The sequence below is a fragment of the Xanthomonas codiaei genome (assembly GCF_002939785.1).
GTDB classification, from domain to species: Bacteria; Pseudomonadota; Gammaproteobacteria; order Xanthomonadales; family Xanthomonadaceae; genus Xanthomonas; species Xanthomonas codiaei.
The window spans coordinates 1-49,754 of the sequence record NZ_MDEC01000036.1; the positions used below are offsets into that span (position 1 = coordinate 1).

Here is a 49,754-nt window from a genome sequence, read left to right on the forward strand (position 1 = left end):
CCTGGCAGGACTCCACTTCGTCGTCTTCTCCATCCTCATGCTTGGAAATGCCGCGTCTCTATTTCAAAGTTCATAACACGCTCTAGCAAAACTACTGCGCGGCCGCCAGGCGGGCGCGGTAGGTGCTCGGAATCGGCATGTACCGCTCGTGCACTGCGGTTCCTCCGCGCCGTCCGCACCCACCTGACGACCGCTCGCTACGTTTTGTTAGCCGCTCTAAGGCTATGCGCACTCCTCACGCACAGTGAAGAGATATCCCTTCTCCCGCCGGGATATTGTCCTCCTTTATGGAGGAGAAGCTGCCCCGCAGGGGCGGATGAGGGTGCGGGCGAAGCCTCGATCGCCTGCGTAATTTGTCGTTCTGTTTGAGCGACGCCACACACTTTGGTACGACATCGCAAGTCCGCACGCGTCAGCGTCTGGCGACCAGCGAACTCAGAGCGGCTAACCGAGCGTAGCGAGCAGTCATCAGGTGCGTATGGAAGGCTCACTGCGAACCGCAGTGTCCGAGTGGCCATGCCGAGCACCGGCATGACCCGCCTCACAGCTGCGTAGTCGTGTCGTTAGCCGCCCTTGGCTCGCCGCTTGCTGAGCCCCGCTCAATCAGCATGGAAACGAATGCCCTGATTGATCTTGCATTGATACGCCAGCATCGGGCCGCGTTGTTGCAGCGCTGGCAGGTCGTACATGTAGGTGGTGAACCGCACACTGCCGTCCGGGCGCAGCTGGTACCGCATGAACTGCTGGATCGGCTTGCCGTCGTTGGCCACGGTGAAGTGCGAGCCGGAGAATGCGGCCGTGCCGTCCTCGGTGATGCGGTAGGCATCGATATGGCGGCCGCCGCGGGTCTGGCTGGCGGGCGTGCCTTGTTCGGGCGTGCAGAGACTGAGATTGGTGGTCAGGCTGACGTCGTAACCGGCGTCGAGTGCGGCAATGACGTCGGCGCGCGAATTGAGCGATTCGCTGGCCATGGCCGGCAGGGCACAGGCACACAGCGCGGCAGCAACGATGGCGGAAGCAAGACGGGGCATGGCGAACTCCAGGCAGACGAGGGAATCGAGCGCCCTGGACATCGGTGAGTCCAGGGCCTACACCATGACCCGGTCCTGCCCAACACCGTGCGCCGCACTACGCATCGCGCTGCATGTTTGCGCTGTTCGGCAACGCGCGTGCACGGGCGCACAATTCTGACCATGCCTGCATGCGCAGATCCGTTCTGCACTTGCCCGGGATGGCCTGCGCGCAGTGCCACCGCGCCCGTCACGCCGCACGAAACCGGCGAAGACCTGCCGGACGAGACGACGATCACCACGCTGCAGACCTGGATCGACAAGAACCGCGAGCAGGCTTGCCAAAGCCCGGCAGCAGCCCTACGCCCTGCCAGGTGGAACGCCGCCGCGCTTGGCCGTGCACAGCCAAGCGCAGCCCGCCTGCCCCGTGATCGCCGGATGGCAGCCCCAGCATCCGATCAGCAAGCGGACAGCCCCTTACGGCTCATCTGCGCACACCAGGCATGAGGTCAAACACGGGCTGCCTACAACCGGCCGTTGACCTCGCGCGGCACCTGCTCGGGTTCCGGCTGTAACGCCGGAGTGGCGCCCAGCAACAGCCGGTCGGCCAGTGCGCGCGTGGCCACGCGCAACTCAGGAACGGCGGTGATTTCCCAATAACGCCCGCGCAACAGCGGCCCCACGCAGTACAGCCCCGGCACGATCTGCCCGGTACCATCGCGCACGCGCAGTTGCGCATCGGTGTCCACGCCCAGCCCAAGCGGGTCGGCACGCAACAGGCCGGCTTCGCGCATGCCGGCGATCAATGGGTCGCTGGTCCGGTCGATATCGGTATCCAGTCCGGTGGCGCGAACAACCGCATCGAACCGCAGCGTCTGCGCATCGGCCGCGCCGCGCGCGCGGATCACCGCTTCCACGCCATCGGGAACCCAGCGCGCACGCAGCAGCCGCGCGGCCACGACCTGCAGCTGGCCGCCGGCCTGCAAGTGCGCCAGTTGCTCCGCCGCGCCCGGCGCCACCCGATGCCGCGCCACTTCCCAGTACGGCCGCAGATGGCGCAGGAAGCGCGCACGCTGCGCCAGTTCCAGGCGCTGCCACAGCGGCTGCAGATGCGGGCGCAGCGCATCCACCACGCGCCGCCAGTCGTCCACCACCGCGCTGAGCTGGCGCACACCGCGCAACAGGCCGCGCAGGTCGGCATCTTTGAGCGCGCGTTGCAGGTGCGGCGGCAACTCCAGCGGCGCGCCGGGCTGGCGCAGATGCGCCTGCGGCGCGAGCCCGCGCCGCGAGATCGCCAGCAGCCGTCCCTTGTGCCCGCGTGCGTGCAGGGTCAGCGCCACATCGACCATGGTCAGGCCCGCGCCGACGATCAGCACATCGTCATCCGGCGACAGCCGCGCCAGCGCATCGCCCTGCCACGGCCAGCCGATGTAGCGCGAATGCACGCTCAAGCGTGGGCCAATGCCGGCCAGCGCCTGCGGCTGCAGTCCACCCACCGCCAGCACCACGCGGTCGCTGTGGAAGGCATCGCCGTTGGCCAGGAACACACGAAAGCCCTTGCGCATCCGCTCCACCGCCACCGCCTCCTGCGACAACCGCACGATGGAGGCCTGCGCGCCGCTCACTGCCGCATCCAGTTCGCTGCGCAGATAGTCGCCATAGGCCAGCCGCGGCAGGAATTCCAACCGCCCGCTATCGCCCAGGTGCAAGGACTCGGCGAACGCAGCCGGCGCCTGGGCATCGATGCCCAGATCCTTGGCGCGCACATTGAGCAGGTGCTCCGGCCGCGCGGCACCGTAGGCGATGCCGCTGCCGAAGGTGTCGGCCACGCCGACCAGCGTGATGCGCACCTGTGCGTCGGCCGTCTGCGCCAGTGCACGGACCAGCGCGGTGCCGCAGAAGCCGGGACCGATGACGGTGATATGGGTTTCCATGTGCAACTCCCCACTGAATGACCCGCACGTTGTGCCCGTAGCGGGCCGCCAGTGTGTAAACGTTTGGTTAGCGACGAGCAACCGGAAAGGCATGAGCTGATCGCCAGCGGTGATGAGGCTTGCCGGGCAAGCGGCGCTTGGCGCAGATGGCAGCGAAATGACAGCGGCCGCCACCGCATTCGACATGGCCAATCGGAGATATGGACAGCGGGTAGGCCCTCTGCTGCGCAAGGCTGCCTGCGTCCGTGCTGCCCAACGCGTGCGGGCGATGCGCCTGAAAGCGCCAGGGGCCGACGCCGCGGATCTTCGCCAGCCCAGACCAGCGACGCCTGTGCAGCGGTGCCGGTCGGCGGCTGCGACGGATCTCGCATCGCTCACCGCATGGAGTGGCGTCGCATTTTCGCGATACCGCGTTGGGTGCCGATCTACCCGCACGGTTTAACCGAGGCGAGTCGTGCAGTGCCAGCTGTTCGATAATGCGCAGATGTGTTCTCAGGTCTCTGTCATGTCCGACTCCGCATCGCTTCCGCAACGTGTCCTGATCGCCGGGGGCAGCCGCGGCATTGGCCTGGCGATCGCCGACGCCTTCGTGCGCAATGGTGCGCAGGTGTCGATCTGCGCGCGTAACCCCGACGGCCTGACACAGGCGGCGCAGACGCTGGCGGCGCGCGGTACGCCGGTGCACACCCTGCCCTGCGACCTGGCCGACGCAGCACAGATCGAGCACTACGTGCAGGCCGCCGCGCAGGCATTGGGTGGCCTGGATGTGGTCGTCAACAATGCCTCCGGCTACGGTCACGGCACGGACGATGCCAGCTGGCAGGCCGGCCTGGAGATCGACCTGATGGCGGCCGTGCGCTGCAACCGCGCAGCCTTGCCGCATCTGCGCCGCAGCGCGGATGCGGTGATCCTCAACATCAGCTCGATCAACGCGCAACGCCCGACGCCGCGCGCGATTGCCTACTCCACCGCCAAGGCCGCGCTGAATTACTACACCACCACCCTGGCCGCCGAGCTGGCGCGCGAACGCATTCGCGTCAATGCCATCGCACCGGGCTCGATCGAGTTTCCCGACGGGCTATGGGACCAGCGCAGGCGCGAAGAGCCGGAACTGTACGCACGCATCCGCGACAGCATTCCGTTCGGCGGTTTCGGGCAGGTGCAGCACGTCGCTGACGCCGCATTGTTCCTGGCCTCGCCGCAGGCGCGCTGGATCACCGGGCAGGTGCTGGCGGTGGATGGCGGGCAGTCGCTGGGGGTGTGAGCAGCTGCCTCACCAGCGAAGGCGCCACTGCACACGCATTCGTAGGAGCGCGCCAGAGCGCGACGAGGCTTTACGAGTGAAGCCTCGTCGCGCTCTGGCGCGCTCCTACCAAGACACTCAGGCTTGCATCTCTCGCCCTGCGAACACGCGCAGGGAGCTGGTCAGCCAACCAGTTCCGCCGCCTCCACGCTGTGCTCGCCGCGCGCCGGTGACAACGCTGCGCTTACCATCGCCGCGGCAATCCGCTCGGCCGGGTTGATGCGGAACCGGCGCGGCAGGATCGGGCCCAGTGCGCCCAGTACGAGGCTACCGAGCTGTTCGCCGGTGCGGCGCTCCTCGCGTTCGCCGCCGATCAGGCCCGGGCGTACGAAGGTGAGCGAGGGGAAACCGACCTCGCGCAGATCGCGTTCCAGCTCGCCCTTGACCCGGTTGTAGAAGATACGCGAGCGCGCGTCGGCGCCAGCCGCCGAGTTCAGTACGAACACCGAGGTGCCCTGCGCGCAGGCGGCGCGCGCCAGCGCCATCGGGTAGTCGTGATCGATGCGATAGAAGGCCTCGCGCGAGCCGGCCTGTTTCATGGTGCTGCCCAGCGCGCAGATGGCCGCTTCCATGCGCGGCGCGGTCCAGCTGGACAGGCGCTCGAAGTCGATCACCTGGTTGCGCAGCTTGGGATGGATCTGGGTCAGCGGCCGGCGCGTCACCGCCACCACGCCGGTGCAACGCGCATCGGCCAGCAACTGCTGCAACACCTGCCTGCCGACCAACCCGGTGGCTCCTGCCAGCAATACGTCCATCAGGCCATCCTCGCCATCAGCGCGCCCCTTCGGAGACGATGCGCGCACTGCTGGCAATGCGGTCGCGTTCCACCGCCAGCAACGTCAACGAATGCGCCGGCGCCTTCCACTCGCTGCCGCCAGCGACCACGCGTCCGCCGTGGCGCGCGGTATCGACCAGCACGCGCCAGTGTTCGTCGTGCATCGCCGGCAGAATGAACGACACGCTGGTGGACGCGGCATTGATCAGCATCAGCAAGGTGACGTTGGCGGCGATCTCGCGCAGGCCGGTGGTCGGCGAGCGGCCATCCAGGCGCAGCATCAGCGCGCGCGCCTCCGGGTCGTGCCAGGCGGCTTCGTCCATCTCCACGCCATTGGGCGCCAGCCAGGTGAGATCCTTCAGGCCCAGCGCTTCGTCGAACTTGCCGTCGAAAAAGCGCGCGCGGTGCAGCAGCGGATAGCGCTGACGGATACGGATCAGCCGCCGCACGAACGCGGCCTGGTCGGCGGCGGCGGCCTTGGTGGCGGCGGTCCAGTCGATCCAGGTCAGCGCGTTGTCCTGGCAATAGGCGTTGTTGTTGCCGTTCTGGCTGTGGCCGAATTCATCGCCGGCCAGCAGCATCGGCGTGCCCTGCGACAGCAGCAAGGTGGCCAGCAGGTTGCGCATCTGCTGGCGGCGCAGCTGCTTGATCGCCGGGTCGTTGGTATCGCCTTCCACCCCGTAATTGGCGGAAATATTGTGGTCGCTGCCGTCACGGCCGTCCTCGCCGTTGGCCATGTTGTGCTTGCCTTCGTAACTCACCAGATCGCGCAGGGTGAAGCCATCGTGCGCGGTGACGAAGTTGACCGAGGCAGTGGGGCGGCGACCGCTGTGATTGAACAGGTCGGCCGAGCCGGTGAGGCGGGTGGCCAGTTCGGCCAGCTGGCCGGCATCGCCGCGCCAGAACGCACGTACGTTGTCGCGAAACTTGTCGTTCCACTCCACCCAGCCGGGCGGGAAATTGCCCACCTGATAGCCGCCGGGTCCGATGTCCCACGGCTCGGCGATCAACTTGGTCTGGCTCAGCACCGGGTCCTGCCGCACCGCATCCAGGAAGCTGCCCGACGGGTCGAAGCCGTAGCGCTCGCGTCCGAGAATGCTGGCCAGATCGAAACGGAAGCCATCCACGTGCATTTCCTGCACCCAGTAGCGCAGCGAATCCATCACCATGCGCAGCGCGCCGACGTTGGTCAGGTCGAAGGTGTTGCCGGTGCCGGTGTCGTTGATATAGAACCGGCGGTCGTCGGCCAGGCGGTAATAGCTGGCGTTGTCGATCCCCTTGAACGAGAGCGTGGGCCCGAGTTCGTTGCCTTCGGCGGTGTGGTTGTAGACCACGTCCAGCAGCACTTCCAGCCCGGCGTGGTGCAGCCGCGCCACCATCTGCTTGAATTCGGCCACGGTGCGCGTGGACATGTAGCGGCCTTGCGGGGCGAAAAAGCCCAGCGTGTTGTAGCCCCAGTAGTTGCGCAGGCCTTTTTCCAGCAGGTATTGATCGTCGACGAAGGCATGCACCGGCAGTAACTCCACCGCGGTGACGCCCAGGGAGCTGATGTGGTCGATCAGCTCGTCGGTCTTCAGCGCCGAGAACGTACCGCGATTTTCCGGCGGTACCGCCGGGTGCAGCATGCTCAGGCCGCGCACGTGTGCCTCATAGATCACCGTGCGGTTCCAAGGCGTCTGCGGCGGGCGGTCCTGGCCCCAGGTGAAGGCCGGGTCGATCACCGCGGACTTGGGCATGAATGCGGCGCTGTCGCGCCGGTCGAAGCTCAGGTCCTTGTCGCGGTGGCCGATGATGTAGCCGAACAGATGCGGCGCCCATTTGAGTTCACCGACAATCTGCTTGGCATACGGGTCCAGCAGCAATTTGTTGTGGTTGAAGCGGTGGCCGGCATCCGGCGCATAGGGGCCATGCACGCGGTAGCCGTACAGCTGGCCGGGGCGCGCGTCGGGCAGATAGCCGTGCCAGACCTCGTCGGTGTATTCGGGCAGTGCGATGCGTTCCTGCTCGCGGCCGCGCTCGTCGAACAGGCACAGTTCCACCCGCGTGGCGTTGCGCGAGTACAGCGCAAAGTTGACGCCCAGGCCATCCCAGGTGGCGCCTAGCGGGTTGGGACGGCCTTCGCGGATGCGCGAGCGCTGGGTGAACTTGCGAGTGGCCATCGATAACTCCTTGCTGCGGTGAACTCGGATACGGGAATCAGCACTGCGGGTCCATGGGCCTACGCCGGTGGAGGCGCACGCCGATCCTGCGCCAGGCACGTCGAAACGGTGACAGAGGCAGCGTTACTGACGTGCAGTGATCGGCGTGACCGCGTGCTCGGCGGCCTGCTCGGCCGCGCGCTCTTCGGCGGCCACCAGCCGCTCGGCCATCGCCCAATGGCGGTCCGCATGTCCGTCGGGACGGCCTTCGGCCTCCCAGATCTCCTGTGCCAACTGGCGAAGCCGTGCCTGCCGTTCCATGTCATTCATTGCGTGCGTTTCTCTCAGGGGTCTGGGGATGACGGGGTCGACAACACTGCCACCGGCGCACGTGCAAACAGCGTCGACAACGGCACGCGACCGCGCTGGGGCTGCAGCGTGCTGCCGTCGAGCACATTGCGGTAGGACGCTTCCGGCAAGGCCAATGCCGCCTGACCCCAACTGGCCGGCGGCACCAGCAGCGGGAGGTCTCCATCGCCCGACGCACCGGCGCCCAGCCGGGTCACCGCCACCACCAGCGACTGGCCGCGGTAGTGACGACGGAAGGCCAGCACCTGCGCATCGCCGCTGACGGCAACCTGCAAGGCTTGATAGTCACCCTTCGCAAATAGCGCCGGATGTTCGCGGCGCAGTTGCAGCAGCACCGCAGTCAGGCGGGCCTTGACCGCGCCATCGCGCCAGTTGCGCAGCAGCGTGGTCCAGTCGCGCGCCTGGTCCAGCCACTGCTGGCGTTGCGCATAGTCCACCGGGCGGCGGTTGTCCGGATCCACCAACGACAGGTCCCAGCCTTCGGTGCCCTGGTACAGATCGGGCACGCCCGGCACGGTCAGGCGCAGCGTGGTTTGCACCAGCGAATTGCGCGCACCGGCCGCGGCGATGCGGTTGCTGGCGCGCAGCAACGCGCGCCGCAGCGGCAACCCGGCGCGGCTGCACAGCACCTGCTCCACGGTGGCCTGTACCGCCTGTTCGTAGTCGGCCGAGCCATCGGTCCAGCTGGCATGCAGCTTGGCTTCGCGCACCGCCTTGAGCAGCCACTGCGCCACGCGCTCGGCAAAGGCGGCCAGCGGCTCGGCCTGGTCGGCGCCCAGCCCGATCGGCCAGGCCGCCACCAGGGTCTGCCACAGCATCTGCTGATCGCCCCCGGCCAGGGCCGGCGCATCCAGCGCTTCGGCCAGGGTGTCGAACTGGGTACTTTGCTCGATCCACCAGCGCGGCTGTTCGGACAGCACGGCCAACCGCATGCGCAGGTCTTCGCCGCGCTTGTGATCGTGCGTGGCAGTGGCCAGCAGCGCGCGCGGATAGTGCCTGGCGCGCTCAAGGTTCTGCGCGTGGAACTGCGCCGCCTCATTGGCGAAGTGGGTCGGGTGGCTGCCCACCTCGTTGCGCGACAGCAGCACGCCATGCCGATAGAACGCGGTGTCTTCCACCGCCTTGGCATTGAGCGGCGCGGAGAGCTGTTCGACGCGGCGGCGCAGGATGCGCCGCAAGGCGATCTGCGCGCGATCGGCGCCGGTATCGTCCAGCAGCCAGCGCTCGATGGCATTCACTGCCGCCACGATCGATTCGGGCATGCCCTCGCGTGCACGCGCGGCGGTGGCGCGCAGGCGCTCGGCTTCGCTGCCGCCGATGCCCTTGGGGCCGGCGTAGGTGCGGTACACCGGGAACCAGCGCAGCAGCACGCACAGCCCGCGTGCCAGCATCTGCGGGCTGAACTCGCGGGTGGGCGGGTCCAATCGCGCCAGCGCCGACAACGCACCCACGGCGCGATTGAATTCGGTCTGCAGCGGGCCACGCAGCATCTCGTCGCGTGCGTTGCGCTCTTCCTGCGCAAAATCGCCGCTGCGGCCGCTGGTCTTCTGCCAGGCGCGTGCCAGCGGCTTGAAGCCGGCCGCGTCGTGCAGCACGCCGCCCACCTGGTCCATGAAGTCGTAGCCGGTGGTGCCATCGCACGGCCAGTCGGCCGGCAGGTGTTCGCCGGGGGCGAGGATCTTTTCCAGATACAGCCCCAGCGTGCCGGGTTTGAGCCCGCGCGTACGCCCGGCCGCATCCAGCCGGCTGCGCAGCTTGCGCACATACCCGGTGGGATCGGTGAGCCCGTCCACGTGATCGATGCGCAGGCCATCCAGATGGCCTTCGGCCACCAGTCGCAGCGGCAGCGCATGCACCGCGTCGAACACGGCCGGCAGCTCCACCCGCAACGCCACCAGCGAGGTGATGTCGAAGAAGCGGCGGTAGTTGAGCATGTCGTTGCCCACACGCCACCAGTTCAGGCGATACGGCTGGCGCTCGATCAACTTGTGCAGGCGGCCATCGCCGCGCTTGGCGCCATCGTTGTAGTCGCGCAGCCACTGCGCGCGTGCCGCTTTGTCCGGCACCTCCAGCGTCTGTGCCCGGATCGGGTAGCGCTGGTCGTAATGCGCCAGGGCGGCGCTGCCGACTTCGTCCACCACCAGGGTGATCAGGCCTTCGGCCAGGGCGCTGGCATACGGGCGATCCAGCACCGCCAGCCACAGCTTGCCGTCGCGGCCCGGGGCGCGCCAGTCGATGTCGAACCAGTCGGCATGCCTGGCACTACGGCCATGCCGCAGTACATCCCACCACCACGCGTTGTCTGCATGCGTGGCCATGTGGTTGGGCACGATGTCGGCGATCAGCCCCATGCCGTGTTCGCGCGCGGCCTTGGACAGCGCAACCAGCGCTTGTTCGCCGCCGAGTTCGGGGTTGACCACCGTGGGGTCGATGTTGTCGTAGCCGTGCGTGGAGCCCGGCACCGCCGTGCCGATCGGCGACAGGTACAGATGGCTGATGCCCAGGCCGGCGTAGTACGGCACCTGCGCGCGTGCATCGTGCAGGGTGAAGCCGGCATGCAGCTGCAGGCGGGCGGTGGCGCGAAGCTCGATCATGACTGGGAGTCCGAAACGGCCGCGACGCGACGCGCCTCGGCAACGCCGTGCAGCGCCGTGGTCAGGCGCGCATGCGGCAAGGGATCGGGCAGGCGTCGGCGCCAGTTGGGATGGACCTCGACGGTGCCCGGCAGATTGGGTTGTTCTTCCAGCGCCAGCGCATCTTCCACCGGCAGCAGCACCAGCGGCGACACGCCGCTGGCGGTGAAGCGCAGCGCGCCCAGCAACCGGTCCTCGCCGTGCAGGCCGGCGTGTTCCACCGCGGCATCCAGGCGGGCCAGGTCCTGCGTGCGCGCCTTGGCGTCATCGGCCGCCTGGGCGGGCTGGATCAGCTCCAGCTGGCGACGCCAGTCGATATCGCGGCCCTTGCGCCAGCCGGTGAGCGTGGGCAGATCGTGGGTGGTAGTGGTGGCCACCGCATCCGGGCGCCACAGCGCCGGGGCGATGAATGCACCGTGCCTGTCGCGGGTGAACATCAGCACATCGATGCCCATCACCCCGCGCTGGGACAGCTCTTCGCGGATGCCCGGCGGCACCACGCCCAGGTCCTCGCCGATCACGATCGCGCGGTGGCGCCAGGATTCCAGCGCCAGCAGGTTGAGCAGGTCGTGCAGCGGATAGGACAGGTAGGCGCCTTCGTTGGAGCCGGCGCCATCGGGCACCACCCACAGCCGCAGCAGGCCCAGGATGTGATCGATGCGGATGCCGCCGCGCTCGCGCAGCACCGCGCGCAACAGCGCGATGTACGGTGCGAAGCCGCTGCGCCGCAGGGCGGTGGGCGAATACGCACCGATGCCCCAGTGCTGGCCGTCGGCATTGAAGGCGTCCGGCGGCGCGCCCAGCACCAGCCCACGCAACACGGTATCGCCGGCTGCAGCCGCTTCGGCGCCCTTGGGGTCGAAGCCCACTGCCAGATCGGCGATCAGGCCGATCTTCATGCCGCGCTCGTGCGCTTCGCGCTGTGCGTCGGCCCAACTGCGCGCGGCCAGCCACTGCGTGAACACATGCAGCTGCGGATCGTTGTCGCCGAAATCGCGTGCGGCAAACCGGGCGAATCCCTCCAGCTCCGCGCCACCTGCCGTGCGGAACGCCAGCAGATCCGGATGATCCGGCGACACCCGCGCGTACAGCTCGCGCAGCAAGCGCCACTTGGCCTGCGCCGAGGCCGGCCAGTCGATCAAGGCATGGCTGTGCAGTGCGTCGAAGTGCTCGCGCAGGCCCGGCACGGCAGCGAGTGCTTCCAGCGCGGTCTCGCCGAGCACGCGCACCGGTGCGGCGTGCAGCGGGTCGAAGAAACGCCGGTCGCTGGGCGAATACGGGCTGTAGCCGCCGGTGACCGGACGTGAAGCGTGCACCGGGCTCAGTGCCAGCGTATCGGCGCCAGCCAATGCCGCATGCCGCAACCATTCGACCGTGCCGGCGGCATCGCCGATGCCGGCATCGTCGGGGCTGCAGGCCGAATACACCTGCAGCGCCATGCCCCAGGCCCGTGGTGCGGCCTGGCCGCAGGCATCGGCCACGCTGAAACAGCGCTGCGGCGCAACCGCCACCTGCTGCGTGATTCCGCCGATTTCCAGTGTCCAGTAACCATAGCGTTGCGGCGCACGCAGCTGCCCCTGTGCGTTGGCCTGCGCCGCTTCGCTGGCGCCGCTGTCGTCGGTCCAGCGGCCACTGGCATTGGCGCCAACGCGCAGCGCCAGCGGCGCGCCCACCTGCGCGGTGAGCAGGGCGGCCGGTTCAGCCGCCTGCGCCTGGCAGCGGCGCAGGCTGTCCTCGCGCTGCGCGGCGGTGGCGGCCGGCAACTCCAGCGCGGTGAGCACCGCCTGCAGCGACGGCTCGGACACCTGCCGCGGTTGATCGCTGGCATCCACCCAATCGACCATCACCCCGGCCGCGCTGGCCAGGGCGTGCAGGGAATCGGCGCTCATGCCTGCGCCTCGTGCCAGGCGATGAAGCCATCGACCGGCAGCAGCTGCGCGGCGACATCCACGTTTTCGGCATGCACCACCTGCCCGCGCCGCGGTGGCAGCGGCACGGCCGCAGCGCCCACATTGAAGGCGATATGCCACAACCCGCCCGGCAGCTCCCAGCTGGCGGTCACCGCGCCATCAGCCAGGACGCTGGCACGCAGCGCGCGCGCCTGTGCCAGGTCCGGCACCAGCCACTGGCGCCGCACGCCCAGCAGCGCAGTGAACCAGGCCGCCCATTGCGCGCCCTCGCCGTGCGCGGCGTCTTCGAGCGGCGAACGCGAGGCGGCGAAGGTGGCCTGGCTGTTCGGATCGGGAATGGTGGCGCGCTGCTCCGGATCGGCGAACGCGGCAAAGTGCGCGAACTCGCGGCGGCGGCCTTCGCGCACCGCCTCGTCCAGCGGCGGGCCGAAATCGGTGAAGAACAGGAATGGTTGGGTGGCGCCCCACGGTTCGCCCATGAAGAACAGCGGGATCATCGGCGTCAACGCGGTCAGCGCCAGTGCCGCACGCAAGCGCTGCGGCGAGACCAGCACGCTCAGCCGTTCGCCGCGTGCGCGGTTGCCGATCTGGTCGTGGTTCTGCGCGAACACCACGAACTTGTGCGGCGGCAATGCCCCGCTCGGTTCGCCACGCACATGCCCGCGCGGGTCCGGCTCGCCCTGGTAGGCGAAGCCTTCGCCGAGCACGCGCGCCAGGTGTTCGGTCGGCTTGTCGGCGAACGCGGCGTAATAGCCTTCGGCTTCACCGGTCAGCAGCACATGCAGCGCATTGTGGAAGTCGTCGTCCCACTGCGCCGTATAGCCGCGTTGCAGCTGCGAGGCCTGGTTGGCTTCGTTCTCCAGCACCAGGTGCACGTGGCGACCGGCGGGCAGGCTGGCGTCGATGGTCTCGCGCAAGGTGTCCAGGAAGGCGTTCGGGGTGATCGCGTGCACCGCGTCCAGGCGCAGCCCGTCGAAACGGTACTCGTGCAGCCACATCAGCGCGTTGTCGAGGAAGTAGCGCTGCACCGGCGGCTTGCGGAAATCGATCGCCGCCCCCCATGGGGTGGGCTTGTCTTCGTTGAAGAACGGGGCTGCGTAGCTGTGCAGATAATTGCCGTCCGGACCGAAGTGGTTGTAGACCACGTCCAGCAGCACCATCAGGCCATGCCCGTGCGCGGCGTCGATCAATGCCTTCAGTTCGTCCGGCGTGCCATAGGCCTGCGCCGGCGCATACGGCAGCACGCCGTCGTAGCCCCAATTGTGCGCACCGGGGAAGGCACTCAGCGGCATCAGTTCGATCGCGGTGATGCCCATCGCCGCCAGCTGCGGCAGCTGCGCCTGCACGCCTGCATAGCCACCGCAGGCACCTACGTGCAGTTCGTAGATCACCGCCTCGTCCCAGGGCCGGCCCTGCCATTGCGGGTGGCTCCAGCGGTAGCCATCGGTGGGCTGCACGGCGCTGGCGCCATGCACGCCGTCCGGCTGCCAGCGCGAGGCCGGATCCGGTACCGGATCGCCCCCGTCGATGCTGTAGCGATAGCGCGCACCGGCGGCACAGGCCAGCACCGCACTGAAGAAGCCGTCCGCCCCCGCCTGCAGCGCAGCGCGCGCGCCATCGGCGAACACCACCTCCACGCGGCTTGCCTCCGGCGCCCAGAGCGCGAAGCGCACCTGTCCTTCACCCGCTGGCCATGCGCCCCAGGCCGGGGTGGTCGCGTCGCGCTCGTTCATTGTCAGTTCTCCGCTTGCAGGTAGATCGTGGCCAGCGGCGGCAGGGTCAGGCGCAGCCGTTGCGCATGCCCATGCATGCCCATCGGCTCGGTCGCCAGGCGACCGCCGTTGCCGAGGTTGCTGCCACCGTAGTGGGCGCTATCGGTATTGAGGATTTCGCGCCAGGCGCCGGCACGCGGCACGCCCACGCCGTAGTCGTGCAGCGGTTGCGGAGTGAGGTTGCTCACCGCCAGCAGCGGCACGCCGCCGCCGTCGGGATCGTGGCGGATGAAGGCCAGCACGCTGTTGCGCGCATCGTCGGCCACGCTCCAGTCGAACCCCTCGGCACGGTAGGTGCCGCGGTACAGCGCTGGCACGCGCCGCAGCGCGGCATTGAGATCGCCCACCAGCCGTTGCATGCCGCGATGCGGGGCGCCATCGAGCAGGTGCCAGTCCAGCGACTGGTCGTGATTCCAGTCGGCCCACTGGCCGAATTCGGCGCCCATGAACAGCAGCTTGTCGCCCGGGTGCGCCCACATCAGCGCCAGGTAGGCGCGCAGGTTGGCAAAGCGCCGCCAGTCGTCGCCGGGCATCTGCCCGAGCAGGCCACCGCTGCCATGCACCACTTCGTCGTGCGATAGCGGCAGCACGAAGCGCTCGGAGAACGCGTACACCAGGCCGAAGGTGAGCTGGCTGTGGTGCTGGGCGCGCTCGGCCGGATCGCGCTGCATGTAGCTCAGCGTGTCGTGCATCCAGCCCATGTTCCACTTGTGGGTGAAGCCCAGCCCGCCATCGGCCAGCGGTGCGGTCACCCCTGGCCAGGCGGTGGATTCTTCGGCGATGGTCAGCACGCCGGGAAAGCGTGCGGCGATCTCCCCGTTGAGCTGGCGCAGGAAGGCCACCGCTTCCAGGTTCTCGCGGCCGCCGTGCGCATTGGGCACCCACTCGCCCTCGGCACGGCCGTAGTCGCGATACAGCATCGAGGCCACCGCATCCACGCGCAGGCCATCGAGGTGGTAGTGGTCGATCCACTCCAGCGCACTGCCCAACAGGAACGCGGTCACTTCCGGGCGGCCGTAGTTGTAGATCAGCGTATTCCAGTCGCGGTGCATGCCTTCGCGCGGGTCGGCGTGCTCGTACAGGGCCGCGCCATCGAACTGCGCCATGCCGTGTGCGTCATCGGGAAAGTGCGCGCTGACCCAATCCAGGATCACGCCGATGCCGGCGCGATGGCAGGCATCGACAAAGGCGGCAAAACCATCCGGGCTGCCATGCCGCGCGGTGGGCGCATACAGGCCCAGCGGTTGGTAGCCCCACGATCCACCAAACGGGTGCTCGGTGATCGGCAGCAGTTCGATATGGGTGAAGCCGAGCTGCTGCACATACGGAATCAGCTGCCCGGCCAGGCTGGGCCAGTCCAGCGGCTGGTCATGCCCGTCGCGACGCCACGAAGCCGCGTGCACCTCATAGATGGACATCGGCGCCGGCAAGGCCTGCGCACTGCGCCGGCGCATCCAGTCGGCATCGGTCCAGGCGAATGCTGCGTCACCGGGCACCACCGAGGCGGTGGCCGGCGGCAGCTCGCTCTGGCGCGCCACCGGGTCGGCCTTGAACAGCACGCGGCCATCGGCAGCGGTGATGGCGTACTTGTAGCGCGCACCGGCTTCCACGCGCGGCAGGAACAGCTCCCAGAAGCCACCACTTCGCTGGCGCATCGGGTGCCGCCGCGCCTCCCAGCCATTGAAGTCGCCGACCACGGCCACGCGCTGCGCGTGCGGTGCCCATACCGCAAAGCACACCCCCGGCACGTCGCCGCAGCGCATGTGCTGGGCGCCCAGCGCGCGGCGCAGCGCCTGCCCGTCGCCGGCGGCGATCTGCAGCAGCAACGATTCGTCCAGGATCGGGCCGAATGCGTAGGGGTCTTCGATCTCCTGCACCACGTCCGGCCACACGATGCGCAGCCGGTACGAGCCGTCGCCGGCCAGTTCGCCTTCGAACAGGCCATCGGTCTCGGTGGCCTGCATGCGTGCCAGCAGCTTGCCGCGCGGATCGATCAAGCCCATCGCCTCGGCGCCTGGTGCCAGCACGCGCACGCGGCGGCGCCCGTCGGCCTGCGGATGCGGGCCCAGCACCGTGAATGCATCGGCGGGCAGACCCTGGGCAAGTGCCTGCAGGGTCTGCGCAACATCGGACATACCTTCCGTGGTCACCGCGTCAGTTTCCGTCTCCTGGCCCTGCCCGCCCAACCGTTCGCTCATGACACCGTCGCAAGCGCGGGCGCGGTGGCAGCGGTGTGTTCGTAAAGGGAGAGGTACTTCTTGCCGGCCACATCCCAGCCGCTGGGGCGCAGCATCGCCGCCCGGCGCATCGCCGCCAGCAGGCTGGGCAGGCGGAAGGTACGGAAGGCGCGTTCCAGGCAGCGGCGCAGCGCCTCCACGCTGGCGTGCTGGAACAGGAAGCCGGTGACGCCGTCGTCCACGGTGTCGATCAGCCCGCCAGTGGCGTGGGCGATCGGCAGGCAGCCAAAGCGTTGTGCATACATCTGGCTCAGGCCGCAGGGCTCGAACCGCGACGGCATCAGCAGGAAGTCGGCACCGGCGAACATGCGCCGTGCCAGGCCTTCCTCAAAGCCGATGAAGGCGCCGACCTGGCCGGGATAGCGGCGGGTCAGCTCGGCCACCTGCTGCTCGATCTCCGGCTCGCCGCCGCCGATCACCGCGATCTGGCCACCGGCAGCCACGATCTGCGGAGCGACCTCGCAGATCAGGTCCAGGCCCTTCTGGTGCACCAGCCGCGAGACCACCGCAAACAGCGGGCCGGTGCTCTCGCGCAGCCCGAAGGCCTTGCGCACCTGCCCGGCGTTGGCCTGACGGCCCTGCCAGTGGTTCACGCTGAAATGCGCATCCAGGTGCGCGTCGGTGCGCGGGTCCCAGCTGGCATCGATGCCGTTGACGATCCCGGTCAGCGCGCCCTTGGCAGCGCGGCCGGCCAGCAGCCGGTCCAGCCCGCAGCCCTGTGCCGGGCCGGTGATCTGTTTGGCATAGCTGACGCTGACGGTATTGACGTGGTCGGCATTGACGATGCCGCCGCGCAGGAACGACATCTGCCCGTAGAACTCCAGCTCGGCCACGCGCTCGGCGGGAATGCCCAGCGCCGCAGCCATCGAATACGGCACCAGGCCCTGGTAGGCCAGGTTGTGGATGGTGAGCAGGCACGGGGTGGTGCCGCCGGACCAGCGCACATAGCCGGCCGCCAGCGCACACGGCCAATCGTTGAGATGCAGCAGGCGCGGCTTCCAGCCCAGCCCGGCATGGCCGGCGGCGATCTGCGCGGCGGCGTGCGACAAGGTGGCGAAACGGATGGCATTGTCTTCGAACTCCGAACCGCTGGTGCTCACGTACGGCGAGCCATCGCGTTCGAACAGTTCCTTGGACAGCAGGATATAGATCGGCAAGCCGTCCGATTGCACGATACGGCCGATGTCGCAGGCCGGCAGCGCGGCATGCGCCAGCACACGGCCCACGATCTCGACCTTGCCGGCGCGCTCGAGCACCGCGCGATACCCGGGGATCAACACGCGCACGTCATAGCGATGACGCAGCGCGCGCGGCAGTGCGGCCGCCACATCGCCCAGACCACCGGCCTTGATGAAGTCGGCCATCTCCGACACCACGAACAACGCACCGCGCGTGTCGGCCAGCGACACCGGCAGACGCTCGTGATGGCGGATGAAGCGCCCGCGCGCGTCGCGCGGCCGCCCGCTCTTCTTCAGCGTGGGGATCAACGCGCTGCGCTCGAGGCGTGCGCTGGTAGCGTGGAGCGGCATCATGGCAACCATCTAAACGTCCGTCGTAAAGTGGGTGGAGACGGAAAACGGCGAAGCGACAACCATCGTCTGCCGATCGGGCCAGACGACATGCAACGAATGAGGAGCGGGGCCAACGCGCGTACTCCACGTCGTCCTTGTCGATGAATCTACACCCCGACCAAATAAAATATGCGTGAACATGTGCTGACTTTTCTGCGACAGCCACATTCCATCGCGCACGGTTGCGCATGCCGACAGGCATAAGCGATGCATCGCAGTGCAACGACATCCCCGCATCGGTGCACTGGCACTGCGATGCACCGAATGCGGGAGAACCCGGCCGCGCTCGTCGTCATCTGCGTGACTTGTTCATGCCTGGGTTCACGACGTTCTCGGCACCGCCCTTCGCGAGGGAGACATGCCGTGCCGCGACGCCACGGTCGGGCCTGCTCAAGCGGCCTGCGCCTGCGCCGATAAAGAGCGTTAGCACGTCGACCTTTTCGAGATCTGGCATGGCAGACCAGCCTGAACTTCCAAGCCGCCCGCGTGGCGGGCTGCGCCGTCTGTTGCCCTGGGGTGGCGCGGACAGCGCGCGCCCGGCGGCCGCCCTGCCGAGCGTGCGCAGTTCCGCGCACGGCGCACAGGCCATGGCTGCCCACCAGCTGGTACCGGCCAAGGCCAAGTCCGGCACGCACGATCCGGCCGCTGCCACGGCCATGCTGATCCGCCTGTTCTCGCATGCCGCACATCCGGAAGCCCTGCTGCTGGCGTTCGCCGACGGCATGGCCAGCCTGCATGGCGAACTCGGCGACATGGGCGTACGCCTGAGTACGGCCTACGCCGCCGGCGACTGGCTGGGCTATGGCCGCACGCTGCGCCAACTGATCGACAAGTACATCCGCACCATCGATATCGGCGACTCGCTGGCAGAAGGCCGTACCGAAGCCGAACAGCTGCGCGACCTGCTGCGCCATGCGCTGGGCAATGCCCTGGCCACCTTGCTGCAACGCAGCCCGGAGCTGGCCGAAGAGGCCCAGACCCTGGCATCGGCCCTGCGCCACTGGCGCCCGGGGCATGAACTGATCACGCTGGAGCAGCGCCTGCGCGAGCTCAGCCACCAGATCGGCCTGCGCGCCGAAGACGCCAGCGAGCAGCAGAACCTGTTGCTCGGCTTGTTCGACCTGCTGCTGGAGAACGTCGGCGAACTGCTGGACGATCGCAGCTGGTTGCAGGGCCAGATCTCGGTGGTGCGGCAGCTGCTGGCCGGCCCGCTGGACGGGGAGTCGATCGAGCAGGCGCGTGGCACCCTGCGCGAGGTGATCTACAAGCAGGGCCTGCTCAAGCAGGGCATCGCCGATTCCAAGACCGCCATGCGCGAGATGATGGTGTCCTTCGTCGACCGGCTCGACGGCATGGCCACCAGTACCGGCGAATATCACGACCGCGTTGCCGGCTATTCGCAGGCGATCGGCGACGCTCGCAGCATTCCCGATCTCAATCGCCTGCTGCAGGACGTGCTGCAGGACACCGCCGGGGTGCAGGCGCAGGCACTGGCCGCACGCGACGAACTGCTCTCGGCACGCCGCCAGGTCGAAGAGGCCGAACAGCGCATCGCCTCGCTGGAACAGGAGCTCAATGCGGTGGCTGGGCTGGTCCGCGAGGATCAGCTGACCGGCGCGCTCAACCGGCGCGGCTTCGAAGAACTGTTCCAGCGCGAAGCGGTCCGCACCCAGCGCAGCGGCCAGCCGCTGTGCGTGGCGATGCTGGACCTGGACGACTTCCGTCGCCTCAACGAGGCCCACGGCCATGCCGGCGGCGACGCCGCACTGCGCCACACCGTGGACGTGGCCAAGGCGGTGTTGCGCACCACCGACGCCATTGCCCGCTTCGGCGGCGAGGAATTCGTGCTGCTGCTGCCGGACTCGACCATCTTCGAAGCCAGCGCGGCGGTGATCCGTCTGCAGCGTGCATTGGCGCAGCGCTCGCTGTTGCACGAGGACGTGCGGATCTTCATCAGCTTCAGTGCCGGCGTGGCGCTGCGGCATGCCGACGAGACCCAGGACGAACTGATCCGGCGCGCCGACCGCGCCATGTACGACGCCAAGGCCGCGGGCAAGAATCGGGTGATCAGCGCCGATTAGTTCACCGAATGCTGTCGATCGCCCTGTTCGGTAGCGCGGGCAGTTGGGGCCACGCGCGCGTTGCAGGTCCTGCAGAGCCATCGTTCACGGCGATCGGGCCACGCCCTGATCGGCGCCAGGCGCCGTCGGTGGCACGTGCGCAGGACGCGTCGGCTGGGCCAGACCACACGGCGCTCTGGCTCGCCGCCCAGGGCCGGCATCGAACGAATGCGACAGACCACCGCGACCATGCGGATCGATATCGGCTGCATGTCGCCATCTGCTGCACCTGCCAGCCCGCCGCGCGCCTCGCCCCGAGGGACGCACGGGGACTCAGTGCGCGGCCTTGTTCCCGCGCAGCTTCTGGAACCCGGTCACCACCGCCAGCACCACCGCGCCGGCCACCACGCCCACTAGCATGTTGCCCAGCGTCTCCACCAGCCAGCCCATGCCGCCGGCGCCCTTGGCCAGATCCATCACCACGTGATGCAGCGCGGGGATGTTGTGCACCAGGATGCCGCCGCCGACCAGGAACATCGCCAGCGTGCCGGCCACCGACAGGAACTTCATCAACCACGGCGCGGCCACCAGGATGCCGCGGCCCAGCGCGGCCAGCGACGCGCCTTTGCGGGTCAGGTACAGGCCCAGGTCGTCCAGCTTCACGATCGCCGCCACCAGGCCGTAGACGCCGACGGTCATCGCCAGCGCAATCGCCACCAGCACCGCCACCTGCTGGCCGAACGACACCTCCGCCACCACGCCCAGCGACAGCACGATGATCTCCGCCGACAGGATGAAGTCGGTGCGGATCGCGCCCTTGACCTTGTCCTTCTCCAGCGCCACCACGTCCACGCTCTCGTCGGCCAGCGCGCGGGTGCGTTCGGCGTGCCGCTGCGCGTCCTCGTCTTCGCTGTGCAGGAATTTGTGCGCCAGCTTCTCCACGCCCTCGAAGCACAGGTAGGCGCCGCCGATCATCATCAACGGCATCACCAGCGGAATGGTGTAGCCGCGTCCGCGCAGCCAGGCCTCCAGTGCGCTGATCGCCAGCGCCGCCGGCACCAGGATCACCTTGTTGACCAGCGAGCCCTTGGCCACCGCCCACACCACCGGCAACTCGCGGTCGGCGCTGACGCCGGTCACCTGCTGCGCGTTGAGCGCCAGATCGTCGCCGAGCACGCCGGCGGTCTTCTTGGCCGCGACCTTGGTCAGGATGGAAACGTCGTCCAGCAAGGTGGCGATGTCGTCGAGCAGGGTGAACAGGCTGGCACCGGCCATGCGCAAGGTCCTTCGTGGGTGGCCGGGGATTCTCGCCGATCCGGCGCCCGCGTGGGGTGACGGCAGGCCATTGCGCGTTGATTGGGCGCCGATGCGCGAGCGCTGCCGGCACTGCCTCGCAGTCATGGCCAGCGCGTGCTGCCGCGCTCGCAAGCGATGGCGCGATGGGCCCGGATTCACCACCCGACGACCTGTCGCTGGCCACACTCGCCGCTTGCACGACGCCCGGAGAAGGCCTTGAGTCCCAACGATCCACAGCGCAGCACGGCCCCGGCCGCACACCCGGCCGACCACGCCGTGGTGGGTGGCATGAGCAGGCGCACGCAGATCCTGCGCCTGCTGCTGCGGTATCGCGGATCGGGCGTGTTCGCCGGCATGAACCTGGATCCGGCGGCCATCAACGAATACGAGGTGCCTGCCGAGGGTACGCCGGACCAATTCGTCTCCGACCTGGAGGCGCTGGGCCCCACCTTCGTCAAGCTGGGGCAGATGCTGTCCACGCGCCCGGACATCGTGCCGCCGGAGTTCGCCACCGCGCTGGAGCGCATGCAGGAGAACACCAGCTCGGTGCCGGTGGAGCGCATCCGCCAGATCATCGAAGACGAGCTCGGTGTCTCGGTCAACAAGGCGTTCTCGCATTTCGATCCGGTGCCGCTGGGCTGCGCATCGCTGGCGCAGGTGCACCGTGCCGCCCTGCGCGATGGCACCCCGGTGGCGATCAAGGTGCAAAAGCCCGAGGTGGCCGCACAGGTGCGCTCGGACCTGGACGTGCTCAAGAGCTTCGCCACCGCCGCCGATCGGCTGACCGGCATCGGTCGCCGGGTGCGCTTTGCCGACTGGCTGGGCGAATTCGGCAAGACCCTGCGTGCCGAACTCAATTACCAGGACGAAGCCGAAACCCTGGTGCGCTTCGGCAAGCATCTCAAGCCCTTCCCGCTGCTATGGGTGCCGCAGCCGATCTGGGATCTGAGCAGCCGGCGCGTGCTGACCATGCAGCTGGCCGAAGGCGTGCGCGTGGACAAGATCTCCGGTCTGCGCCGCACCGAGCAACCGATGGACGATCTGGCCGCCGAACTGGTCAAGGGCTACCTGGATCAGATGTTCGTGCACGGCGAAATCCATGCCGACCCGCATCCGGGCAACCTGCGCGTGCTGTCGGACGGGCGCCTGGCCATCTTCGACCTGGGCATGGTGGCGCACGTGCCACCGCGCCTGCGCGAGCGATTGCTCAAGCTGTTGTTCGCCGCGGTCGATGGCCGTGGCGAAGAGGTGGCCGAAGAGACCATCGCGCTCAGCACGCGGCTGGAGGATTACGACGAAGACCGCTACCAGCGCGAAACCGGGCAGATGATTGCGCGCTACGCCGCGCACGATGCCACCTCCGAAGGCCGCGTAGTGCTGGATCTGGTGCGCATCGCCACCTCCACCGGGCTGCGCACGCCACCGGAGCTGAGCCTGCTCGGCAAGACGCTGCTGAACCTGGAAGGCGTGTGCCGCGCGCTTTCGCCACAACTGGATACGCGCCGTATCGTCGAACGCCATCTGCAGCATGTGATGCGCGCGCGCCTGAAAAAATCTATGTCCGCCGCCAACCTGGCCAGCGAGGCGATGGAGCTGCAGCACCTGGTACGCGAAGGGCCGCGGCGCATGTCCGAGATCCTGTCGCTGGCGGCGGAAAACCGCCTGCAGATGCGCGTCACCGGGCTGGAAGAATCGCATCTGATGGAAAGCCTGCAGAAGATCGCCAACCGTGTCGCGGCCGGCATCGTGACTGCGGCATTGATCATGGCGTCGGCGCAGATGATGCGCATCGACACCGGCTTCAAGCTGTGGGGCTACCCCGCCATCGCGATGGTGCTGTTCCTGCTGGGCGTGGTGCTGGGCCTGGGCATCGTGGTCAGCGCGCTGCTGTTCGACCGCCGCGTGCGTGCACGCGAGGAACGCGGCCACCGCTAGCGCTGCGCTCGATCATGCCGCGAGAATTTTGCTGCACGACATACTCATGCTGCATGATGGTCCTTACTCATGCTGTATGGCCTTGTTACTGGTGCTGCATAGCCTTCGTCACTCGTGCTGCACAGTCTGCGTTATCTGCAAGGATGTAGTGCACTGCCGCCATTAAGAGCGGCTAACAAAACGTAGCGAGCGGTCGTCAGGTGGGTGCGGACGGCGCGGAGGAACCGCAGTGTACGAGTGGTACATGAGGATTCCGAGCACCGACCGCGCCCGCCTGGCGGCCGCGCAGTAGTTTTGCTAGCTGCTCTAAACAGGTGCTACGTAGGTGTACCACAGGTCTCGCAGCCAGCCGCAGCAAGCCCCTCTCCCCCCGGGAGAGGGGTTGGGGTGAGGGTACGGAGCAACACCACGCACCAACACGTCGCCCAAGCACCAGGCGTCTTCGCACCATCGCCGGCCATACGACAAGCAGCAAGACGCAAGCAGGCTCTGACGATGATGCTGACCACGCCAATTGCCTGCAGCATTGCGCTTGCACGCTGTGTGCGTGCTTTCGGACCGCCAGCCAAACAATGACCAGATGCACACGGCGAGCGCACTTGCTAGGTGCGCGCATCAGCCAACGCACCCGGTGGCCCGTCTCCAATCCCAACAAACATTTCAGTCAGCTTCGGCGCGGCATAGTCGGTCATCCGGGTGTCACATTGCGGTGACGCACAGGACATGGCGAGCCAGGCGTCCGCTACGCGCTCCCACCATTCCCCCATGGACGCTGCGCATGCATTGGATGTTGTTGGTTTCGTTGCTGCTGTTGTTGTGGTTGTTGGTCGCCTCCCCGCGCCTGGCATGGCTCAAGGCCGGCCTGTTGTCGCTGTTCCTGCTGCTGCTCAGTAGCTGGGGCCTGATCGACCGCCTCAGTGGCGACGGGATCAACGCGGCGACGCTCTATCACCTGCGCGCCGACATGGAGGGCGCCGGGGTCAGTGATTTCTCAGGCTACATCGCCGTGTTCGTCGGCATGCTGCTGCTCTCGCTCAGCCCGCTGCTGCTTGTGAAGGTGCGCCGCTTCCAGCGCACGCGCGGTGGCGGCGCGGTGTTCGCGGGCTTCGTAGCGGTGCTGCTCGTCGGCCAGGCGGTCAGCCCGCTGTATCGCGACGGCAAGCGGCTGTACTACCAGCTGCGCCCGGTCGACTATGCCACCGTCGTGCCCGAATACCAGGTGCCGCAGCAACCGCTGCACAAGCGCCGGAACATCGTGTGGATCTACGCCGAGAGCCTGGAGCGCACCTACTTCGACGAGGCGGTGTTTCCTGGATTGATGCCCAACCTGCGCGCGCTTGCCACCGAGGCGGTGGACGTGCGCAACCTCGCCTCCACCGAAGGCAGCGGCTGGACCATCGCCGGCATGGTGGCCTCGATGTGCGGCGTACCGCTCACCACTGCGCCGGGCGATGAAAACAGCATGGACCGCATGGGCCTGTTCCTGCCCGAAGCGCGCTGCCTGGGCGACTATCTCAAGGATCAGGGCTACCGCAATCACTATGTCGGCGGTGCCGACGCCAGCTTCGCCGGCAAGGGCCGTTTTCTGTCCAGCCACGGCTTCGACGTGGTGCACGACCTGCACCATTTCCACGACAAGGGCATCGCCCCCAAGCATTTCTCTGCCTGGGGCGTGCACGACGACGTGCTGCTGGAGGATGCCTGGGACAGTTTCCAGACGCTGTCGCGCGCCGGCCAGCCGTTCATGCTGACCACGCTCACCATGGATACCCATCACCCGGCCGGCCATCTGCCGCTGGCCTGCAAGGGCCAGCACTACGATGGCCCACTGGGTGACATCGGCCTGCTGCATGCGATACAGTGCAGCGACCGTCTGATCGGCGAGCTGGTCGCGCGCATCCGCAACAGCCGCTATGGCAACAACACGGTGATCGTGATCGCCTCCGATCACCTGGCCATGCCGAACGACCTCAGCAAGGTACTCGCCAGCCAGAAGCGCGAAAACCTGCTGCTGTTCCTCGGCAACGGCATCGCACCACAACAGGTGGTCACCCGCGCAGGCAGCACGCTCGATTCCGGTGCCACCTTGCTGCAGCTGCTGGAACCGGGCATACGCACCTTGGGATTCGGCCGCTCGCTGCTGGCCAACGATGCACCGCCCAGCGCCAGCGTGGCGGCCAGCCGTGACAGCGGCAAGGATTACCCGCGCTATCTGGCCTACGCACGCACGTTGTGGACCGGGCAGAGCACGCGCCTGCTGCGCGTCAACGGCAATGGCGATGTGGTGGTGGGCGTGCAGCAGGTCCGCCCGCCGGTATTGCTGGAATACGACGAAGACACCAATCTGAAGACGGTCTACCTGGAAAACACCTCGCGCCAGTTCGACCGCACCCGCAGCAAGGGCGCACTGGCCTACGTGGACCGCTGTACCGCGTTCGAGGATGGGTCGGCCGACGGCGACTGGTGCGCACTGGTGGTGGACCGCAACCAGCACATGAAGCTGTATCGCGACCCGGACCTCATCCGCGGCGTGGCAGTGGATGCGCCGCTGGATGTCGTCCCGCAGGGCCCGCGCCCGCGTGTACGCCAGCCGATCATGCTTACCCAGGCCGCACGCAAGACCGAGGCCGGCCGCTACATGCTGGAGGTCTATGCCAAACGTCGGCCCAGCCGCGCCTTCTGGGTCGAAGCAGTGTCCTCCGAGCGCAAGGTGGTGCTGGCGCAGCAGTGGGTGGTGCCCGATACCGCCGGGCGCATCCGCATGCCGGTGGGCCTGGAGCATGCCGTGGACGATCTGGAGATCCGCGCCTGGCTCGACTACACCGAAGACGTCAGCGTGGACGACCTGGCATTGGTCAAGCAGGGCGAGGGGGCCGATCGCTCCTGACCCGGGCCATCGCCTCCGGCGCACCCGCCGGGTGGTGGCAACGCCCGATTGCCTGCCGACGCTGGCGCGCCGCTGCGGTGACACAGCTTGTGCCCGCGACATCTCCGGCCGCTGTCATGCCGGGGACGGCCCGTGGCTGGGCGCGGACGTCGGCCGGCCTGGCCCGACGTCGCGCCCGCTGCCTGCTCAAGCGTCGCCGCTGGCGACGTTCAGAAGGTCTTGCATGCCCATGATGCCGAACACCCGCGCCGTCTGCGCCTGGACCACGGCATTGACGGCTTCGGCACCGTAGTCGGCAAAATCCACCGTCGTGCGCAACGGCCTGCTCCCCTTGGGCAATGCCAGGACCCGGGCGATCTCGTCGGCCACCGCCTGCACCGGCGCCTGCTGTCCGGCGCGATACAGGCGACGCAACCCGGGTTCGTAGTTGTCGAACTCCGCCTGCACCGCAGCGTAGCCCTGCGCGGCATCGGTATCGGCCGGGCGTACCGCGGTCTGGAAATGCGAGGTGCCATCCATGAAGGTACCGGGCATGACGATGACGGTGTCGATGCCCAGCGGACGCACTTCGTAGGCGGTGGTCTCGGCCACTGCATCGAATGCGTATTTCCCGGCCACGTACGGCATCATGAACGGCGCCACGATGCGCGTGATGGTGCTGCCCACGTACAGCAGCAGGCCGTCGCCCTGCTTGCGCATCTGCGGCAATGCGGCGCGATTGAGCCGATGCGCGCCCACCGCATTGGTGTTGAAGCTCTCGCTCAGTTGTTCGGCAGTGAATCCTTCGGCCATCCCGATGTACAGGTGCGCGGCATTGTGGATCACCACATCCAGCCGCCCCTGCTCGGCCACGATCCGGTCCACTGCGTGCTGGCACGAAGCCTGGTGATGGATATCCATGTCCACGACATGCACGCGCGTGCCATGGGCCTGCGCATGGCGTTCCAACGCCTCCCTGCGCGCCTTGCTGCGTCCATCCGGGTCGCGTACCCCGGCGTAGACGACATCGCCGCGGGCGATCAGGGTCTGCGCAGTGAGCAGGCCCATGCCGGAGCCGGCTCCGGAAATCAGTACGGTCTTCATCGCTCTCTCTCCCATGAAGTGTGGTCTGGTCGCAAGCGCGGCGCACGCGGCACCATGCCGGCGCGGGCGCTTGCAGGGGGGATTACAGGCGGGGAATGTCGCCGGCGCGGGCCAGCGGCAGGGGCTCCATCGCCTGGTTGGCATGCCGAACGCGCGCAGCGCGTTGCATGCGGCGCGCCGCTAGCTCGCGGACGCGGCCTTGCCTTGCCGGTGGAAGATGCGTCCACCGTGATGCAGTTCATTCGGACCGACGAAGATTCCCTCGGCCAAGGAACCGCGCGCGTCCAGGAAGCGGATCCGGTCGCGTTCCACCACGTAGCGGCCCTGTCCAGACTCGCCACGGCCGCCGGCCTGGGCGTGATATCCGGTCGGCAATAACTCCCGCCGCATGCTGCCGTCGGCGGTGACCCAGCTCCCCAGATAAGGATGCGCCTGCCGCCGCTGCCCGCCGCGTGCGTCGGTCGCATCGTCGCCTGCACGCAGTGACGGATCCAGCGACGCTGCAGCAGTGCAGAACACTGCCGCTCCTGCACCCAGGGCCACTGCCACTGCCAACGTCATCCGCGCATCGCTCATGTCCCTGCTCCGCCGGCAACCTGCGCGGGGCCACCTTGCAGCGCCTCGCCATAACGTGGCAGATCCAGGAATGCATTGACCTGCACCGCCTTGCCTTCGTGCATGCGCATGATCCAAGCGTAGCGGTTGCGGTACTCGCCGCCGTCGCGCACGCGACCAGCGCCTTCCCATTGCACGATGACATGTGCGCCATCGGCCCAGACCTGCCACTGCAGCGGACGCAATGGTGTGGACAGGCGGCTGGCCAGCGGCTGCACCGCACGCGCCATCAGCGCCTCACGGCCATGCAGCGTACCCGCATGCGGTCCGGACCCCTCGATGGTCCACACCACCTCCGGCGCGAGCACGCGATCGAAGAAGCCGCGCCCGCCGCTGGCCCATTGCCGGAATGCGCCATCGACGATACAGCGGTTGCGCTCGGTCGGTGTGGTTGCCTCGGCACAATCGGTGCCCGCGGCCATGCCCGCGGGCGCGGCGGCCACCACCTGCGCCAGCAGTGCGGCGGCGACCCACAGCAGTGCGTAACCAGAGACGTGCATGCGGTTCTCCTGCAATCAGCGGCGCGGTTCCAGGGTCGAGGTTCCATAGATGAGCTGCTGCGCCATCGGGCGGCCGATGAAGCGCTCCGGAAAGATCGGCGCCACCGCACTGGCCTGCTGCAGCCGCTCCAGCTGCGCCTCGCTCAGCGCCAGCGACAGCGCACCGAAATTGTCCTCGGCCTGTTCCAGCGTGCGTGCGCCCATCAACGGCGCCACCACTGCCGGATTACGCAGGGTCCAGGCCAGCGCCACCTGCGAGCGCGAGGCACCCAGTTCGTCGGCCACCGCGCCCACCGCATCGGCGATGTCCAGGGCCCGCGCGTTGAGATGTCCGGTCGAGGCGATCACGCCCTTGCGGCTGGCTGCGACCTCTGCCCCGTTCTCGTCGGACAGGTCGTCGCGGCTGTATTTCCCGGTCAGGATGCCGCCACCCAGCGGTGACCACGGCAGCACGCCCAGTCCCAGTTCGCGCGCCATCGGAATCAATTCGTGTTCGACGCTGCGCTCGACCAGGCTGTATTCGATCTGCAATGCCACCAACGGCGACCAGCCACGCAGGTCGGCCAGGGTCTGCAGCTGCGCCACCCGCCAGGCCGGTGTGTTGCAGATGCCCAGATAGAGAAGCTTGCCCGCGCGCACCAGGTCGTCCAGCGCCCGCATCACTTCATCCGGCGCGGTGGTGAAATCCCAGGCGTGCAGATAGAACAGGTCGATGCGATCGGTCGCCAGCTGGCGCAGGCTGGTCTCCACCGAGCGCACCAGGTTCAGGCGATGATTGCCACCGGAGTTTATGTTGCCGGCATCGCGCGCCATCGAGTACTTGGTCGCCAGCACGATGCGTTCGCGCTTGTCCTTGATGAGCTCGCCAACGATGCGTTCGGAAGCGCCGTTGGTGTAGTTCACCGAGGTGTCCAGGAAATTTCCGCCACGCTCCACATAGGCGTCGAAAATACGCTTGGCTTCGCCTGCATCGGCGCCCCAGCCCCAGTCCTGCCCGAAGGTCATGGTGCCCAGCGCCAGCGGCGACACACGCAGGCCCGAGCGGCCAAGCAGGCGGTAGCGATCCAGCGACGTGGTGTAAGGCATGCGTTTGCTCCTTGGGAAAATGAAGGGAACTCAATCGGTGTTGTGTGCAACGGCGATCAGCGTGCCTGCCGCCGGCAGTCGGGCGGTAGCCGTATCGTCTGCCATCCTTGCCTGATCGACCGGCCCTGCAGAGCTCGCATCGCGAGGTCCCGACGGCTGGCCTGCGTCCGGACGGCAGCCAGCGTGCCGTTGCACCGGCTAGGATGGAAGTATCGAAATTCCACCAGCGGCTGGATCAATTTTTATGAGCGAGGACATCGCCTGGGAAGATCAGCGGATCTTTCTTGCCGTGCTGGAAGAGGGCAGCCTGTCGGCCGCCGCGCGGCTGCTGGGCGTGACCCAACCCACGGTGCGCACCCGCCTGGCCGCACTCGAACGCATGCTGGGCACCACGCTGTTCACCCGGTCGATTACCGGTCTGACCCCCACCGAACAGGCACGCGCCTTGGCCGAGTCCGCCCGCAGCATGGCGCGCGCGTCGGCGCAGTTCGTGCGCCTTGCCTATAGCCCACCGGGCGAGATCGCCGGCAGCGTCCGCATCGGCGTTTCCGAGTTCGTCGGAATCGAGGTGCTGCCTGCCATGCTAGCCAGCCTGCGCGCAACGCACCCGCGCATCGTGGCGGAGGTCTCGCTCAGCAACAACGCGGCCGACCTGCTGGAACAGGAGGTCGATCTCGCCGTGCGGATGCATCCGCCAACGCAAAGCGCCCTGGTCGCACGCAAGGTTGGCGCCATTGCGCTGGGCCTGTTTGCCCATCGCGACTACCTCGCACGCCATGGCGTCCCCGGCTCGGCGGACGCCCTGCTGCAGCACGCGCTGATCGGCCCGGACCGATGCCGCGCCGACCTGGCGTTCGCCACGGTGCTGCATCCGGAGCTGGGGCGCGCGCAGCTGAGCGTCCGCACCGACAGCCACCCGGCACAACTGACGCTGGCGCGCGCCGGGCTGGGCATCGTGGTGGCGCAGTGCCCGGTGGCACGCGCGCACCCGGATCTGGTGCAGGTGCTGCCCGAGCTCGTGCTGCCCGCGCTGGAGACCTGGATCGTGACGCACGAGGACCTGCGCAACGTGCCGCGCGTGCGCGCGGTATTCGATCATCTGGCAGGCGCCTTTCAGGCCTACCTGCAGTCATGACGCCGCGCTTACGATTCGCCACGGTGGCGCAACCCGCACGCGCGCGTGCGGCAACCACTGCACCACCGGCCACCAGGCGCTGTCGGTCCGCTAGGTCGGCGAGGTCGGCGCGCTGTCCTGTCCGTCGCGCGCTTCGGCCACGCCGGCGCGGCTGAAGCGGATTTCCTGCGGCGACTGCAGTGCGATGCCGGCACTGGTCATGCGCTGCAAGAGCGCGAAGAACAGCTCGCTGCGCACGCCATAGGCATCGCGTGGACTGCTGACGTAGGCGAACGAGTTGAAGTTGATGTGGCCGCCGGCCAGCGAATCGATGAACACCGAGGGCGCCGGCTCGGCCAGCACCTTGGCGTGTTCGGCAAACAGGGTCAGCAGCATGTCGCGCACCTTGGCCGCATCGGCTTCCAGCGGCACGGAGAACTGCAGCTGCACCCGACCCATCGGGTTGGAGAGCGTCATGTTGCGCACGCTCTTGGTGATCAGCTCCGAGTTGGGCACGATCAGGGTGGAACGATCGCCCACCTGGATCTCGGTCGCGCGCACGCTGATCCTGCGCACATCGCCCTCCTGGTCGCCGATGCGTACCCAGTCGCCGATCTTGACCGGCCGCTCGGCCAGCAGGATCAGGCCGGAGACGAAGTTCTGCGTGATCGCCTGCAAACCGAATCCGATACCCACCGACAACGCGCTCAACACCAGCGCCAACCGCTTCAGGTCCAGGCCCAGCGCAGTCAGTCCCCACACCACCACCACCAGCCAGCCGAGATAGCGCGCCACCGTGCTGATCGAATTGCGCGCGCCCGCATCCAGCTCGGTCTTGGGCAGATAGGTGTTGAGCAGCCACTGCTGCACCACGTGCACCACGCCCAGCCCCAGGAAGAACACCAGCAGCGCGCGCGTCACCGCGGCCGGCGTGATGGTGAGCTCGTTGCCGATCTTGATGCCGTGCGAAACGTTCTCGACCCAACCGGTCACCGCCGACAGATTGGCGCCGAAAGGCGTCACCAGGGCCGCGATTCCCAGCAGGATCAACAGCACGCGCAGCACCGCCGACAGCAACAGGCCCAGTTGCACCAGACGCCCGCTACCCACGCCGGAGGCATGCGACAGCGCGCGACTGAAGCGACCCTCGGGCTTGAAGACCCAGGTCAGCAGATCGTCGGCGAACACCACCAGCAGCCCGAGCAGGCTGCAGATCAGGGTGATCCAGATGATCTGGCGCGCGATGAACAACGACAGGTTGAGATAGCCGAACAGGGCCGCCAGCAGCGACACGATCACCGCCACATGCCCCAGCAGGCGAATCAGCACGATGAACCCGCCGCCACGCGACACCACCGGCGGCGGCTCGCTGCTATCGGGGTCGGCGGCCCCGGCGCTGGCGGCGCGTGCGCGCAACGACAGGCTCAGGCCAGCCAGTGCCGACAGGATCAGGCCCGCATACAACAGGGCGGCGACCGCGTCGGTCGCAGTGGTCGCCGCGGCACTGGTGCGCGCCACCTCGTTGAACTTCATCGCCATGCCGCTGAACCAGATCACCGCTGCGGTGGCCAGGCAATGCACGCGCAGGCGATCGACCGTGGCGTCGTCCAGCGGGAACAGGCGCCAACTGGGCTGATGCTTCATCAGCAGGCTGGCGCTGAGCGAACCGACAAAAGCGGCGACGAAACTGATGATGACCAGCGTATCGAGCAACTCGTCCAGATCGGGTGGCAGCGCGGCGATCGCGCGCACGCTTTCGGCCAGTGCCCAGGCTGCCGTGCCCAGGCTGAGCGTGCCCACCAGCAGAAACCACAAGGCCAGTCCGGAACGTCGCAACCGCCCGCCCGGCGCGCGCGAGGCGGCGTAGCGCCGGCCGAGATGGCGCAGAAAGATGCGCAGCGGCAATGCCAGCAGCAGCGCGATCATCGCGCCGGTCACCAGTCCGCCGACGCCTTGGGCGGCGATACCGGCGTTGAGCACCTGGGCGGCCTCGTCGTTCACGGCCTGCAACCGCGCGCGGTCGTCCGGCCATTGCCGGGCGATCTGGCTCCATAGCGCCGGCGACAATGGCGAGGCGACGCGTGTGGACAGCTGCACACTGAACAACTGTGCGCGCCTGTGTTCCAGGCGGTCAGCCAGTTCACCGGCTTCGGAGGCCAGCAGATTGGCGCGCTTGAGCTCCGCGTCCAGCTTGTTCTTTTCGTTCGCCAGCGCTTTACGCTGCTTTTTCAGGTCGCTCGGGTCAGTGGCCTGCTCCACCCCCAAGCCATCCAGACGCACGCTCAGCTGCTTGAGCGGCGCATCCAGCTGACGTGCCAGGTCCTGTGTCTGCCGTTGTGCCGCGGTGACCTGGTCGGTCAGCTTGCGCAGCAGGTCGGTGTCGGCTTTTTCCAGCCCGGCCTCGCCCTGGTCCAGCACCTTCTGCGCGTCATCCAGCTGGGTCTGCGCGGTCTCCAGCAACGTGACCTCGTCCTGGGCCAGCACGCCACCGGCGCAGACCAGCCAAAGGCCACAGCACAGCAACACACGCAGCAACGAACCCGAGCGGACAAGCGGAGCGAAGCGGAATTCGGACACAGGCAGGCATCTGGCAGGCGCGCGGCCGCGCGGTGCCGGCATCTTAAGCCACCCTCCCGGCCGGGCCGAGGCCTGCGGCGGCGGCGATTCATGCAGACGCAAGCGGCACGATCCCACTGCGCACGTCCTGCGCCATACCGCCGCCTGCCGCCACATGTCCGCAAGACATCTCCAAGGCGGGCATGGCAACACGACCAGCCGCAATGCGCGATCCAGGTCGCCCCTCGCCCGCCAGGCGGCGGGCGCAGCCACTGCCTGACGTCCCAGGCACCCTTGCACACTGCGACCTCGAGCGCGCTGTCGACGCTCGCCTGACGATCGCTCGCTACATCCAGTGAGCCACGTTCGATTGCCACCGCGCAGCCAACCCGCGCATGAACATGCGACGCCTTGTCACCTTGCGGCAACACCGGGCTATCGCAGAATCGAGCTACCGCTGCGGCAGACGCAGTGGATGACCGCGAAGGAGACACGCTATGCAGATTCAGATCCAGACCGACAAGCACGTGCCGCACGACCCGTCCGTCGTGCAGCATGTCGAGAAGACCTGCACCGCCCAGCTGGCGCATTTTGCCAACGACATCACCCGCGTCGACGTGCATCTGCGCGACGAGAACGGCCAACGCGGCGGCGCAGCGGATCGAACCTGCAGTATCGAAGCACACGTCGCCGGCCTGCCGCCGATCGCCGCGACCAACAGCGCCGAAACCACGGCCTCGGCCGTGACCGGAGCAGCACGCAAGCTCCGCACCGCCATCGAACACGCTCGCGGCAAGCAGCACGCACGGGCCACGGCGCCGGCACCCGACAACCTCTGATGCGCCGCACCGGCAGGGCACGACAGCGTGCCCTGCGGTGCACATGCACTTGCGCCGCCAACTCGCCGGCATACTCACCGCACCAGCGCAGCAAGCACTCCATCGACGCGGCCGGCATCCAGGGCCGTCGCTCAAGACAACCGCATCCCGGTCCGCGGGTTGATCCTGCGGCAGCTTCCTCTAGTCACGGCAGTGCCGACACCTGCCGCCAGCACCGCGCGCCCAGGCAAGGCAAGGGCCGGCCATCCAGGCGGACGCAGGATCGGATTTTGAATCGCCCTAAGGTTGCTGCTGGCGCCATGACGCATCGCGGGCTGCCGATCATGATCGGCGGCGATTTCAAGCCATTCGTGCCGGTCGACGTCCGGACCAAACATCCGGGACGTCCAGCCTGAGTCTCATGCGTGGTGCCATGCGCATGCCGATGCCATGCGAGCCCATCGCCTGCGGAGTCCATCGCTCCCGGACAGGCCGTTGCGCGAGCGTCTTGAGGGCTGGGGCTATCAAGCATCCTCGTGGGAGCGCCGGCCCAGCCGCATGCGCGTCCCTGCGTCATGCCATCGCACAGGACACTGGTTGCACGTTGCTGCGGGATCCTGGCCGCACCAGACGTCCTGCATCCACTGCCCGCCGATCAGACGCGTGAGGTTGAAGCACGTCAGTGCCACCTCGTCGATGGAACCTGCCCACCACGCGGACGCAAGGGTTAGCCCGCCGGGAGCGGTGCGCATGGAAACAGCCAGCCGTGGTGTTCCCTGTGCAGTGGCGCGACAACTGTTATATAATAACAATCATTGGTTACAACATAACATTGCCGCACAGCGTCCAGCTGCGGCCACTCGCCTTGCACAGACACCACCTTCCCGTATGAAAAATCGTTCCGTCATCAGGTCGCCCGGGTTGCTGGCGGCAGGCATCATCGCCCTGGCTTGCACGGCGGCACCGCTGCAGGCGCAGCAGCGCGACAGCGTCGATACGAGCGATCTCGGCCAAGACACGGATGCGGCGTCTACGGATACGGCGTCTGGCGAGCAGGCAACCACGCTCGCACCGGTGCTGGTGACAGGCAGCCATATCCGCCAAGGCGCGGCAGGCGGCGCGTCACCAGTCATCGTGTTCGAAAAGCAGGCCATCGAGCGTGTCGGCGTTGCAACACTGCAGCAGTTCTTCGAGAAGCTTCCGCAGAACTTCGGCGGCGGCGCCAACGGCGCCAATGTCGCCAACCTGGGGCTGGACCGCGACACCGGGAGCAACTTCGGCCAAGGCACCTCGATCAATCTGCGCAGTCTGGGGACCGGTACCACCTTGACGCTGATCAATGGTCACCGGGTGGCGTCGTCCAACCGCTATCAGTATGTGGACGTGTCGTTGATACCGCTCAGCGCGGTGGAGCGCGTGGAAATCCTCACCGATGGTGCGTCCGCCATCTATGGTGCCGATGCGGTCGGTGGCGTGGTCAACATCATCCTGCGCAGCGACTTCACCGGATACGAAACCGCAGTGCGTGCCGGCACGACCACATCCGGGGGCATGCAGGAATACCAGGCGTCGCAGGCCGGTGGCTGGGCCTGGGATGGTGGCCATTTGCTGGCTACCTACGAATTCCTGAAGCAGGACAACCTGTCGGCAACTGATCGCGATTTTTCCAAGGACGTGACCGTCACGCCCTACGATCTGTATCCGGGGTCCAGGCGCCACAGCGTGTATATCGATGCGGGCCAGCAACTGAGCCAGGCGCTGTCGCTTGCGGTGACAGGCTCATTCGCCAAGCGCGCCATGGACACCACCATTTCCGGAACCGCCGATGAAACCCACCTGTTTCCCCGGACACGGCAGTTCGACCTGTTCGCCGGATTGACGCTGGACCTGCCACGCCAGTGGCAGGCCCGCCTGCAGGGCGGATGGGGCAGGAATACGGTGCGCTACGAGCGCACGACCATTGCGGGCACCTCCGCCATCACGGCGCGCCCGACGGACATGCGCTCTGACACACGCTATCTGGAACTGATCGCCGACGGCGAACTGATCTCCCTGCCCGCCGGTGCCGCGCACGCGGCCGTGGGTGCCAGCGTGCGACGCGATGGCTACGATTTCTACGATTACCGCGGCCTGGAGAAACCCTTCGACGTGCATCGCACGATCCGGTCGGCGTTCGCGGAGTTGAACGTGCCGCTGCTGAGCGACCTGCCTGGCGTCCGCGCGCTGTCACTGACGGCCGCAGCGCGCTACGACGACTACAGCGACGTCGGTTCCACCCTCAATCCCAAGTTCGGACTGCTGTGGGAGGTGGCCGATGGGCTGTCATTGCGGGGCACCTACGGACGCTCCTACCGCGCCCCGGTGTATCAGGACATGCAACCCAACAACACCGCTGTGGTCGCCCGTATTCCCAATCCCGCTGCCGCCAGTGGACGTACCGTGCTGCTGATGCTCGCCAACGGCAACCCCGATCTGGGCCCGGAACGCGCCAGGACCTGGACCGGCGGCGTGTCGTTTGCGCCCCGCGCCGTCCCCGGGCTGAAGATCGATGCCAACTACTACCGCATCACTTACCAGGACCGCATCGACAGCGGGTTCGCGGGCAGTTTCCCTTCGCTGTTCCTGGGGCCGACGGCGGCCTACGCCGATATTCTGACCTTTGCGCCGACGCAGGAGCAGATCCGCAACGCCAGCCAGATCGGCCTGGACGGGCTTGGCTTGTTCCTCTCGCAGGTCGGCCCGTTCGCGCTTGCCCCGGGAACCGACCAGACCAGTACCGAGGTCATACTCGACAACCGCTTCCGCAACAACGCCTCCACTGCACAACGCGGAGTCGATCTGGATGCGTCCTATGCCTTCGATGCCGGCCAGACCAGCATGGCGATCAACCTGGCCGGGCAGTACATCATCGACTCCACGCGCCGGGTGACCAGCACCGCGCCGGAAGTGGAGGCGTTCAACGCCGTCTACCTACCGATCGATCTGAAGCTGCGCGGCGGGCTGACCGCGACGCGGCACCAGGCATCGGGCGGGGTATTCGTCAACTACGCCGACAACTATCGTGACCCGGCCAACCTGCGCGATCGGCATGTGGCCTCCTGGACCACGGTGGATGTGAACCTTGCCTACCGGTTTGGCGCCGCGTCCGGCATGCAGGACCAGACCCGTGTGGCCCTGAACGTGCAAAACCTTCTTGATCGCGATCCGCCCTTCGTCGTCAACGGCATCAATACCGGTTATGACCCGACCAATGCCACTGCCTTGGGGCGCTTTGTGTCCCTGACGCTGACCCATCAGTGGTAATGCACGCAGGAGATGCGCATGGCCGCCCACGCTGCCGATGACACCATGAGGGTGTCCGCGCTGTCGCAGACACGCGGTGTCCTCGCAGCCCAGCTCACCGTGATGTGGCGCGAGCGACGCGTGGCGTGGCTGGCGCTCGTGGCGGTGATCCTGGCCTGCACCTCGGCGGGTACCAGCGCTGTCCACCTGGCGGCGCAGGCGCGCGAGCGGCAGGCCGTGGCCGCAGAAGAAGCCCGCTTGTGGAACCACCAGGGCACGATCGATCCGCATGCGGCCGCGCACGTCGGCCGGGCGATCCCCGCGCCGGTCCGCCCGCTGGCGAGCTTCGATCCAGGGGTGTCGAAGGTGGTTGGCACCTCGGTGTTCATCGAAGGCCATGCACAGAACCCGGCGCGTCACCGGCCGATCGAGCAAGGCGCCGCGCTGAGCCGCTTCGATGGATTTTCCGCCGCATGGGCGTTGCAGGTGATCGCACCGCTGCTGCTCATCCTGGCCGGCTTTTCCAGCATGTCCGGCGATGTGGCCCGCGAACGCCTGCGCCAGGAGCTGGCGGCCGGCGGCGCAACCACCGCCCTGGTCGGCGGCCGGCTGCTCGCCCTGGCTGCCGTCGGCGGCCTGCTCGCGCTTCCCCTGCTCGGCGCTAGCCTGCCTGCCATCCTCCTGCAGGAGGCCGGCGCTGCCACAGTGAGCGCCGTGCTGGCCATGGCGGTCGGCTACCTGCTCTACCTGCTGGCGTTCTGCGCGTTGACAACTGCAATCTCGGGGTTGTGCCGGTCGGCACGCACGTCGCTGGTGATCTTGCTGTGCTTCTGGGTCGTGGCCACCCTGCTCGCCCCCCGGATGGCGCCCGCGGTGGCCGAGAGCCTGGTGCCCACCCCGTCCGCGCCGGCCTTCCGGGCGGCGGTCAGCGAAGAAGCCGAACGTGGGGTCGATGGCCACGACCCGGCCGACGTGCGCCTGGAAGCCCTCAAGGCCGAGTTGCTGGAACGCTACGCCGTCGACAGCGTTGACAAGCTGCCGGTGAACTTCAGGGGCGTCGCGCTGGAATTTGCCGAGAACAATTCCACCCGGACCTATGCGCGGCATTTCGAACGTCTCTACACCGCGTATCGGCAGCAGGAGCAGGTGCAGCGCGCGCTCGCCGCCCTGTCGCCGACGCTCGCGTTGCAGCCGTGGTCACGCGCATTCGCCGAAACCGACTTCGCCGCCCATCTGACCTATCTACGCGGCGTGGAAGACTATCGCTACCGGCTGATTCAGGCGCTGAGCCATGAGGTCAAGGCCCACAAGCCCGCACCAGGCGCGCGCCACCATGTGGCCGATATCGCCAGCCTCACGCGTGCGGTCGCCTATACGCCGAAGGCGCAGACGCTGCCCGGCATCGCCGTGGCGCAGTTGCCCAATCTGCTCATCCTGCTCGGCTGGACGCTGTTGGGCCTGTGCCTGACGCTGCTGGCCGCTGCACGCCTGGGGACACGGGAATGAGCAGCCTCGCCGTCGCCGGCTACGAGATGCGCCGCCTGCTGCGCGACCGTGCGCTGCTTGGCCTGCTGGTGCTGCTCGGCGCGCTTGCAAGCTATGCCGCCTGGAACGGCCGCGCGTGGGTGGACCAACGCATGGCGGCCATCGGGCTGCTCGCCGCCGAAGAGCACCAGATGCTCGCGCGTGCACGCAGCTTCGTTGGCACCGCGCCCTCGGTGCTGCCCCGTGTGCAGCCGGTGCTGCCACCGCGACCGATGGCCGCGGTGTCGGTCGGCCAGGCCGATGCCTATCCGTTCACCGCCGATGTGGTCGCGCTGGGAGATGCCACCACCTTGTTCAAGCGCGTCTGGGCCGATATCGGCAGCCCCACCGCCCGGGCGGCCGGACCCTTCGACCTGGCCTTCGTCATCGTCTTCCTGCTGCCGCCAGTCGTACTGGCCACCAGCTACGACCTGTGGTCGCGGGAGCGCGAACGCGGTATCGACGCCATGGTGCTGTCGCAACCGGTGGCGCTGGGCAGGCTGCTGGCGGTCAAGGCGCTGACGCGCGGGATGATCGTGCTGCTGCCCGCGACGACGATCGTGCTGGCCGCCGCGGCGTGGGCGGGTGCGCGCGCCCCGCTCGGGCTGGCCTGCCTGGCCCTGATCGTGCTGAGCTACGGGGCGTTCTGGCTGGCGGTCTCGGTGCTGATCGGCCTGCGCGCGCGGCGATCCACCGAAGCGGCGATTGCCGCAGGGGCGATCTGGCTGCTGCTGGTGGTCATGGCGCCGTCGCTGACCTTGGCCGGGATCGATCTGCTGGCCCCCGCGCCGTCGGACCTGCGCTTTTCCACCGAGATCAAGGCGCGACTGACAACCCTGGCCGAACGCCAGCGCCTGCACCGCGCGGCCCATCCCACCCCGGTACGCTCGCCGGCCCCGACCCTGCCCGACCAGTTGCGCGACAGCTATGCCGACCTGCTTGCGACCGACCGCGCGTTGGCGCCGTTGCTTGCCGAGCACCGGCGCGCGCAGGACGCGCATCGCCAAGTGATGGATCGCGCACGGCTGCTGTTGCCGTCGGTGGCCGCCCAGGATGCGCTGGACCGCCTTGCCGGCGCCGATGCCGATCACGCGCTCGCCTTCCAGGACCAGGTCACCGTGTTCTGGCAGCAACGTCGGCGTCTGCACCAGGCCTATCTGGATCGCGATGCTCCGCAGACACTGGCCGAATACGACACGTTGCCGCGTTTTGCCTTCCATGATCCCCCCGGCCCGCTGCGCCGCGGACTGCTCGCCGACCTTGCAGCGCTGTGCGGCGCCATCGGGCTGCTGCTTGTCGCCGCCTGGGCCATGCGCGGCCAATCGACCACGCCGTAAGGAGCACCCTATGCTGTGCGCAAAACGTCTGACCAAGCACCACGGCACCCAGCGCGCACTGGACAATGTGAGTTTCAGTGTGGCACCCGGCGAAATCTACTGCCTGCTCGGCGCCAACGGCGCCGGCAAGTCGACCACCATCAAGTTGTTCCTCGGCTTCATGACCCCGACCTCGGGTGTGGCCGAAGTGGATGGTCTCAATGCCCAGGATGCACCCCATGCAGTCCGCCGCCGTCTGCTCTACATTCCTGAAACCGTGGCGCTGTATGAAGAGCTGACCGGCTACGAGAACCTGGATTATTTCGCGCGTCTGGCGCAGGTGGCCGATCGCACGCCGGCGCGCCTGCGCGATGCCCTTGCCGCGGCGGGGCTGGTACCGGGCGTTTTCGACCGCCGGGTCGGCCATTATTCGAAAGGAATGCGGCAGAAAGTCGGCATCGCCCTGGCCATCGTCAAACAGGCCAAGGCCTTGCTGCTCGACGAGCCGACTTCCGGCCTGGATCCGGAAGCATCGGCCGAATTCCACGAGCTGCTGGTGCGCCAACGCGACCGTGGGGCGGCGATCCTGATGGCCACCCACGACCTGTTCCGTGCGCGCGAGGTGGCCACCACCATCGGCCTGATGCAGGCTGGCCGGCTACGCCGCACGGTAGACGCGGCAACCATCACCGCCAACGACCTGGAAGACCTCTATCTGCAGGAAATGAGCCGGCACCGTTAGGCCGCGATGGCGGCGCCAGTGCCGGTACTCGCCGACCAGCGCCGCAGCCAGGCTTCGATGTTGAGCTGCGGGCCGAAGATCCCCAGCGCCTGCAGGGAATGGTCCGGGCTCACGCGGCCGATGCCGGCGTCGGCAAGGCGGCTATCGATCAGTCCGCGCCGGGCCAGATGTCCATCGACCAGCAAGCCCCGGATGAAGTCGCGGTGGTGCTGGATGACGGCCACCGAGTGATCGTCCAGATAGGACTTGATCTTGCGCGACAGCAAGGCCGTCGGCAGCAGGCCCTCGAAGGCGCGGCGCGCCACCGTGCGATCTTCTGCATCGGCCATGAGCAGGTGCAACGGGATGCGCGCAAACAGCTCCACCATCGGCTGCGCGCTGATCGGCGACACGCCCTGCCACGGCCCCGCGCCTTCGAACGGGTCCAGCACGCTCAGCGGAAACACCATGCGGCCGATGTGCGCCATCTTGTACGGAGAGATGCGGTGCCCCTGGGCGATGGCATGACGCATCCACGCGGGTTGCCCAATGCCATGCGCGCCGGCATCGGCCAGCACCCATTCGCAGGGATTTCCCCAGTTCTCGTTGATGCGCGCCGGCTTTTTCAAGACGCCATGGCGCAGCGCGTCCTTGATCACGCCGTAGAACGAATCACCCGACTGCGCGGTTTCGAACGCCACACGCAGGAAGGTGCGATCGATACCCTGCCGCCAGGCGTAGTCGATCGCGGGCGCATTGCCCTTGAAGCGCAGGAAGACCCCGTCCCCGCCGACGCCGGTGAACTGCACCGGCTCCCTGCCCGGATCCTTGCCAAGGCCGGCACGGCGGTGCAGAAGGTATCCCGAACAGTGCGCCGGGCGCGCGGTCACCGGAAACGCCATGATGTCTTCCAGCGCGCAGTGCGGTGCCCGCTGATACTCGATGAACTCGCAGCTGCGGCCGGCAGACGCGCTCGCCCCTGCCACCGCCATGCGCGCGAATGCCCTCTCATCAGCGCCAATCCCGGAATCGTAATGGTGGACGCACTGCACCTGTGGGCGCGAGGGAGCGTGCAACAACCCGGCCAGCAGGATCGACGAATCCAGGCCGCCGGACAGCTGCAGCTGCACATGCCCATGCTGGCTAGCCAGGGCGCCGATGCAGCCCAGCAGCGTCGAACGCGTGAGCTCCACGGCTTGGTCCAGGTCGGTGATCGGATCCTCCACCGCCTGCCTGACCACGTCCCAATGGCACTGCCGCGCAATCGGTCTGCCCGCGCGGAGCGTGAGGCCTTCGCCGCCTTCCAGCGACTGGACCTGCGCAAAGCCGGTCTGGCTGGTGTCGCGGAAGGGAAAAAGCAGGGCACTGGTCACATAGGACCAGTGCAGCGAAAATTCCCTCAACTGCAGTTTCAGGCAGTCTTCCATGCAGGAAAAGATCAGCGTCACGCTGCCGACCTCAGTGACGAAGCACGGAAGTTCCGCAGTGGGATCGCGCACGGCGAACCAGCTACGTGCCGATGCGTCATGACCGAAGGCCACGTAGCGTCCCCAGTAGCGTTGCACAAGACTGGCGCCGCCGCTCGCGCATACCGCATCGGCCGCATCGTCGTCGAAGCGGGCAGGTTCGGGCACGTTGCCGTTTGCAAACGCCTTGGGAAAGAGCTTGCCAAGAATTACCAGCGAACCGACCCGGGTGCACTCAAAAAATCCCGGATCATCGCTCTGCCAATAGATCGCCGCGCCCTGTTCGCGCAGCGCGCAGCGCACCCCTGCAAGCTCGGTCTCGATGCGAGCGATCGCCCGCGCTGCCTGGTCTTTGGATCCAGGCGACTCCTCGTTCCAGAACACGGCGACATAGCGATACATGGGCAGGCGCGTCACAGCACCAGGATGGGAACCATCCGGCGCAGGTTGAAGGGAATGTCGGTCAGCACGTAATCACCGTATTGCAGCCAGCAGTGGGCGGCGAACGGAAACGTACGCACAGCAAAGACCCAGGACGGAAAAAATCCATAACGCGAGAGAAACTCGCTGAGCGCAAGGCAATACAGGAAGCACTCGTCGGTCTTCTTGAACGCAAACGGGCGCAACCAATCGAATACCCGCACCAGCCAAGCCAACCGATCCAGTTGTGATTCCTGCAGGGATTGATCTGTCGCCCGCTTCTGGACCCTGGCCACGATTGTCTTGAGGGAAACGCATTTTTTTGCGCAGGCAGCAACCGCCACCGCCCACGCAAACCTGCGGACATCGCGTGGCGTGATGGTGGGGCATCCACGCGGCTCACCCTCGCGTAACCAGCGGCGCGGCAATGCGATCGTCACGCTGGTCGCGGGCCGCCCCAGTCTTGAATCCCGGGTGAGGAGACCGCGTGCAACCAGGGTGTCCAGGATCGGCGTCCGCTTCTGACTGCCGGGCGGCACGGGCCACCCCAGAATCTGGCTGCCCAACGTGGCTGACTGCTCCCTGCCGATGGCCAAATACTTACCAGTGGCCACGTCCAACAGCACGACGACTCCACCGGCAACACACACATGCGCATCCATGGACAACAAATACGGCTGTGACGATGCCAGATCGCGCATGCAAGCTCCCATTGGTGACAACAAGGCGGTGCGTGCACTGCACGCACCGCCGACCTTCAGTGCCGCCGGTTACGGCGAGGTGGTCGGGAAGATTCCGTCCCACAACGTCCCGTGGCTGTGCGCCTTGGTCTCGGACACCACTGCACCCAGCTCGATGAGATCACTGCTGCCATCCTCTTGCTTGTTGGAATGGCCCGCCAGCTCCAGGTCGATCGACTCGTTCATGCGTGTTTCCTCTGGTCAGTAAGTGGACGCATCCAGAACCCAATGGATGCGCTCGTAACAGCCGCGGTATGCATTCCACACCGGCAATTGCATGCGCGGCAGACAGATGTTACAAGGTAACAATTGAGAATGTATCGATTTATTTTCAGACGCGGAAAGATACGCGTGACATTAATCACATAATCGATCACGCCAGCCTCGTCGGGCGAACCCATCCGCAAGTTTCTCAGGGAAGTTTTCATGGAGGTCGAAGAACGGGACGACGCGTGTGACCCGACGCTTCTCGTGCACGGGTGGTATCCCGTCTCGCGGCTGATCCGTTTTATTCGCGAGCGCTGTCCGCCTGGACGTGGACGAAGCAGTCCAACTTCAGCAATGGCGCAGCGCGCATGCAGTAACCATGGAGTTGGCCAGCCAGGAAGCCGGTCACGCCGAGGCGGTCGGCATCCAGGCGCTTGCGGACGAGCTGCAGCCGCTCGCAGCCGCAGCGCTACGCCAACCATCGATGCATCGGATCACCAGCCAGGTGCCACGTACCTGGTGCATGGTGGAGGTCGACAGGATGATCGTGTTCCAGGAGTCACTCAACCTGCGCCATCTTGCTGCGCTGAAGCAGCGCTTTGCTGCGGTGCCAAGCACGCACGAGGTCATGGCCCTGGCAACGGGCCAGGGCGCAGATGCGCATCCGCCGGTACGGTACGCACAGGCCGATGGCGACCATGCCTTCGCTTCGGCATCCAACGATCTGCGCTTCCTGGATGTGGCGGTGATGGACCCATCGGCGATCCAAGCCTATGAGCCGTTCGGCACAGCCAGCCACGCCATCGTCATCTACCTGGGTTTCAGCGACAACGTCATCAGCGCAACCCGGGTGGGCAAGCGCCTCATCCTCACCAACGGTTCCCACCGCGCCTACCTCCTGCGGTCCCTGGGCATTCGTTTCATCCCCTGCCTGGTGACCGATGCCAGCGATGCCGACATCGCCGACATCCTACTGCCCGCAGCGGTCAAGCAGGACCGTGATTTCTATCTGCGCGCCCCGCGCCCGCCGCTGTTCAAGGATTACAACGACACGCGCCTAACGCAGACCGTCTCTGTGATGAGGAAGAACTACGTGCTGCGGGCCAAGCTGGATCTCAAACGGACCACCGTGCCGGCAGTCTGAGGCCCGACGCACGCCGCCGCCAGACCGGCAGGCCTGGGCCTGGTACCGGGGTGGCGGTCGCTGTCGTATCGCTGCTGGCCGCGCAACCAGGCGCCATGACGACTGCATCGCGCATCGGCGCTGGCTCCACCGGCAGGAGATGCCATGCATGTGCAGGCGCAGGCAATCGATCTGCCGTCGACGCGAGCGCACGCGGCTTACGCAGATGTATCGCGAACCGGCCGCGCATGACTGTTTGGGACCGCACCGGGCGATGCCCGCGCATGCTGGCTGTCGCCGCCCAGCCAGATCACCCGATCGGTGGGCGCAACGCCGCTCCGGCGATGAGTGATGGCAAGAATGGTGACGTCGGCGGCAATGGCACGCAAGTGCATCATCACTGCTTGCTGGGTGTCCTCGTCCAGCGCGGAACTGGCCTCGTCCAGCAGCAGCACGGCGGGACGGCCATACAGCGCACGGGCGATCGCAATGCGCTGGCGCTCGCCACCGGAGAGCTTGAGGCCGCGCTCGCCGACGATGGTGTCCAGCCCGTCCGGCAGCGCATCGATGAGCGACAGGATCGCCGCATTGGCCGCCGCCTCGCGCAGGCGCGTGTCCTCGCGCGGACGTCCAAGCAGGATATTGTCGGCCAGGGTTTCGTTGAGCAGCATCACTTCCTGTGGCACCACCGCCACGCAGGCATGCCAGTCGGCGCGGTCGACGTGGGCAAGGTCCACCCCGTCGACCAGGATGCGCCCGGCATCCGGTTCAATGCTCTTCAACGCAAGCCGAAAGATCGTCGACTTCCCTGCGCCGGTGTCGCCCATCAGGAAGGTGATGCCGCCACGCTCGACCTGGAAACTCACTCCCGCGACGCCTCGCCCATTGTCATAACGATACCCAACCGCATCGAACTCAATACGCCCATGACCGGGAACAAAGCGCCGTGCTCCATGCAGGCGCGGCTCCTCAGGCGCTGCCCAGAGCGTCACGAGCGGGACCAGCATCGCCTTGGCACGCCCGACATCGTCGATGGCGCGGGCAATCGCTTCGAACGGCGTGTTGAGCTGCAACAGCAATAGGTTGAACAAGACCAGATCGCCGAGACTGATCGCGCCGAGTTGATAGCGTGGCAGCAACAGATGGAACGTCACCCCGAACTGCAGCGCCAGGCCGAGCCCCAGCAGCGCGATATAGCCCAGACGCTGCAGCACATAGGCACGCCAGTTATCGCGCACCTGGCACGCCCGTTGCTCGAATCGCTGGGTCATCCAGGCATGGCTGCCGAACTGGCGCAGGGTCTCCATCGCATTCATCGCATTGCCGATGAAACGGGCATTCTCCTGCCCGGCGTTGGTCGCCGCCTCAAGATACACGCGCGCACGCCGCGTGGCGAAGGACGACAGGCCGATGGCCACCGCCCCGTAGACCACCACGACCACCACCAGCTGCAGATCGATCAACGCACCCAGCGTCAGGAGACTCAGCAGGATCTGCAACACCCCGGGAATGAAGGCCACCAGCGCCAGCTGCACCAGGATCTTCAGCCCGCTACGCCCACGCTCGCCGGCAGCCTGGATCTCCGCCGGATTGTGTTCGACGAAGAACGCCGCGGTCTTCTTGAGGATCGTGGCGAAGTAGCGGGTGCTGGCGATGAAGCCAAGGTTCTCCGAGCTCAGGAAGGAGAGGTATTGCACCATCTGCTGCAGGGCCGCGCTCGCGCCCAGCAGCGCTCCATATCCGGCGAATGCCCAGGCCAGCGCAGGGGCGCCATCCAGCGGCAGGCGGTCGATCAGACGCGAAAACAGCAAGGGCGCCGCCACGGTCGCGAGGCTGGCCACGACGACGACTCCAACCACGCGTAGCACCGCCCAGCGATCCGAGCGCCAGTACGCAGCCAGGACTTCAGATGCAGGAGAGATCATGCAGACCGGCCGCGTGGTGAATGGACGTCTGGCTGGCCGTCCTCGATGACCGGCCGACTTTTGCCACTAACGATGACATCCACTGCAGCTTGGGACGGGCGCAAGTTGGCGACCGCAGGCGCCTCATGCATGTCGAGCGAGCTGGGCGACTGCATCGACCAGTCGATGTATGTCGGCCACCGGGGTGAAGATCTGCGGTGTCACCCGCAGACAGGAGCCGCTGTGCAAGTCGCTGCGAACCACGGTGAAAATGCCGAACGCGTCCTGCAGGCGCTGTTGCAGGGCATCGAGGTCTGCCTTGGAAGATCGGCCGCGCAAGCGGAAGGCTCCCATGCCCGAGGCATTGCGCTCGCTCGCCGCTCCCAAGACCTCCACCGCCTCCATCGCCCCCAGCGCGCTAGCCCAGACCTGGTGCAGGTAGCGCAAGCGTGCCTGCTTGTTGGCGCCACCGATCGCCTGATGGAAGCGCACGGCGGCCGGGACCGTCATGAATGCGGCAAAGTCGGAAGTGGCTAGGTGGACACGGCTGGCCACATCGCCATCGGCGTCCGGTTCACCGGGAAAGGGCCTGACCTGCCCGAATGTGCCACGCCGCAGATACAGCGCACCGACGCCTACCGGCGAGCCGATCCACTTATGAAGATTGAACACCGCCCAGTCGACGCCCAACGTCTCGATGGTGAAATCGAGCAGGCCCCATGACTGCGCGCAGTCGCAGATGACCTGGATGCCGCGCTGTCTGGCAAGCGCTGCGATCCGGCGCACCGGCAGCACCAGCCCGTGCTGGTTGCTGACATGGGTCAGCAGTAGCAGCTTCAGGCGGGGGTGCGCATCAAAGGCCTGTGCGTAAGCGCGCACATAATCGTCGTCGGTGCCGCTACTCGGCAGTGCCAGCATGTGGCCGTCCACCTGCCGCGCGCGGGCCAGCCACGCCATCATGCGTTTGAACTCCGGATAATCCGCATCGGCCCATGCGATTGCATCGCCCGGCGACAATCCGTCGTACTGCGTGATCACGTTGACGAACGATTCGGTGGCGTTGCGGGTCAACATCACCTCTTCAACGCGCGCTCCAAGCGCATCGGCCACGACCGTCCGCGTGTGCAGGAAATCCGCCTCGTACTCACGCCTGGCGTACCAGGACAGCTCACGATTGACGCGGTGCGTGTTGCGCGCCAGCGCCTCTTCCACGGCAGTGGACATTTTGCCCCAGTAGCCGTGCTCCAGATTGATGATGTCGTCCTGCACCGGATACAGGCGCCGGACTGCCTGCCAGTGCGCCTCCTCGCGCGCCAACGCCTCCGGTGCCTGGCGGCTGACCGGCACGACGCTCGCGACCGGCGTCGCGAGTGCCGGAACAGCCTCGACCATCGCCATCGCGGCCGCCGAAGTGAAACGCATCAGGAAGCGCCTGCGGTCGTGCATGCCACGAGTCCGTCATGTGTTATTTAATAACAATAGCCGACCTGGGGCGCTACATCTAGCACCGCAGTCGACGTTGGGCACGCCTTGCATCTGCATGCTTGCCGTGCAGTGCAGTGCAGCGCTAGCACAGCCTACACCGGGCGCAAGCGCGATGCCGCCGGACCGAGAGACACAGCACGGGGTCCGGAGCCGGCTGCTCCATGCTGCTGCACCCACCCAGCCCAAGACGCACCTTCGATGCGCTGCCGTGAGCACCGCCGCAGGAATGCGTGCGTTGCGAGGCGCTTTACGGTTGCGAGACGCTTTACGGAAATCTCGCGCGCTCGCTTCAACCCACCGACGTCGGCCCCTGCCCAGGCATGCGCGATCTCAGGACCACGCGGCCCAAGGTCCCAGACATACGCCGCGTGACCCTGGGTCGGAAATGGATCGAATCCCCCCGAGTTTTGGAGCCGACGGCGACTCAAGGCGACAGGACATCGCACGACAGCCTTCAGGATCACCGGCCCATGCCTGCGTCATCTTTCCACGCTGGGTGAGCGTTGCGGGCGTCGCGCTGCGCACCGCAGAGTCACGTCGGGGCAGGGAGGTCTCCGTATCCGTGCAGGGAGCGCTGATACCGCGATCCACGCTTCCGCGACGCGGCTGGATTTCAATCGATCAGGGGATAAACCAGGGAATCTGCTGACAACAAAAAAACCCCCGGTGTCCCGGGGGTTTCTGGATCTTCCCGGATGGTCCCGGAAGATCTATCTGGTGCGCCCGGAGGGATTCCAATAAACAATATAAATTCATGATTCTTAAGGACTTATCCAGAAATTGTTGCATCAGCCCCCAACCCGAACCACGCGGCATCCCGGCGGTTGTCATCGCTATGCGCACGCCGGTGATGGTCAACGTATTCGGTCAGACTGTTGAGCACACCCCATGCAGTCCCGCGACTGGAGGTGAGCGTTGCCCCACGCCCAGCACTCTCGTACAGCGCGCGTACCCTTGCCACAGCCTGTTCATTGACAACTGCCGAGCCCGGCGTCGAGCCTCCATACACCAACACACGACGCAGCAGTCCCTCCACAGAATCCGGACGGACGGGCACATCGCACAATGCCTTCATCCGATCCACGAAGCCGTCCCACCCACCAACGACGATGCCGAGCTGCCGCTTGATAGCGTCGGGCTGGAACTGACTTCGATGCGGCACCTTGATGGCCCCAGCGCTCTGGTCCACAGCGATCTGCAGCGTGTTGTTGCATACCACGCGAACGGATGTGAACTGGGCTGTCGTAGCCAGTGTCCCGTCGCACGCTGTTGCCAGTAGCAGGTATCCATCAACCCTGTCGCGCCTCTTGAGGGCGGTGCTCTGTCCGGTCTTGACCAAGGCCCAGAACTTTCGTCCCCCACGCAGGACGCCAGCGGTCTCAAGTTCAATTCTATGAAGTGCTGTCAGGTCGCGGTAGAATTGCAGGATCTCACCAGGCTGCACGACCTGGAAGCGCTTGGACACCACCGCTAGCGGCGCCTGGGTGTCTGATCGATAGAGCACCTTCTGCTCAGGAAAGGCGGCGGTGCCATCTGAGCTACGGCCCTGCTTGGTGTAACGCACCTCCGATTCTTTTATCTCCCATTCCATACCGGACTGGCGCTTCCAGACTTCGATGGGTTGGCGCTTGCCCAGCTTGTTACCCAGGCCATGCCAGGGTGTCTGGCCCTTGTGTGCCATCGATTCAACAAGATGCACGTGTCTCTCCTAAATGCGGCGGCATAAACGCACAAGGCCCGGACGATGCCGGGCCTTGTGCGGTGCCTATGGATGATGGATCAGTCGTTACGGAAGAACTGTAATGACCCACCGGTTTCTGCACAGGTCAGGTGGGCTATGGTCGCAAACCGCGCTTCCATGGCGGAACGCCGTGCAAGGCCGACGTCCCCCCGTCCTGAGTAGCGGCCGGGTTTAGAATCCAGGGTTGATGATAGCGGCGTTTGCCAGTTGTTGGGCATACGCA

The 49,754-nt window shown here is 67.0% G+C and carries 34 protein-coding genes and 3 other RNA genes; 12 read left to right on the forward strand and 25 right to left on the reverse strand.

Features of this window, described 5'->3' with window-relative positions:
• Positions 1–137 precede the first annotated feature (137 nt).
• Positions 138–213, forward strand: a non-coding RNA gene (locus XcodCFBP4690_RS19370) — sX9 sRNA.
• A 229-nt stretch (positions 214–442) separates the two neighbouring features.
• On the opposite strand, the gene XcodCFBP4690_RS19375 is transcribed toward XcodCFBP4690_RS19370, so the two are convergent.
• The 3 genes from XcodCFBP4690_RS19375 to XcodCFBP4690_RS19385 form a co-directional block, all read right to left on the reverse strand.
• A non-coding RNA gene (locus XcodCFBP4690_RS19375) (sX9 sRNA) lies at positions 443–518 on the reverse strand.
• Positions 519–599: 81 nt separating this feature from the next.
• Positions 600–1,031, reverse strand: a complete 432-nt coding sequence (locus tag XcodCFBP4690_RS19380) for a VirK family protein (RefSeq protein WP_104543583.1) — start codon at positions 1,029–1,031, stop codon at positions 600–602.
• A 503-nt stretch (positions 1,032–1,534) separates the two neighbouring features.
• The gene (locus tag XcodCFBP4690_RS19385; protein WP_104543585.1) at positions 1,535–2,944 is read right to left on the reverse strand and encodes an FAD/NAD(P)-binding protein; all 1,410 of its coding nucleotides are present in this window, start codon (positions 2,942–2,944) and stop codon (positions 1,535–1,537) included.
• A 505-nt stretch (positions 2,945–3,449) separates the two neighbouring features.
• Here XcodCFBP4690_RS19385 and XcodCFBP4690_RS19390 point away from each other — a divergent pair.
• Complete coding sequence (locus tag XcodCFBP4690_RS19390; RefSeq protein WP_104543587.1) at positions 3,450–4,208, forward strand: SDR family NAD(P)-dependent oxidoreductase; 759 nt, start codon at positions 3,450–3,452, stop codon at positions 4,206–4,208.
• A gap of 161 nt (positions 4,209–4,369) precedes the next feature.
• Here XcodCFBP4690_RS19390 and XcodCFBP4690_RS19395 read toward each other — a convergent pair whose 3' ends face one another.
• From XcodCFBP4690_RS19395 to glgA, 8 genes are all read right to left on the reverse strand, one after another.
• Positions 4,370–5,002 carry an NAD(P)H-binding protein gene (locus XcodCFBP4690_RS19395; protein WP_104543589.1) on the reverse strand — a complete coding sequence of 211 codons (633 nt, stop codon included), beginning with the start codon at positions 5,000–5,002 and terminating at the stop codon, positions 4,370–4,372.
• Between the two features lie 16 nt (positions 5,003–5,018).
• Positions 5,019–7,181 (reverse strand): glycogen debranching protein GlgX, encoded by a 2,163-nt coding sequence (glgX, locus tag XcodCFBP4690_RS19400; protein ID WP_104543591.1) that lies wholly within the window; start codon positions 7,179–7,181, stop codon positions 5,019–5,021.
• Between the two features lie 123 nt (positions 7,182–7,304).
• Positions 7,305–7,490, reverse strand: coding sequence for a DUF2934 domain-containing protein (locus tag XcodCFBP4690_RS19405; protein WP_104543593.1), 186 nt, complete (start codon positions 7,488–7,490; stop codon positions 7,305–7,307).
• 14 nt (positions 7,491–7,504) lie between these two features.
• A complete protein-coding gene (gene treY, locus XcodCFBP4690_RS19410) occupies positions 7,505–10,123 on the reverse strand; it encodes a malto-oligosyltrehalose synthase (protein ID WP_104543595.1) in 2,619 nt (872 codons plus the stop codon).
• Positions 10,120–12,051: a 4-alpha-glucanotransferase gene (locus XcodCFBP4690_RS19415; RefSeq protein ID WP_104543597.1), complete on the reverse strand. Its 1,932-nt coding sequence runs from the start codon at positions 12,049–12,051 to the stop codon at positions 10,120–10,122. Before XcodCFBP4690_RS19415 ends, treY begins: the two co-directional genes overlap by 4 nt.
• On the reverse strand, positions 12,048–13,805 hold the full coding sequence (gene treZ, locus XcodCFBP4690_RS19420; protein WP_104543599.1) for a malto-oligosyltrehalose trehalohydrolase: 1,758 nt from the start codon (positions 13,803–13,805) through the stop codon (positions 12,048–12,050). Before treZ ends, XcodCFBP4690_RS19415 begins: the two co-directional genes overlap by 4 nt.
• 2 nt (positions 13,806–13,807) lie before the next feature.
• Complete coding sequence (locus XcodCFBP4690_RS19425) at positions 13,808–16,042, reverse strand: 1,4-alpha-glucan branching enzyme (protein WP_104543601.1); 2,235 nt, start codon at positions 16,040–16,042, stop codon at positions 13,808–13,810.
• Positions 16,039–17,622 (reverse strand): glycogen synthase GlgA, encoded by a 1,584-nt coding sequence (glgA, locus tag XcodCFBP4690_RS19430; protein ID WP_146091977.1) that lies wholly within the window; start codon positions 17,620–17,622, stop codon positions 16,039–16,041. Before glgA ends, XcodCFBP4690_RS19425 begins: the two co-directional genes overlap by 4 nt.
• A gap of 482 nt (positions 17,623–18,104) precedes the next feature.
• Between glgA and XcodCFBP4690_RS19435 the strand changes: the two genes are divergently transcribed.
• The gene (locus tag XcodCFBP4690_RS19435; RefSeq protein ID WP_104543603.1) at positions 18,105–19,733 is read left to right on the forward strand and encodes a GGDEF domain-containing protein; all 1,629 of its coding nucleotides are present in this window, start codon (positions 18,105–18,107) and stop codon (positions 19,731–19,733) included.
• A 312-nt stretch (positions 19,734–20,045) separates the two neighbouring features.
• Here the strand turns inward: XcodCFBP4690_RS19435 and XcodCFBP4690_RS19440 are convergent, their stop codons facing one another.
• On the reverse strand, positions 20,046–20,987 hold the full coding sequence (locus tag XcodCFBP4690_RS19440; protein ID WP_104543605.1) for a DUF808 domain-containing protein: 942 nt from the start codon (positions 20,985–20,987) through the stop codon (positions 20,046–20,048).
• 309 nt (positions 20,988–21,296) lie between these two features.
• Here XcodCFBP4690_RS19440 and XcodCFBP4690_RS19445 point away from each other — a divergent pair, with 309 nt between their 5' ends.
• Positions 21,297–22,943, forward strand: coding sequence for an ABC1 kinase family protein (locus tag XcodCFBP4690_RS19445; RefSeq protein ID WP_244183736.1), 1,647 nt, complete (start codon positions 21,297–21,299; stop codon positions 22,941–22,943).
• 170 nt (positions 22,944–23,113) lie between these two features.
• Here XcodCFBP4690_RS19445 and XcodCFBP4690_RS19450 read toward each other — a convergent pair.
• Positions 23,114–23,189, reverse strand: a non-coding RNA gene (locus XcodCFBP4690_RS19450) — sX9 sRNA.
• A 532-nt stretch (positions 23,190–23,721) separates the two neighbouring features.
• Between XcodCFBP4690_RS19450 and XcodCFBP4690_RS19455 the strand changes: the two genes are divergently transcribed.
• Positions 23,722–25,830: a phosphoglycerol transferase I gene (locus XcodCFBP4690_RS19455; RefSeq protein WP_104543607.1), complete on the forward strand. Its 2,109-nt coding sequence runs from the start codon at positions 23,722–23,724 to the stop codon at positions 25,828–25,830.
• A 186-nt stretch (positions 25,831–26,016) separates the two neighbouring features.
• Here XcodCFBP4690_RS19455 and XcodCFBP4690_RS19460 read toward each other — a convergent pair whose 3' ends face one another.
• The 4 genes from XcodCFBP4690_RS19460 to XcodCFBP4690_RS19475 all read right to left on the reverse strand — a co-directional run bounded on the left by XcodCFBP4690_RS19460 (position 26,017) and on the right by XcodCFBP4690_RS19475 (position 29,114).
• Positions 26,017–26,913 (reverse strand): SDR family oxidoreductase, encoded by an 897-nt coding sequence (locus tag XcodCFBP4690_RS19460; protein WP_104543609.1) that lies wholly within the window; start codon positions 26,911–26,913, stop codon positions 26,017–26,019.
• Between the two features lie 180 nt (positions 26,914–27,093).
• Positions 27,094–27,489, reverse strand: coding sequence for an Atu4866 domain-containing protein (locus XcodCFBP4690_RS19465; protein WP_104543611.1), 396 nt, complete (start codon positions 27,487–27,489; stop codon positions 27,094–27,096).
• On the reverse strand, positions 27,486–28,028 hold the full coding sequence (locus XcodCFBP4690_RS19470; protein ID WP_104543641.1) for a nuclear transport factor 2 family protein: 543 nt from the start codon (positions 28,026–28,028) through the stop codon (positions 27,486–27,488). The genes XcodCFBP4690_RS19465 and XcodCFBP4690_RS19470 overlap by 4 nt, the downstream gene beginning before the upstream one ends.
• A gap of 15 nt (positions 28,029–28,043) precedes the next feature.
• Positions 28,044–29,114, reverse strand: coding sequence for an aldo/keto reductase (locus XcodCFBP4690_RS19475; protein WP_104543613.1), 1,071 nt, complete (start codon positions 29,112–29,114; stop codon positions 28,044–28,046).
• A 244-nt stretch (positions 29,115–29,358) separates the two neighbouring features.
• Here XcodCFBP4690_RS19475 and XcodCFBP4690_RS19480 point away from each other — a divergent pair, with 244 nt between their 5' ends.
• Positions 29,359–30,249: a LysR family transcriptional regulator gene (locus XcodCFBP4690_RS19480; protein WP_104543615.1), complete on the forward strand. Its 891-nt coding sequence runs from the start codon at positions 29,359–29,361 to the stop codon at positions 30,247–30,249.
• A 90-nt stretch (positions 30,250–30,339) separates the two neighbouring features.
• Here the strand turns inward: XcodCFBP4690_RS19480 and XcodCFBP4690_RS19485 are convergent, their stop codons facing one another.
• Entirely contained in the window at positions 30,340–32,847 is a 2,508-nt protein-coding gene (locus XcodCFBP4690_RS19485; protein WP_146091979.1) for a DUF3772 domain-containing protein, read from the reverse strand.
• A 434-nt stretch (positions 32,848–33,281) separates the two neighbouring features.
• Here XcodCFBP4690_RS19485 and XcodCFBP4690_RS19490 point away from each other — a divergent pair, with 434 nt between their 5' ends.
• The 5 genes from XcodCFBP4690_RS19490 to XcodCFBP4690_RS19510 all read left to right on the forward strand — a co-directional run bounded on the left by XcodCFBP4690_RS19490 (position 33,282) and on the right by XcodCFBP4690_RS19510 (position 40,466).
• Complete coding sequence (locus XcodCFBP4690_RS19490; protein ID WP_104543619.1) at positions 33,282–33,623, forward strand: HPF/RaiA family ribosome-associated protein; 342 nt, start codon at positions 33,282–33,284, stop codon at positions 33,621–33,623.
• Between the two features lie 867 nt (positions 33,624–34,490).
• Positions 34,491–36,905 carry a TonB-dependent receptor plug domain-containing protein gene (locus tag XcodCFBP4690_RS19495; RefSeq protein WP_104543621.1) on the forward strand — a complete coding sequence of 805 codons (2,415 nt, stop codon included), beginning with the start codon at positions 34,491–34,493 and terminating at the stop codon, positions 36,903–36,905.
• 18 nt (positions 36,906–36,923) lie between these two features.
• A complete protein-coding gene (locus XcodCFBP4690_RS19500; protein WP_104543643.1) occupies positions 36,924–38,390 on the forward strand; it encodes a DUF3526 domain-containing protein in 1,467 nt (488 codons plus the stop codon).
• Positions 38,387–39,745 (forward strand): DUF3526 domain-containing protein, encoded by a 1,359-nt coding sequence (locus tag XcodCFBP4690_RS19505; protein WP_104543623.1) that lies wholly within the window; start codon positions 38,387–38,389, stop codon positions 39,743–39,745. The genes XcodCFBP4690_RS19500 and XcodCFBP4690_RS19505 overlap by 4 nt, the downstream gene beginning before the upstream one ends.
• Before the next feature lie 10 nt (positions 39,746–39,755).
• Positions 39,756–40,466, forward strand: coding sequence for an ABC transporter ATP-binding protein (locus XcodCFBP4690_RS19510; protein WP_104543625.1), 711 nt, complete (start codon positions 39,756–39,758; stop codon positions 40,464–40,466).
• On the opposite strand, the gene XcodCFBP4690_RS19515 is transcribed toward XcodCFBP4690_RS19510, so the two are convergent.
• The 3 genes from XcodCFBP4690_RS19515 to XcodCFBP4690_RS22835 form a co-directional block, all read right to left on the reverse strand.
• Positions 40,463–42,313, reverse strand: a complete 1,851-nt coding sequence (locus tag XcodCFBP4690_RS19515) for an asparagine synthase-related protein (RefSeq protein WP_104543627.1) — start codon at positions 42,311–42,313, stop codon at positions 40,463–40,465. The genes XcodCFBP4690_RS19510 and XcodCFBP4690_RS19515 overlap by 4 nt on opposite strands.
• Before the next feature lie 11 nt (positions 42,314–42,324).
• Entirely contained in the window at positions 42,325–43,032 is a 708-nt protein-coding gene (locus XcodCFBP4690_RS19520; protein WP_104543629.1) for a lasso peptide biosynthesis B2 protein, read from the reverse strand.
• A 69-nt stretch (positions 43,033–43,101) separates the two neighbouring features.
• A complete protein-coding gene (locus XcodCFBP4690_RS22835) occupies positions 43,102–43,257 on the reverse strand; it encodes a hypothetical protein (RefSeq protein ID WP_167394717.1) in 156 nt (51 codons plus the stop codon).
• A 400-nt stretch (positions 43,258–43,657) separates the two neighbouring features.
• Here XcodCFBP4690_RS22835 and XcodCFBP4690_RS19525 point away from each other — a divergent pair, with 400 nt between their 5' ends.
• On the forward strand, positions 43,658–44,422 hold the full coding sequence (locus XcodCFBP4690_RS19525) for a hypothetical protein (protein WP_244183729.1): 765 nt from the start codon (positions 43,658–43,660) through the stop codon (positions 44,420–44,422).
• 197 nt (positions 44,423–44,619) lie between these two features.
• Here the strand turns inward: XcodCFBP4690_RS19525 and XcodCFBP4690_RS19530 are convergent, their stop codons facing one another.
• The 4 genes from XcodCFBP4690_RS19530 to XcodCFBP4690_RS23185 all read right to left on the reverse strand — a co-directional run.
• Positions 44,620–46,242, reverse strand: coding sequence for an ABC transporter ATP-binding protein (locus XcodCFBP4690_RS19530; RefSeq protein ID WP_244183731.1), 1,623 nt, complete (start codon positions 46,240–46,242; stop codon positions 44,620–44,622).
• A gap of 207 nt (positions 46,243–46,449) precedes the next feature.
• The gene (locus tag XcodCFBP4690_RS19535) at positions 46,450–47,703 is read right to left on the reverse strand and encodes an aminotransferase class V-fold PLP-dependent enzyme (RefSeq protein ID WP_244183732.1); all 1,254 of its coding nucleotides are present in this window, start codon (positions 47,701–47,703) and stop codon (positions 46,450–46,452) included.
• An 856-nt stretch (positions 47,704–48,559) separates the two neighbouring features.
• Positions 48,560–49,489, reverse strand: a complete 930-nt coding sequence (locus XcodCFBP4690_RS19540) for a DUF932 domain-containing protein (protein WP_104543635.1) — start codon at positions 49,487–49,489, stop codon at positions 48,560–48,562.
• An 80-nt stretch (positions 49,490–49,569) separates the two neighbouring features.
• The coding region (locus tag XcodCFBP4690_RS23185) for a hypothetical protein (RefSeq protein WP_430523616.1) at positions 49,570–49,754 on the reverse strand (185 nt) is incomplete at its 5' end.

Bases quoted from the DNA above. Each gene is read 5' to 3' on its own strand.
- glgX (WP_104543591.1), bottom strand. From the start codon at position 7,181: ATGGCCACTCGCAAGTTCACCCAGCGCTCGCGCATCCGCGAAGGCCGT.
- XcodCFBP4690_RS19515 (WP_104543627.1), bottom strand. From the start codon at position 42,313: ATGTATCGCTATGTCGCCGTGTTCTGGAACGAGGAGTCGCCTGGATCC.
- XcodCFBP4690_RS19455 (WP_104543607.1), top strand. From the start codon at position 23,722: ATGCATTGGATGTTGTTGGTTTCGTTGCTGCTGTTGTTGTGGTTGTTG.
- XcodCFBP4690_RS19500 (WP_104543643.1), top strand. From the start codon at position 36,924: ATGGCCGCCCACGCTGCCGATGACACCATGAGGGTGTCCGCGCTGTCG.
- XcodCFBP4690_RS19525 (WP_244183729.1), top strand. From the start codon at position 43,658: ATGGAGTTGGCCAGCCAGGAAGCCGGTCACGCCGAGGCGGTCGGCATC.
- XcodCFBP4690_RS19385 (WP_104543585.1), bottom strand. From the start codon at position 2,944: ATGGAAACCCATATCACCGTCATCGGTCCCGGCTTCTGCGGCACCGCG.
- XcodCFBP4690_RS19390 (WP_104543587.1), top strand. From the start codon at position 3,450: ATGTCCGACTCCGCATCGCTTCCGCAACGTGTCCTGATCGCCGGGGGC.
- XcodCFBP4690_RS19445 (WP_244183736.1), top strand. From the start codon at position 21,297: ATGAGCAGGCGCACGCAGATCCTGCGCCTGCTGCTGCGGTATCGCGGA.
- XcodCFBP4690_RS19520 (WP_104543629.1), bottom strand. From the start codon at position 43,032: ATGCGCGATCTGGCATCGTCACAGCCGTATTTGTTGTCCATGGATGCG.
- XcodCFBP4690_RS19495 (WP_104543621.1), top strand. From the start codon at position 34,491: ATGAAAAATCGTTCCGTCATCAGGTCGCCCGGGTTGCTGGCGGCAGGC.
- XcodCFBP4690_RS19510 (WP_104543625.1), top strand. From the start codon at position 39,756: ATGCTGTGCGCAAAACGTCTGACCAAGCACCACGGCACCCAGCGCGCA.
- XcodCFBP4690_RS19395 (WP_104543589.1), bottom strand. From the start codon at position 5,002: ATGGACGTATTGCTGGCAGGAGCCACCGGGTTGGTCGGCAGGCAGGTG.
- XcodCFBP4690_RS19480 (WP_104543615.1), top strand. From the start codon at position 29,359: ATGAGCGAGGACATCGCCTGGGAAGATCAGCGGATCTTTCTTGCCGTG.
- XcodCFBP4690_RS19470 (WP_104543641.1), bottom strand. From the start codon at position 28,028: ATGCACGTCTCTGGTTACGCACTGCTGTGGGTCGCCGCCGCACTGCTG.
- XcodCFBP4690_RS19465 (WP_104543611.1), bottom strand. From the start codon at position 27,489: ATGAGCGATGCGCGGATGACGTTGGCAGTGGCAGTGGCCCTGGGTGCA.
- XcodCFBP4690_RS19425 (WP_104543601.1), bottom strand. From the start codon at position 16,042: ATGAGCGAACGGTTGGGCGGGCAGGGCCAGGAGACGGAAACTGACGCG.
- glgA (WP_146091977.1), bottom strand. From the start codon at position 17,622: ATGGTTGCCATGATGCCGCTCCACGCTACCAGCGCACGCCTCGAGCGC.
- XcodCFBP4690_RS19485 (WP_146091979.1), bottom strand. From the start codon at position 32,847: ATGCCGGCACCGCGCGGCCGCGCGCCTGCCAGATGCCTGCCTGTGTCC.
- XcodCFBP4690_RS19475 (WP_104543613.1), bottom strand. From the start codon at position 29,114: ATGCCTTACACCACGTCGCTGGATCGCTACCGCCTGCTTGGCCGCTCG.
- XcodCFBP4690_RS22835 (WP_167394717.1), bottom strand. From the start codon at position 43,257: ATGAACGAGTCGATCGACCTGGAGCTGGCGGGCCATTCCAACAAGCAA.
- XcodCFBP4690_RS19405 (WP_104543593.1), bottom strand. From the start codon at position 7,490: ATGAATGACATGGAACGGCAGGCACGGCTTCGCCAGTTGGCACAGGAG.
- XcodCFBP4690_RS19380 (WP_104543583.1), bottom strand. From the start codon at position 1,031: ATGCCCCGTCTTGCTTCCGCCATCGTTGCTGCCGCGCTGTGTGCCTGT.
- treY (WP_104543595.1), bottom strand. From the start codon at position 10,123: ATGATCGAGCTTCGCGCCACCGCCCGCCTGCAGCTGCATGCCGGCTTC.
- XcodCFBP4690_RS19435 (WP_104543603.1), top strand. From the start codon at position 18,105: ATGGCAGACCAGCCTGAACTTCCAAGCCGCCCGCGTGGCGGGCTGCGC.
- XcodCFBP4690_RS19490 (WP_104543619.1), top strand. From the start codon at position 33,282: ATGCAGATTCAGATCCAGACCGACAAGCACGTGCCGCACGACCCGTCC.
- XcodCFBP4690_RS19415 (WP_104543597.1), bottom strand. From the start codon at position 12,051: ATGAGCGCCGATTCCCTGCACGCCCTGGCCAGCGCGGCCGGGGTGATG.
- XcodCFBP4690_RS19460 (WP_104543609.1), bottom strand. From the start codon at position 26,913: ATGAAGACCGTACTGATTTCCGGAGCCGGCTCCGGCATGGGCCTGCTC.
- treZ (WP_104543599.1), bottom strand. From the start codon at position 13,805: ATGAACGAGCGCGACGCGACCACCCCGGCCTGGGGCGCATGGCCAGCG.
- XcodCFBP4690_RS19535 (WP_244183732.1), bottom strand. From the start codon at position 47,703: ATGGCGATGGTCGAGGCTGTTCCGGCACTCGCGACGCCGGTCGCGAGC.
- XcodCFBP4690_RS19505 (WP_104543623.1), top strand. From the start codon at position 38,387: ATGAGCAGCCTCGCCGTCGCCGGCTACGAGATGCGCCGCCTGCTGCGC.
- XcodCFBP4690_RS19440 (WP_104543605.1), bottom strand. From the start codon at position 20,987: ATGGCCGGTGCCAGCCTGTTCACCCTGCTCGACGACATCGCCACCTTG.